Source organism: Streptomyces sioyaensis (genome assembly GCF_004122735.1).
In the GTDB taxonomy this organism is placed as follows: Bacteria; Actinomycetota; Actinomycetes; order Streptomycetales; family Streptomycetaceae; genus Streptomyces; species Streptomyces sioyaensis.
Genome location: NZ_SDIF01000005.1, coordinates 1 through 57,671, shown reverse-complemented (window position 1 = coordinate 57,671; position 57,671 = coordinate 1). Strand labels below are relative to the sequence as shown.

The 57,671-nt window shown below is 71.2% G+C and carries 42 protein-coding genes, 1 tRNA gene and 2 pseudogenes (1 of these 45 running past the window's edge); 23 read left to right on the top strand and 22 right to left on the bottom strand.

The window, feature by feature from the left end:
* The 3 genes and pseudogenes from EST54_RS03030 to EST54_RS03020 form a co-directional block, all read left to right on the top strand.
* On the top strand, positions 1–121 hold the 3' portion of the coding sequence (locus EST54_RS03030) for a response regulator transcription factor (RefSeq protein WP_129244700.1). It extends 572 nt beyond the left edge of the window; the window shows 121 of its 693 coding nt (coding positions 573–693); its start codon lies off the left edge, out of view; its stop codon occupies positions 119–121.
* Positions 118–1,518, top strand: a complete 1,401-nt coding sequence (locus EST54_RS03025) for a sensor histidine kinase (RefSeq protein ID WP_129244698.1) — start codon at positions 118–120, stop codon at positions 1,516–1,518. Before EST54_RS03030 ends, EST54_RS03025 begins: the two co-directional genes overlap by 4 nt.
* A gap of 345 nt (positions 1,519–1,863) precedes the next feature.
* Positions 1,864–2,775 (top strand): annotated as a pseudogene (locus tag EST54_RS03020) (chitinase); the annotation flags it as partial.
* A 518-nt stretch (positions 2,776–3,293) separates the two neighbouring features.
* Here EST54_RS03020 and EST54_RS03010 read toward each other — a convergent pair.
* From EST54_RS03010 to EST54_RS03000, 3 genes are all read right to left on the bottom strand, one after another.
* Positions 3,294–3,369, bottom strand: a tRNA-His gene (locus tag EST54_RS03010).
* Positions 3,370–3,529: 160 nt separating this feature from the next.
* Positions 3,530–4,150: an oligoribonuclease gene (gene orn / locus EST54_RS03005; protein WP_040899217.1), complete on the bottom strand. Its 621-nt coding sequence runs from the start codon at positions 4,148–4,150 to the stop codon at positions 3,530–3,532.
* Positions 4,151–4,155: 5 nt separating this feature from the next.
* The gene (locus tag EST54_RS03000) at positions 4,156–5,442 is read right to left on the bottom strand and encodes a GlxA family transcriptional regulator (protein WP_129244692.1); all 1,287 of its coding nucleotides are present in this window, start codon (positions 5,440–5,442) and stop codon (positions 4,156–4,158) included.
* A 1,022-nt stretch (positions 5,443–6,464) separates the two neighbouring features.
* Here EST54_RS03000 and EST54_RS02990 point away from each other — a divergent pair.
* Positions 6,465–6,986, top strand: coding sequence for a universal stress protein (locus EST54_RS02990; RefSeq protein WP_006605445.1), 522 nt, complete (start codon positions 6,465–6,467; stop codon positions 6,984–6,986).
* Between the two features lie 549 nt (positions 6,987–7,535).
* Here EST54_RS02990 and glmS read toward each other — a convergent pair.
* Both glmS and EST54_RS02980 read right to left on the bottom strand, forming a co-directional pair.
* On the bottom strand, positions 7,536–9,365 hold the full coding sequence (gene glmS / locus EST54_RS02985; RefSeq protein ID WP_129244690.1) for a glutamine--fructose-6-phosphate transaminase (isomerizing): 1,830 nt from the start codon (positions 9,363–9,365) through the stop codon (positions 7,536–7,538).
* 61 nt (positions 9,366–9,426) lie between these two features.
* Complete coding sequence (locus tag EST54_RS02980; protein ID WP_129244688.1) at positions 9,427–9,717, bottom strand: hypothetical protein; 291 nt, start codon at positions 9,715–9,717, stop codon at positions 9,427–9,429.
* 188 nt (positions 9,718–9,905) lie between these two features.
* Here EST54_RS02980 and EST54_RS02975 point away from each other — a divergent pair, with 188 nt between their 5' ends.
* Positions 9,906–11,507: a beta-N-acetylhexosaminidase gene (locus tag EST54_RS02975; protein ID WP_129244686.1), complete on the top strand. Its 1,602-nt coding sequence runs from the start codon at positions 9,906–9,908 to the stop codon at positions 11,505–11,507.
* 42 nt (positions 11,508–11,549) lie between these two features.
* Here EST54_RS02975 and EST54_RS02970 read toward each other — a convergent pair whose 3' ends face one another.
* From EST54_RS02970 to EST54_RS02955, 4 genes are read right to left on the bottom strand one after another with little or no spacing between them, the layout of a single operon-like run.
* Positions 11,550–12,704, bottom strand: coding sequence for an acyl-CoA dehydrogenase family protein (locus EST54_RS02970; RefSeq protein ID WP_174857380.1), 1,155 nt, complete (start codon positions 12,702–12,704; stop codon positions 11,550–11,552).
* A 5-nt stretch (positions 12,705–12,709) separates the two neighbouring features.
* The gene (locus EST54_RS02965) at positions 12,710–13,651 is read right to left on the bottom strand and encodes a hydroxymethylglutaryl-CoA lyase (RefSeq protein ID WP_129244684.1); all 942 of its coding nucleotides are present in this window, start codon (positions 13,649–13,651) and stop codon (positions 12,710–12,712) included.
* Positions 13,648–15,660, bottom strand: coding sequence for an ATP-binding protein (locus EST54_RS02960; protein WP_129244682.1), 2,013 nt, complete (start codon positions 15,658–15,660; stop codon positions 13,648–13,650). Before EST54_RS02960 ends, EST54_RS02965 begins: the two co-directional genes overlap by 4 nt.
* Positions 15,661–15,677: 17 nt before the next feature.
* Positions 15,678–17,309 carry a carboxyl transferase domain-containing protein gene (locus EST54_RS02955; RefSeq protein WP_129244680.1) on the bottom strand — a complete coding sequence of 544 codons (1,632 nt, stop codon included), beginning with the start codon at positions 17,307–17,309 and terminating at the stop codon, positions 15,678–15,680.
* A gap of 145 nt (positions 17,310–17,454) precedes the next feature.
* On the opposite strand from EST54_RS02955, the gene EST54_RS02950 reads away from it, so the two are divergent.
* From EST54_RS02950 to EST54_RS02930, 5 genes are all read left to right on the top strand, one after another.
* Positions 17,455–18,072: an SACE_7040 family transcriptional regulator gene (locus EST54_RS02950; RefSeq protein ID WP_129244678.1), complete on the top strand. Its 618-nt coding sequence runs from the start codon at positions 17,455–17,457 to the stop codon at positions 18,070–18,072.
* 386 nt (positions 18,073–18,458) lie between these two features.
* The gene (locus EST54_RS02945) at positions 18,459–18,839 is read left to right on the top strand and encodes an SdpI family protein (RefSeq protein ID WP_129244677.1); all 381 of its coding nucleotides are present in this window, start codon (positions 18,459–18,461) and stop codon (positions 18,837–18,839) included.
* Positions 18,840–19,032: 193 nt separating this feature from the next.
* Positions 19,033–19,716 carry a hypothetical protein gene (locus EST54_RS02940; RefSeq protein WP_129244675.1) on the top strand — a complete coding sequence of 228 codons (684 nt, stop codon included), beginning with the start codon at positions 19,033–19,035 and terminating at the stop codon, positions 19,714–19,716.
* A 110-nt stretch (positions 19,717–19,826) separates the two neighbouring features.
* Positions 19,827–20,432: an SdpA family antimicrobial peptide system protein gene (locus EST54_RS02935; RefSeq protein WP_129244673.1), complete on the top strand. Its 606-nt coding sequence runs from the start codon at positions 19,827–19,829 to the stop codon at positions 20,430–20,432.
* Positions 20,423–21,448 (top strand): sporulation-delaying protein SdpB family protein, encoded by a 1,026-nt coding sequence (locus EST54_RS02930; RefSeq protein ID WP_129244671.1) that lies wholly within the window; start codon positions 20,423–20,425, stop codon positions 21,446–21,448. The genes EST54_RS02935 and EST54_RS02930 overlap by 10 nt, the downstream gene beginning before the upstream one ends.
* Positions 21,449–21,519: 71 nt before the next feature.
* On the opposite strand, the gene EST54_RS02925 is transcribed toward EST54_RS02930, so the two are convergent.
* Positions 21,520–21,846 carry a hypothetical protein gene (locus tag EST54_RS02925; protein WP_129244669.1) on the bottom strand — a complete coding sequence of 109 codons (327 nt, stop codon included), beginning with the start codon at positions 21,844–21,846 and terminating at the stop codon, positions 21,520–21,522.
* A gap of 264 nt (positions 21,847–22,110) precedes the next feature.
* Here EST54_RS02925 and EST54_RS02920 point away from each other — a divergent pair, with 264 nt between their 5' ends.
* Both EST54_RS02920 and EST54_RS02915 read left to right on the top strand, forming a co-directional pair.
* A complete protein-coding gene (locus tag EST54_RS02920) occupies positions 22,111–23,268 on the top strand; it encodes an acyl-CoA dehydrogenase family protein (RefSeq protein ID WP_129244667.1) in 1,158 nt (385 codons plus the stop codon).
* A gap of 19 nt (positions 23,269–23,287) precedes the next feature.
* Complete coding sequence (locus EST54_RS02915; RefSeq protein WP_129244665.1) at positions 23,288–24,211, top strand: acyl-CoA thioesterase; 924 nt, start codon at positions 23,288–23,290, stop codon at positions 24,209–24,211.
* Positions 24,212–24,223: 12 nt separating this feature from the next.
* Here the strand turns inward: EST54_RS02915 and EST54_RS02910 are convergent, their stop codons facing one another.
* Together EST54_RS02910 and EST54_RS02905 are read right to left on the bottom strand one after the other, a co-directional pair.
* On the bottom strand, positions 24,224–25,003 hold the full coding sequence (locus EST54_RS02910; RefSeq protein ID WP_129244663.1) for a GntR family transcriptional regulator: 780 nt from the start codon (positions 25,001–25,003) through the stop codon (positions 24,224–24,226).
* A complete protein-coding gene (locus EST54_RS02905) occupies positions 25,000–25,542 on the bottom strand; it encodes a UTRA domain-containing protein (RefSeq protein ID WP_174857379.1) in 543 nt (180 codons plus the stop codon). The genes EST54_RS02910 and EST54_RS02905 overlap by 4 nt, the downstream gene beginning before the upstream one ends.
* Before the next feature lie 1,136 nt (positions 25,543–26,678).
* Between EST54_RS02905 and EST54_RS02895 the strand changes: the two are divergent.
* A pseudogene (locus tag EST54_RS02895) lies at positions 26,679–26,987 on the top strand (IS5/IS1182 family transposase); the annotation flags it as partial.
* 717 nt (positions 26,988–27,704) lie between these two features.
* Here EST54_RS02895 and EST54_RS02890 read toward each other — a convergent pair.
* The gene (locus EST54_RS02890; RefSeq protein WP_129244661.1) at positions 27,705–28,502 is read right to left on the bottom strand and encodes a phosphatase; all 798 of its coding nucleotides are present in this window, start codon (positions 28,500–28,502) and stop codon (positions 27,705–27,707) included.
* A 226-nt stretch (positions 28,503–28,728) separates the two neighbouring features.
* Between EST54_RS02890 and speB the strand changes: the two genes are divergently transcribed.
* Complete coding sequence (gene speB / locus EST54_RS02885) at positions 28,729–29,706, top strand: agmatinase (RefSeq protein ID WP_129244659.1); 978 nt, start codon at positions 28,729–28,731, stop codon at positions 29,704–29,706.
* A 135-nt stretch (positions 29,707–29,841) separates the two neighbouring features.
* Here speB and EST54_RS02880 read toward each other — a convergent pair whose 3' ends face one another.
* The 3 genes from EST54_RS02880 to EST54_RS02870 are packed head-to-tail and all read right to left on the bottom strand — an operon-like array spanning position 29,842 to position 33,456.
* Positions 29,842–30,513 carry a TetR/AcrR family transcriptional regulator gene (locus EST54_RS02880; protein WP_129244657.1) on the bottom strand — a complete coding sequence of 224 codons (672 nt, stop codon included), beginning with the start codon at positions 30,511–30,513 and terminating at the stop codon, positions 29,842–29,844.
* Positions 30,510–32,630 carry a YhgE/Pip family protein gene (locus EST54_RS02875; protein ID WP_129244655.1) on the bottom strand — a complete coding sequence of 707 codons (2,121 nt, stop codon included), beginning with the start codon at positions 32,628–32,630 and terminating at the stop codon, positions 30,510–30,512. Before EST54_RS02875 ends, EST54_RS02880 begins: the two co-directional genes overlap by 4 nt.
* Positions 32,602–33,456: an ATP-binding cassette domain-containing protein gene (locus EST54_RS02870; protein WP_129244653.1), complete on the bottom strand. Its 855-nt coding sequence runs from the start codon at positions 33,454–33,456 to the stop codon at positions 32,602–32,604. Before EST54_RS02870 ends, EST54_RS02875 begins: the two co-directional genes overlap by 29 nt.
* Positions 33,457–33,693: 237 nt before the next feature.
* On the opposite strand from EST54_RS02870, the gene EST54_RS02865 reads away from it, so the two are divergent.
* The 3 genes from EST54_RS02865 (at position 33,694) to EST54_RS02855 (ending at position 42,252) form a co-directional block, all read left to right on the top strand.
* Positions 33,694–36,501, top strand: coding sequence for a discoidin domain-containing protein (locus EST54_RS02865; RefSeq protein ID WP_129244650.1), 2,808 nt, complete (start codon positions 33,694–33,696; stop codon positions 36,499–36,501).
* A gap of 212 nt (positions 36,502–36,713) precedes the next feature.
* The gene (locus EST54_RS02860) at positions 36,714–40,676 is read left to right on the top strand and encodes an ABC transporter ATP-binding protein (protein WP_129244648.1); all 3,963 of its coding nucleotides are present in this window, start codon (positions 36,714–36,716) and stop codon (positions 40,674–40,676) included.
* 157 nt (positions 40,677–40,833) lie between these two features.
* A complete protein-coding gene (locus EST54_RS02855; protein WP_129244646.1) occupies positions 40,834–42,252 on the top strand; it encodes a S28 family serine protease in 1,419 nt (472 codons plus the stop codon).
* Positions 42,253–42,467: 215 nt separating this feature from the next.
* Here the strand turns inward: EST54_RS02855 and EST54_RS02850 are convergent, their stop codons facing one another.
* From EST54_RS02850 to EST54_RS02835, 4 genes are all read right to left on the bottom strand, one after another.
* Positions 42,468–44,294 carry a glycoside hydrolase family 3 protein gene (locus tag EST54_RS02850; RefSeq protein ID WP_129244644.1) on the bottom strand — a complete coding sequence of 609 codons (1,827 nt, stop codon included), beginning with the start codon at positions 44,292–44,294 and terminating at the stop codon, positions 42,468–42,470.
* A 304-nt stretch (positions 44,295–44,598) separates the two neighbouring features.
* Entirely contained in the window at positions 44,599–44,949 is a 351-nt protein-coding gene (locus EST54_RS02845; RefSeq protein ID WP_129244642.1) for a hypothetical protein, read from the bottom strand.
* A 595-nt stretch (positions 44,950–45,544) separates the two neighbouring features.
* Positions 45,545–46,411, bottom strand: coding sequence for a sugar phosphate isomerase/epimerase family protein (locus EST54_RS02840; RefSeq protein ID WP_161989249.1), 867 nt, complete (start codon positions 46,409–46,411; stop codon positions 45,545–45,547).
* Between the two features lie 138 nt (positions 46,412–46,549).
* On the bottom strand, positions 46,550–47,527 hold the full coding sequence (locus EST54_RS02835) for a bifunctional helix-turn-helix transcriptional regulator/GNAT family N-acetyltransferase (RefSeq protein ID WP_129244638.1): 978 nt from the start codon (positions 47,525–47,527) through the stop codon (positions 46,550–46,552).
* Between the two features lie 229 nt (positions 47,528–47,756).
* Between EST54_RS02835 and EST54_RS02830 the strand changes: the two genes are divergently transcribed.
* The 5 genes from EST54_RS02830 (at position 47,757) to EST54_RS02810 (ending at position 54,890) form a co-directional block, all read left to right on the top strand.
* Positions 47,757–48,908 carry a Gfo/Idh/MocA family protein gene (locus EST54_RS02830; RefSeq protein ID WP_129244636.1) on the top strand — a complete coding sequence of 384 codons (1,152 nt, stop codon included), beginning with the start codon at positions 47,757–47,759 and terminating at the stop codon, positions 48,906–48,908.
* 8 nt (positions 48,909–48,916) lie between these two features.
* Positions 48,917–50,053 (top strand): dihydrodipicolinate synthase family protein, encoded by a 1,137-nt coding sequence (locus EST54_RS02825; RefSeq protein ID WP_129244818.1) that lies wholly within the window; start codon positions 48,917–48,919, stop codon positions 50,051–50,053.
* A complete protein-coding gene (locus EST54_RS02820) occupies positions 50,050–50,907 on the top strand; it encodes a sugar phosphate isomerase/epimerase family protein (protein WP_129244634.1) in 858 nt (285 codons plus the stop codon). The genes EST54_RS02825 and EST54_RS02820 overlap by 4 nt, the downstream gene beginning before the upstream one ends.
* Positions 50,908–51,147: 240 nt before the next feature.
* Complete coding sequence (gene recD2 / locus EST54_RS02815) at positions 51,148–53,424, top strand: SF1B family DNA helicase RecD2 (protein ID WP_129244632.1); 2,277 nt, start codon at positions 51,148–51,150, stop codon at positions 53,422–53,424.
* Between the two features lie 176 nt (positions 53,425–53,600).
* Positions 53,601–54,890: a citrate synthase gene (locus EST54_RS02810; protein ID WP_093483327.1), complete on the top strand. Its 1,290-nt coding sequence runs from the start codon at positions 53,601–53,603 to the stop codon at positions 54,888–54,890.
* A 528-nt stretch (positions 54,891–55,418) separates the two neighbouring features.
* Here the strand turns inward: EST54_RS02810 and EST54_RS02805 are convergent.
* Positions 55,419–55,706: a heavy-metal-associated domain-containing protein gene (locus EST54_RS02805; protein ID WP_129244630.1), complete on the bottom strand. Its 288-nt coding sequence runs from the start codon at positions 55,704–55,706 to the stop codon at positions 55,419–55,421.
* A 228-nt stretch (positions 55,707–55,934) separates the two neighbouring features.
* Here EST54_RS02805 and EST54_RS02800 point away from each other — a divergent pair, with 228 nt between their 5' ends.
* A complete protein-coding gene (locus EST54_RS02800) occupies positions 55,935–56,588 on the top strand; it encodes a DedA family protein (RefSeq protein WP_129244628.1) in 654 nt (217 codons plus the stop codon).
* A gap of 7 nt (positions 56,589–56,595) precedes the next feature.
* Here EST54_RS02800 and EST54_RS02795 read toward each other — a convergent pair whose 3' ends face one another.
* On the bottom strand, positions 56,596–57,627 hold the full coding sequence (locus tag EST54_RS02795; RefSeq protein WP_129244626.1) for a Gfo/Idh/MocA family protein: 1,032 nt from the start codon (positions 57,625–57,627) through the stop codon (positions 56,596–56,598).
* Positions 57,628–57,671: the final 44 nt, after the last annotated feature.

Here is a 57,671-nt window from a genome sequence, read left to right as displayed (position 1 = left end):
CGACCAGACCATCGACGTCCATCTGTCCTGGCTGCGCCGCAAGCTGGGGGAGACCGCGGCGCGGCCCCGGTACTTGCACACCCTGCGCGGCGTCGGCGTGAAGCTGGAGCCGCCGCGGTGAGATGGGCCCTGGTCAAGGTGGCGCTGGCGGTCACCACCATGGTCGTGGTCGCGTTCGCCGTCCCGCTCGGCCTCGTCGTCAAGGAACTGGCCCGCGACCGCGCGTACTCCAACGCCGAGCGGCAGGCCGCCACGATCGGTCCGGTCCTCGCCATCACCACCGACCGCACCCAGCTCGAACGCGCCGTCGCCAGCGCCGAGACCGGCCCGGGCGGCCGGATCGGCGTCCATGTGCCGGCCAGCGGCCGGAACGGCAGGCCCGCCGAGATCGGCGCCCGGCGCGCGGCGGAGGCGGACGTGGCGGCTGCCGTGAAGCTCGGCCGGGCCTCCATCTCCCCGGTCCGCGGCGGCTCCGCGCTCCTGCAGCCGACCGCTGTCGCCTCCGGGATCGCCGTCGTGGAGGTCTTCGTCCCCGACGCGGCCCTCACCAACGGCGTCACCACCTCCTGGGTGGTGCTGGCCGGCGTCGGCCTGGCGCTGGTCATCGGCTCGGTCGCGGTCGCCGACCGGCTCGGCACCCGCATGGTGCGCCCCGCGCAGCGGCTGGCCGGCGCCGCCCACGACCTCGGCCGGGGCAAGCTCGGCGTACGCGTCCAGGAGGACGGGCCCACGGAACTGCGGCTGGCGGCCAGCGCCTTCAACTCCATGGCCGACCAGGTCGTCCAACTCCTGGCCAACGAACGCGAGCTGGCCGCCGATCTCTCGCACCGGCTGCGCACCCCGCTGACCGTGCTCCGGCTCAACGCCGCCTCGCTCGGCGACACCCCGGCCGCCGAGCAGACCCGGGCCGCCGTCGCCCAGCTGGAGCGGGAGGTCGACCAGATCATCCGCACCGTCCGCGAGCAGAAGGCCCAGACCCAGCAGACGGCCGCCGCGGCCGGCTGTGACGCCGCCGAGGTGATCCGCGAGCGGATGGGCTTCTGGTCCGCGCTCGCCGAGGACGAGGGCCGCACCGTGCGCATCGCCGGTGCCGACCGCCCCGTACGGGTCCCGGTCGCCCGCCCCGAACTCGCCGCCGCCCTGGACGCGATGCTCGGCAACGTCTTCCGGCACACCCCCGAGGGCACCGCCTTCGCGGTCGACGTCCACAACGCGGACGAGGCGGTGATCGTGCTGGTCTCGGACGCCGGCCCGGGCATCGCCGACCCGGACGCCGCGCTGCGCCGCGGCCACGGCGGGGGCGGGGAGGGCTCCACCGGCCTCGGCCTGGACATCGTGCGGCGGCTGGCCGAATCCACCGGTGGCGATGTCCGCCTGGGCCGTTCCGTCCTCGGCGGCACCGAGGTGCGGGTCTGGCTGGCGCTGGACGACCGGCGCGCCCGCCAGGGCGGACGGCGCGGGCACCGGCTGCGCCGCACCCTCGGCCGCCGTCGGCGGGCCGCGCGCCCCGGCTCCTGACCGCCCGTCCGGCGGGGCAGGCGCCCGGCATCCGGCGGGGCATGTGCCCCTGGCTCTTAACCACCCCCTTCCGCTTCCTTAAGGCGGTCATAAGTCCCCCAACCTCCGCACCATTACCGACATTTGTCCGTTTCCCTGCCGCTAGCGTGCGGGACGCACCACGGTGCACCCCACCCCACCCCCCACGTGACGACAGGCAGGCACGAGATGACTTCCTCGGCACACCGCCGGCGCAAGAGCCGCACCACCCAGCTGATCGTGACCGGCGCCGCCGCCGTGGTCGCGGCGGGCGGTGCCGTCGCCGTCGCCGGCGGCGCCATGGCTGCCAAGGCCCCGCGGACCGCCGGCACCACCGCCAAGGCCGCCGCCGGCTTCGCCCCGTACGTCGACACCTCGCTCACCCCCGCCTACGACCTGCCCGGCACCGCGCGGAAGACCGGGGTGAAGAACTTCACCCTGGCCTTCATCACCTCCGGCGGCGGCTGCGACCCCAAGTGGGGCGGCTCCGGCGAGCTCGGCAACGACGCGGTGGCCCGGCAGATACCCGCGCTGCGCAAGGCCGGCGGCGACGCCCGGGTCTCCTTCGGCGGCGCCACCGGCTCCGAACTCGCCCTGGTCTGCGGCTCCGCGGACCAGTTGGCCGCCGCGTACGGCAAGGTCATCGACCAGTTCAAGCTCACCAAGGCCGACTTCGACATCGAGGGCGGCGCCCTGCCCGACGCCGCCGCCAACACCCGCCGCGCCCAGGCCATCGCCCAGCTCCAGAAGACCCACCCCGGCCTGGACGTCTCCTTCACCCTGCCGGTCATGCCCGAGGGCCTGACCCAGGACGGGGTGAACCTGGTCGCCGACGCCAAGAAGAACGGCGTCAAGATCTCCGCCGTCAACATCATGGCGATGGACTACGGCGCCTCCTACAGCGGCGACATGGGCACCTACGCCACCCAGGCCGCCACGGCCACCCAGGGCCAGCTCAAGAAGGCGCTCGGGCTGAGCGACGCGGCCGCCTGGAAGGCCGTGGCCGTGACCCCGATGATCGGCGTCAACGACGTCCAGCAGGAGGTCTTCCGGCTCGACGACGCCAAGCAGCTGGTGGCGTTCGCCAAGGACAAGCACCTGGGCGGCCTGTCGATGTGGTCCTCGACCCGCGACCAGCCCTGCCCGGGCGGCCCGGCCCCCTCGGCGCAGCCGACCTGCAGCTCCATCGACCAGAAGCCGCTGGACTTCACCAAGGCCTTCGGGGCCTACACCGGCTGACCCCCCACCGGCGGCCCGGGCGCCGGCCCGGACCGCTCGCCCCCACGGCGGGGCGCGGCGGACTCCCCCTACCGCCGCGTCCCGCCGCTGCGTCCCGCCGCCGCGCAGGGCGGCCCACCGGCCCGGACGGCCCCGCCCCGCACCGCCCCGCCGTACGGAAGACGACCGGGGCGGTGCCCGTCTGCCGCCGCGGTGAGATCCTCATGTCCGCTATGTCCGGACTGCCCCTTCGGGGGCACGTCGCCCCGTCGGCAGCCGCATCCTCCGAGGCTCCTCCACCGCGGTCGCCGGGTCACCGCGCCCACCGGGTCGCCGCGGCCACTGGGGCACCGGGCCCCTCGGCACCTCCGCGCCCGTCCGCAATCCCGTGCCCCGTCCGCGCCCCTCCCCGCGAAGATCACCCTCACCCGCCCGAACCCCACGGTGACCATCGGCGACGTTCTGGACCCGCCCTCCGGCTCCTTGTCCTCGGGCCGACAAACGTCAAGGCCCCCGACCTGAGGTCGGGGGCCTTGAAGTGGGGTGAGTAACGGGACTTGAACCCGCGACATCCTGGACCACAACCAGGTGCTCTACCAGCTGAGCTATACCCACCATGACCGGTGCTGTGTGGTTCTTTTTCCCCACCGGCTGAGAAAAAGTGTACAGGGTCCCGAGGGGTGCTCGCGCCCAGGTTTTGTGTCCCGGGACCGAGGGCGTGTCGTGCGGGTCACGGCGGACCCGCAAGGAACCACACGACACGCACCCCCACGGCTCACTGTGGCGTGGACTGCGGCTCAGCAGGAAGGACGTGCTTGGCGGCGATGGCCTTCGCGGTGTCCGAGTCGGGTCCGGGCTGCGGTACGAAGACCGCCTCGCGGTAGTAGCGCAGCTCCGCGATGGATTCGCGGATGTCCGCCAGCGCCCGGTGGTTGCCGTTCTTGTCCGGACTGTTGAAGTACGCCCGCGGGAACCAGCGCCGGGCCAGTTCCTTCACGGACGAGACGTCGACGATCCGGTAGTGCAGATAGCTTTCCAGCGTCGGCATGTCGCGCAGCAGGAAGCCGCGGTCGGTGCCGACGGAGTTGCCGCACAGCGGCGCCTTCCCCGGCTCCGGCACATGCTGCTTGATGTACGCAAGCACCTGCGCCTCGGCCGCCTCCAGCGTCGTCCCGCCGTCCAGCTCCTCCAGCAGCCCGGAGGCGGTGTGCATCTGGCGCACCACCTCCGGCATGGTGCCGAGCGACTCGGCGGGAGGGCGGATCACCACATCCACCCCGTCGCCCAGCACATTCAGCTCCGAGTCGGTGACCAGTGCGGCCACCTCGATGAGCGCGTCATTCGCCAGCGAGAGTCCGGTCATCTCGCAGTCGATCCACACCATGCGATCGTTCATACATCTCACCCTACGGGGCGCTCGCGCTGTCCGGGCAGCACGGGCCGGGCCGGTCCCCGCCCGACGGCGGCCTCCGCCAGCCGGGAGGCGTAGCCCTCCGGCTGCGGTTTGCCCGCCTCGCCCGGTTCCGCGGTCGCCAGACCGTGGCCGGCCAGCGCGGCGGCGGAGAACCGGTCCCCGCCGCTCGCACCCAGCGCCGCCCGCTCGCGCTCCGGCCGCTCGGCGCGGTCGGCCCGCTCAGGCCTGAGCGCGGGCTCGGGTGCCCCGTGCGGCCGGCGCGCGCGGTAGGCCGCGCGGTAGGCCGCGGGTGAGGCGCCCAGCTGCCGCCGGAAATGCCCGCGCAGCGCCACCGGCGAGCGGAAGCCGCAGCGCCCCGCGACCTCGTCCACCGAGTAGTCGGAGGTCTCCAGCAGCCGCTGGGCCTGCAGGACCCGCTGGGTGATCAACCACTGGAGCGGAGCGCTTCCGGTCAGGGAGCGGAAGCGCCGGTCGAAGGTGCGCCGGCTCATGTACGCGCGCGCCGCGAGCGTCTCCACGTCGAACTGCTCGTGGAGGTGCTCCAGCGCCCAGGCGACGACCTCGGCGAGCGGGTCGGCGCCGATCTCTTCAGGTAATGACCTGTCGAGGTAGCGCTGGTGCCCCATGTCGGACGCGGTCCGGCGGGGCGGCACGACGAGCCGGCGGGCCAGCGCGTTCGCGGCGTCCGCGCCGTGGTCGGTGCGCACGATGTGCAGACACAGGTCGATGCCTGCCGCCGTTCCCGCGGAGGTGAGCACATCGCCGTCGTCGACGAAGAGCTCGCGGGGGTCCACGTGGACGGACGGATAACGCTTGGCGAGCGTCGGTGCGTACATCCAGTGGGTCGTGGCCGGCCGGCCGTCGAGGAGTCCGGCCGCGGCGAGGACGAACGCCCCCGTGCACAGCCCGACGATTCTGGCCCCTTCTTCATGCGCGCGGCGCAGCGCGTCGAGCGCGGCGGGCGGCGGGGCCTGGGTGATGGAACGCCAGGCCGGTACGACGACCGTCCCGGCACGGGAGATCGCCTCCAGCCCGTAGGGGGCCGACAGTTCGAGCCCCCCGGTCGTGCGCAAAGGCGCATCTTCGCCCGCGCACACAAGTAGCCGGTACCGCGGGACGCCTGCGTCCTGGCGGTCGATGCCGAAGACCGAGAGCGGAATGGAGCTCTCGAAAATGGGGCCGCCGCTGAAGAGGAGCACCGCGACTATTTCGCGGCGTCGTCGGGCGGCGAGCTTGCGTGCGGCATCTGGTACGGCAGCGGAGTCCTGGCTCATGGCACTTAAGCCCCCCTCGGTCGTCTCGCCCTCTCGGTCCTGCACAGTTCCCCCGCCGTTACTACCAAGATCGAATCTACTGTGTTCCGTGAGGATGGAGTGCCAAGTTCACCACCCGCTGGTATGTCGATATGGCAACTTGGCGCGAAGCATTCGATCACGAAGCGTTCCACTCGTCGGGCCTCCATGGGAAGTACGCGTCTCGGCTCTGCCCGTTCGCAGTAGGGCACAACCATGCCCAGCGGTCCTTTCCTCCCTGCTCACACCAGGGTTGAGAGGGGCTCAGGGGAAGGTACGGACCTCGGCCGGAAGTTGGCTGAAAACGGTCGCGCGCGGACTTGCGGAGGCCTCAGTTGACCGGCGTACGCCCTCCGGAATGGCGCCCGCCCCCGTGCGCTGCCGGACCCGGACGTCCCGTTCTGTCCCGGTGTCTTCCGAAGTCGCGCACCCGGACCCGCGCGGCGGTCCGTTCGGATTGCCGCAACAGTGCGCGACAGACGCAGGTCACCGCGCCCAGGCCGGCGGCCGCGCCGACCGCGCCGGCCCAGGAGGCACCGCTGAGGATCAATACGAAGGGCACCAGGGCGCAGCTGAACGCGCCCCAGCGCACCACATCGCTCACCGGGTCGGGTGATCTGTCGGACGGCAACGGCACCATGTGCTCCCCTCGGACGGGCTGCTGGATACAACGCCGCCGACGATCATGGGTCACCGTCAGAGGGTACGTACGGGGGCAGGCCGGGGCATTGCCATCCGCGCCACGCTCCGGCATGCTCCGGGGAACGTTCGAGGCCCCACCCGGCTCGCGCGGGCGCTCCGCGTCCTCGGCGTGCTCTGGGCAGCGGGGGAGTGGCGCCGTACTCTTGGGGTATCGGGTTGGGAAGATGATTCCCAGTCGTATCGTTCCTCTTTGAACTATGGCTCCCGGACCTCGATCGAGCCAGCTCAGTCAACTGCCGGATCAAGTCAATCGCTGTTCCCCGTTCGCCCCTCCGCAAGAGGACGCCCTCGCCGAGACATCCATGGCCGGTCACGAAATCCCCGAACCCGCGGACCGCAAGCAGGTCGCCGATCCGATGGCGGACCTCGAAGCGGCGGAAAAGACGCGCCACTCCTGCGACCCTGCGTTCCGTCATGGCGTCGTGGTCGGCTTCGACGGCTCCATGTCGAGCGAGCGGGCATTGGCGTATGCAATCGGTATGGCCCGGCGCCTCGGCTCCGGGTTGATCATCGTCCATGTGGCCAACCGGCTGCCGACGACCGTCTGGGCGGGCTGTGAGCCCCCGGTCTTCGTGGACGTACCGGATCACCGCACCGAAGTCCTCGGCCTGGAGCTGGCCTGTGCCGATCATCTCTCCGAGGTCCCCTGGATCCTCGTCGAGCGCGGCGGTGACATCTGTCACGAGCTGGAAGAGGTCGGCCAGGAGTACGAGGCCGACGCGATCGTGGTCGGCTCCACGCACGGCCTGGTCGGCCGGATCTTCGGCTCGGTCGCCGGGCGGCTGGCCCGCCGGGCGCAGCGCCCGGTCATCGTGATCCCCTGAGGGATCCCTGGCGCACCTCTGACGCGTCCCTGGCGTATCCCTGCCGTATCCCTGATGCGGCCGTCGTCCCGCGCCGTCCCGTGCCGCCTCGATTCTCCGCTGTGTGCACACAGGTGAGGGGGCGTCATGGGGATTGTGCGCAGGCGTATTTCGCCGGCCGGCGGGAGGTGGATTGTGCGCTTGTGAGGGGTAGAAAACGGTCACGTGGGCGCGCCGCGTTACGGGCCCGGCGGCCGCGCACACGGCAACTGCGTGCTGCCGCCCGGGTGGTGACGGTTCCCGGAGCGGCGGCATCCTGCCGGCGTATGGGCGACGCCGGCGCAGGGGAGGCGGCGGCTCCGTGCGCAAGGTGGCACGCACGGAGCCGCCGCCCCCCTTTGCGCTTGAACCGGCGCCGCTTTCGCGGAGGGGGTTGCTCGCCGTGGGGGTGCTCAATTGTCGCTTCGGTGGTCTTGGGTGGGCCACTTCACGGTTATCGGCATCGGCTTGGCGAGGTTGCCGGGCTTGACCGCTCCGCGGTCAAGGGCTTGGCGGGCGGCCTCGGGCGGGTTATTCGACCGTGACGGACTTGGCCAGGTTCCTGGGCTTGTCGATGTCGCGGCCGAGGGCCAATGCCGTGTGGTAGGCGAGGAGTTGGAGCGGGATGCCCATCAGGATCGGGTCCAGCTCGGGCTCGTTCTTGGGGACGACGATGGTGTGGTCGGCCTTCTCCTGCTCCTGGTGTGCGACGGCCAGGATGCGGCCGCTGCGGGCCTTGATCTCCTCCAGGGCGGCGCGGTTCTTCTCCAGCAGGTCGTCGTCCGGGACGATCGCGACGGTGGGCATGGCGGGCTCGATGAGGGCCAGCGGGCCGTGCTTGAGCTCCGAGGCCGGGTAGGCCTCGGCGTGGATGTAGGAGACCTCCTTGAGCTTCAGGGAGGCCTCACGGGCCACGGGGTAGCCGCGCACCCGGCCGATGAACATCATCGACTTGGCGTCCGCGTAGGCGGCCGACAGCTTCTTGATCTCTTCCTCACCCTTGAGGATCTCGTCGATCTGGCCGGGCAGCTTGCGCAGGCCCTCGATGATCCGCTTGCCGTCCGCGACCGAGAGGTCACGGATCCGGCCCAGGTGCAGGGCGAGCAGCGCGAAGGAGACCACCATGTTGGTGAAGCACTTGGTGGAGACGACGCAGACCTCGGGGCCCGCGTGGACGTAGATGCCGCCGTCGGTCTCCCGGGCGATCGCCGAGCCGACCACGTTCACCAGGCCCAGCACCCGCGCGCCCTTGCGCTTGAGCTCCTGGACGGCCGCCAGGACGTCGTAGGTCTCGCCGGACTGGGAGACCGCGACGTAGAGGGTGTCGGGGTCGACGACCGGGTTGCGGTAGCGGAACTCGGAGGCCGGCTCGGCGTCCGAGGGGATGCGGGCCAGCTCCTCGATCATCTGGGCGCCGATCTGGCCCGCGTGGTACGAGGTGCCGCAGCCCAGGATCTTGACCCGGCGTACCCCGCGCGCCTCGCGGGCGTCGAGGTTCAGGCCGCCGAGGTGCACGGTGGAGAAGCGGTCGTCGATCCGGCCGCGCAGCGCGCGGTCCACCGCGTCCGCCTGCTCGGAGATCTCCTTGTGCATGTAGGTGTCGTGGCCGCCCATGTCGTACGACTCGGCCGCGTACTCGACGGTCTCCGGCGTCGCCGTCGTCCGCGAGCCCTCGGTGGTGTACGTGCGGTAGTCGTCGGCCTTGAGCGTGGCCATCTCGCCGTCGTCGAGGGTGACGACCTGGCGGGTGTGCGAGACCAGTGCGGCGACGTCCGAGGAGACGAACATCTCGTGCTCGCCGATGCCGAGGACGACCGGGGAGCCGTTGCGGGCGACCACGATCCGGTCGGGGAAGTCGGCGTGCAGCACGGCGATGCCGTAGGTGCCCTCGATGTGCCGCAGCGCCTCGCGGACCCGCTCCTCCAGCTTCTCGGCGTCGGAACGGGCGATGAGGTGGGCGAGGACCTCGGTGTCGGTCTCCGAGGCGAAGGTGATGCCGTCGGCGAGGAGCTTGGCGCGCAGTTCGGCGGCGTTGTCGATGATGCCGTTGTGGACGACCGCGACCTTGCCCTCGGTGTCCAGGTGCGGGTGGGCGTTCTCGTCGGTCGGCGCGCCGTGGGTGGCCCAGCGGGTGTGCGCGATGCCGGTGGAGCCCGCGAAGCGCTTCGGCAGGCGGGACTCCAGCTCGCGGACCCGGCCCTTGGCCTTGGCGGTCTTCAGGCCGCCCGCGGCCTTGCCGGTGCCGTTGGCGTGGATGGCGATGCCCGCCGAGTCGTAGCCGCGGTACTCCAGGCGCTGCAGGCCCTCCAGGAGCAGCGGAGCGACATCACGTTTGCCGATGTAGCCGACGATCCCGCACATACAGTGACCCTCCGAGAAAATGGTGTGGCAATGGTCGTGCCCGGCGCCCGTGGCGGGGGCGTCAGCCGTAGACGAGGCGGCGCAGCTGACGGGCCGAGAGATCGGGCGGGGCCACGGCGCGGTGCGGCATCTCGTGGCGGATCCGCTCGAAGATCTCCTCGTTGCGCAGTCCCTGGGACTGCAGCTCCCGATGGCGGCGGCGGACGAATTCCTCCGTCGTCTCGTCGAAGTACGCCAGCACGTCCAGCACCACCCGGGCGGCCTCACCGCGCTGCAGCGGCGTGCTGCGCACCAGGTGGTCCACCAGGTCTTCGTGCGGCGCCTCTGCGCTGCGGTTACGGCGTTCGAGCACCCGTCGATATTGCTTGGCGGCGCGAGGAATCGCAAGAAATCTGCCCGCTATCGGGCACATCCCCGGTTTGGCGGCCGGAAACTGGTCTGAACCTTGACCGGATCAGAGGGTCACGGTACGCATGGTCACCGTTCGGTCGCTCCATGCCATGCACGATGCCATGCACGACGTTGCCGAAGGGATCGTCGATGAGACGACGCAGACTGCTGTTCTCCCTGCTGCTGGTCGCCGCGGCGGGGCTGGGAACCGCCGCCGTACCCCCGCAGGGCGCCACCGGAGCCACCGCCCGGGCCGCCACCCCCCTGGACCAGGTCATCCCCGCTCCCGCGTCCGTGCGCGGCGGAGGCGACGCCGTCACCCTCGGCGCGCACACCCCGATCCGCGTCCCGGGCGGCTCCGGCGAGGCCCGGAAGATCGCCGGCCGGCTGGCGGGGCTGCTGCGGCCCGCCACCGGCTTCGCCTTCCCGGTGACCACCAAGGAGGGCCGGGACGGCATCGTGCTGCGGCTCGGCGGCAGCGGCACCGGGGGCCTGGGTGCCGAGGGCTACCGGCTGACCTCCGCCGGCCGCACGGTCACCCTCAGCGCCGCCCGCCCGGCCGGCCTCTTCCACGGCGTCCAGACGCTGCGCCAGCTGCTGCCCGTCGACGGCCGGCGGGGTGCGCGGCGCGGGCCCTGGCGGATCGCCGGCGGCACCATCACCGACGCGCCTCGCTACGCCTACCGCGGGGCGATGCTCGATGTCTCGCGGCACTTCTTCACCGTCGCGCAGGTCAAGCGCTACATCGACCAACTCGCCATGTACAAGATCAACAAGCTGCATCTGCACCTCTCGGACGACCAGGGCTGGCGGATCGCCGTCAAGTCCTGGCCGCGGCTGGCGACCTACGGCGGCTCCACCCAGGTCGGCGGCGGCCGCGGCGGCTACTACACCAAGGACGACTACCGCGAGATCGTCCGCTATGCCGCCGACCGCTATCTGACCGTCGTCCCCGAGATCGACATGCCCGGCCACACCAACGCCGCGCTCGCCTCCTACGCGGAGCTCAACTGCAACGGCCAGGCCCCGCCGCTCTACACCGGCACCAAGGTCGGCTTCAGCTCGCTGTGCGCGCCGAAGCAGGTGACCTACGACTTCGTGGACGACGTCATCCGCGAGCTGGCGGCCCTGACGCCCGGCAGGTACCTCCACATCGGCGGCGACGAGGCACACTCCACCAGCCATGCGGACTACGTGACCTTCATGGACAAGGTGCAGCCGGTCGTCGCCAAGTACGGCAAGACCGTGGTCGGCTGGCACCAGCTGACCGGAGCGCACCCGGTCAAGGGCGCCGTCGCCCAGTACTGGGGCTATGACAAGACCGGCACGGCGGAGCGCGCCCAGGTCGCCGACGCCGCCAGGAACGGCACCCGGCTGATCCTCTCGCCGGCCGACCGCGCCTACCTCGACATGAAGTACGACCGGAACACGCCGCTGGGCCTGTCCTGGGCCGGCTATGTCGACGTCAAGCGCGCCTACGACTGGGACCCGGGCCGCTATCTCGACGGCGCGCCCGCCGATTCCGTCCTCGGCGTCGAGGCGCCGCTGTGGTCCGAGACCCTCTCCACCACCGCGCACATCGAGTACATGGCCTTCCCGCGGCTGCCGGGCATCGCGGAGCTGGGCTGGTCCCCGGCGGACAGCCACGACTGGGACGGCTACAAGGTGCGGCTGGCCGCCCAGGGGCCGCGCTGGGACGCCCTGGGCATCAACTACTACCGCTCACCGGACGTGCCCTGGCCCGGGAAGTGAGCCCGCCGGCCGGGCGTCCGCGGACGCCCGGCCGGTCCGGCGTCAGAGCCCCAGCTCCCGGGCGATCAGCATCCGCTGGACCTCGCTGGTGCCCTCGCCGATCTCCAGGATCTTGGCGTCCCGCCACATCCGGGCGACCGGGTACTCGTTCATGAAGCCGTACCCGCCGTGGATCTGGGTGGCCTCGCGGGCGTTGTCCACCGCGATCTCGGACGAGTAGAGCTTGGCGAGCGCGGCCTCCTTCTTGAACGGCTCGCCGTGCACCAGCCGGGAGGCGGCATGGCGCCAGGACAGCCGGGAGGTGTGGGCGCGCATCTCCATGTCGGCGAGCTTGAACTGGATCGCCTGGTTGCCGCCGATCGGCCGGCCGAAGGCCTGCCGCTCCTTGGCGTAGCGCACCGACTCGTCCACACACCCCTGCGCCAGGCCGGTGGCCAGCGCCGCGATGGCGATCCGGCCCTCGTCGAGGATGCGCAGGAACTGGGCGTAGCCGCGGCCCTCCTCGCCCAGGAGGTTGGCGGCCGGGACCCGTACGTCGGAGAAGGACAGCTCCCGGGTGTCGGAGGCGCTCCAGCCGACCTTGGAGTACGGGGCGCCGACCGTGAAGCCCGGGGTGCCGGACGGCACGATGATCGAGGAGATCAGCGGGGAGCCGTCGGCCTTGCGGCCGGTGACGGCGGTGACCGTGACCAGACCGGTGATGTCCGTACCGGAGTTGGTGATGAAGCACTTGCTGCCGTTGATCACCCAGTCCCCGCCCTCGCGCACCGCGGTCGTCCGCGTCGCGCCGGCGTCCGAGCCGCCGTCCGGCTCGGTGAGGCCGAAGGCGCCGAGCACCTCACCGCTGCACAGCTTGGGCAGCCACGCGCGCTTCTGCTCCTCCGTGCCGAAGTGGTAGATCGGCATGGCGCCCAGGGAGACGCCGGCTTCCAGGGTGATGGCCACCGAGGAGTCCACCCGGGCCAACTCCTCCAGGGCGATGCCGAGCGCGAGGTAGTCGCCGCCCATCCCGCCGTACTCCTCGGGGAACGGCAGGCCGAACAGGCCCATCCGGCCCATCTCCTGCACGATCTCGTACGGGAACGCATGCTGCTCGTAGTACTCGCCGATCTTCGGGGCGATGACGTCGTGCGCGAACGCCTCGACCGTGCGCCGGAGTTCTTCCAGCTCGGCGGGCAGACGGTGGTCCAGGGACATGAGGGTCACTCCTTGTGGGAGAGGGCACGGAGGGTACGGGAGGGGCTCGGCCGGCCCAGGGCCTCGGCCATCCACACGCTGGTGGCGGTCAGGCGGTCCAGGTCGACCCCGGTCTCGATGCCGAGGCCGTGCAGCATCCACACGAGGTCTTCGGTGGCGAGGTTTCCGGTGGCGCTCTTGGCGTACGGGCAGCCGCCGAGGCCGCCCGCCGAGGCGTCGATGGTGGTCACGCCGTGCTGGAGCGCGGCGAAGGTGTTGGCGAGGGCCTGCCCGTAGGTGTCGTGGAAGTGGACGCCCAGGCGGGAGGTGGGCACCCCCGCCTCGTTGAGGGCGGCGAGCAGCTGCTGCACATGACCGGGGGTGGCCACGCCGATGGTGTCGCCCAGGCTCAGCTCGTCACAGCCCAGGTCGAGCAGCTCCCGGCAGACCCGGACGGTCTGCGCCACGGGCACCGGGCCCTCCCAGGGGTCGCCGAAGCACATCGAGAGGTAGCCGCGGACATGCACCCCGGCGTCCTTGGCCCGCGCGATGACCGGCGCGAACATCGCCAGTGCCGCGTCGACCGTGCGGTTGAGGTTGGCCTGGGCGAACGACTCGGTGGCGCTGCCGAACACCGCGATCCGGCGGGCGCCCAGGGCGAGCGCACGGTCCAGACCGCGTTCGTTGGGCACCAGGACGGGCAGCCGGTGCGGGTCGAGGTCGGCCAGCTGCGGGAACAGCTGCTCCGCGTCGGCGAGTTGGGGCACCCACTTGGGATGGACGAAGCTGGTGGCCTCGACGAGCGGCAGACCCGCCGCGGCGAGGCGGTGGATGAACTCCGCCTTGATCTCCGTGGGGACGACGGTCTGCTCGTTCTGCAGCCCGTCGCGCGCGCCGACCTCATGGATCCGTACGCGGGTGGGCAGCCCCTCCGCGGGGACCTCCATCGGCAGTCCGGTCGCGGTCATGAGGCGCTCTCCTGCCCGCCCTCGGAGGCGCCGGCGGACGCGGCGGCCTCGTCGGCGTCCTCGTGCGGGGCGACCACGGCCAGGATCTGGTCCATGGCGACGGTCGACCCCGCGGTGACGTCCAGTTCGGTGACCCGTCCGGCGTGCGGTGCGGAGATGACGTGTTCCATCTTCATCGCCTCCACGACCAACAGGCCCTGGCCCGCGGCCACGTCGTCGCCGACGGCGACCTTGACGACGGTGACGGTGCCCGGCATCGGGGCCGCCAGGGTGTCCGCGCCGTGCGCCCCGGCGGCCCCGCGCAGCGCCGCCGCCACCGGGTCGTGGTCGGTCACCTGCCAGGAGTCGCCGTCCCTGCCGAGCCAGTCGCCGGCGCGGTGGAAGCCGTGCACCACGCCGTCGACGGTGACCCGTACCCGGTCCGCGGTGACCTGCCCGGCCGGCGCGTCCGGCCGGACGTCACGGGCGACGGGGTCGTGGCCCGGTACCCGCAGCCAGTGGCGGACGGGGGCGGGCTCGCCGCCGAGCCGGAAGCCGCTGGGGGTGGCGAACGGGTCGCGCCAGCCGCCGCCGTCCGCCGGCGGCTCCAGCGCGGCCTGCCGTACCGCCGCGGCCGCCGCGTACACCTCGTCCGGCACCGCGCCGTCGACCAGCCCGGCCGCCTCCCGCTCCACCAGGCCGGTGTCCAGTTCGCCGGAGACCACGTCCGGGTGGGCCAGCAGCCGGCGCAGGAAACCGGCGTTGGTCGTCACGCCGAGGGTGACGGTGTCGGCCAGTGCGGCCCGCAGCCGGCGCAGTGCCGTCGCCCGGTCCGGGCCATGGGCGATGACCTTGGACAGCATCGGGTCATAGCGGCTGCCGACCTCCCCGCCCTCCGAGAGCCCCGAGTCCGTGCGCACCCCACCGCCCTGCGGCTCGCGCAGCGCCAGCACCGTGCCGCCGGTCGGCAGGAAGTCGCGGGCGGGGTCCTCGGCGCAGATCCGCGCCTCGATGGCGTGCCCGGTCAGGGTGATGTCCTCCTGGGCGCAGGGGAGATGCTCGCCGGCCGCCACCCGCAGCTGCCACTCCACCAGATCGAGGCCGGTGACGAGCTCGGTGACCGGGTGCTCCACCTGGAGACGGGTGTTCATCTCCATGAAGAAGTACGAGGCGGGGTCCTTGCCCGGGACGATGAACTCGACGGTGCCGGCGCCGCGGTAGCCGCAGGAGCGGGCCGCCTGGACGGCCGCCTCGCCCATCGCGGCGCGGGTGGCCTCGTCCAGCAGCACCGAGGGGGCCTCCTCGATCACCTTCTGGTGGCGGCGCTGGAGGGAGCACTCGCGCTCGCCGAGGTGGAGGACGTTGCCGTGGCCGTCCGCCAGGACCTGGATCTCGATGTGCCGGGGCCGGTCGATCCAGCGCTCGACGAGCAGGGTGTCGTCGCCGAAGGAGGAGCGGGCCTCGCGGCGGGCGGCGGCGATCTCGTCGGCCAGCAGCGACGCGTCGCGCACCAGCCGCATGCCCTTGCCGCCGCCGCCCGCGGACGGCTTGAGCAGCACCGGCATGCCGATCTCCCGGGCCGCGGCGGCCAGTTGCGCGTCGTTCAGCCCGCTGCCCGAGGAGCCGGGGACGACCGGGACACCGGCCGTACGCACCGTCTCCTTGGCGCGGATCTTGTCGCCCATCAGCTCGATGGCGTCGGCGGGCGGGCCGATGAAGACCAGCCCGGCGTCCGCGCAGGCACGGGCGAAGGCGGCGTTCTCGGCGAGGAAGCCGTAGCCGGGGTGGACCGCCTGTGCACCGCTGCGGGCGGCCGCCGCCAGCAGCCGCTCCACGGACAGATAGCTCTCGGCGGCCGGGGCCGGGCCGATCCGTACGGCCGTGTCGGCCTCGCGGACGTGCCGGGCCCCGGCGTCCGCGTCGCTGAAGACGGCGACCGAGCGGATGCCGAGGGCGCGCAGGGTGCGGATGACACGGACCGCGATCTCGCCGCGGTTGGCGATGAGCACGGTGTCGAAATTGGTGGCCATACCTGGGGACATCCCTCTCACATCCGGAAGACGCCGTAGCCGGGCGCGGTGCTGTCCTTTTCGGGGAGCGGCGCATTGGCGCAGGCGGTCAGCGCCAGGCCCAGCACCTGCCGGGTCTCCAGCGGGTCGATGACGCCGTCGTCCCACAGCCGCGCGGTCGCGTAGTAGGCGTTGCCCTGGGACTCGTACTGCGCGCGGACCGGCGCCTTGAAGGCGTCCTCCTCCTCGGCGCTCCACTCCTCGCCGTGCGCCTCCAGCTGGTCGCGCTTGACGGTCGCGAGGACGGAGGCGGCCTGTTCGCCGCCCATCACCGAGATCTTGGCGTTCGGCCACATCCACAGGAAGCGCGGCGAATAGGCCCGGCCGCACATGGAGTAGTTGCCCGCCCCGTACGAGCCGCCGATGACGACCGTCAGCTTCGGGACGCGGGTGCAGGCCACCGCCGTCACCATCTTCGCGCCGTGCTTGGCGATCCCGCCGGCCTCGTACGAGCGGCCGACCATGAAGCCGGAGATGTTCTGGAGGAACAGCAGCGGGATGCCGCGCTGGTCGCACAGCTCGATGAAGTGGGCGCCCTTCTGGGCGGATTCGGAGAACAGGATGCCGTTGTTGGCGACGATGCCGACCGGATGGCCGTGGAGGTGGGCGAAGCCGGTGACCAGCGTCGTGCCGTACTCCGCCTTGAACTCCGCGAAGCGCGAACCGTCCACGAGGCGGGCGATCACCTCGCGCACGTCATAGGGCGTACGGGAGTCCGCGGGCACCATGCCGTAGAGCCCGGCCGGATCGGCCTTGGGCTCCTCGACGGTCCGCACCGTCCACGGCAGCGGCGCGCGCTCGCCCAGGGTGGAGACGATGGTGCGCACCAGGCGCAGCGCATGGGCGTCGTCCTCGGCGAGATGGTCGGTGACGCCGGAGGTCCTGGCGTGCACCTCGCCGCCGCCCAGCTCCTCGGCGGTGACCACCTCGCCGGTGGCGGCCTTCACCAGCGGCGGCCCGCCCAGGAAGATCGTGCCCTGGTTGCGGACGATCACGGCCTCGTCGCTCATGGCGGGGACGTACGCACCGCCCGCCGTGCAGGAACCGAGGACGGCGGCGATCTGCGGGATACCCGCCCCCGACATCCGCGCCTGGTTGTAGAAGATCCGCCCGAAGTGCTCCCGGTCGGGGAAGACCTCGTCCTGCATCGGCAGGAAGGCGCCGCCGGAGTCCACGAGATACAGACAGGGCAGGCGGTTCTCCAGGGCGATCTCCTGCGCCCGCAGGTGCTTCTTGACCGTCATCGGGTAGTACGTGCCGCCCTTGACCGTGGCGTCGTTGGCGACGATCACCGTCTCGCGGCCGGAGACCCGGCCGATGCCGGCGATCACGCCCGCGGCCGGCGCGGCCCCGCCGTACATCCCCTCCGCGGCCAGCGGCGCCAGCTCCAGGAACGGCGAGCCGGGGTCCAGCAGGGCGTCCACCCGGTCACGCGGCAGCAGCTTGCCGCGCGCGGTGTGCCGCGCCCTGGCCTTCTCGCCGCCGCCCAGCCGGGCCGCCGCGAGCTTCTCGCGCAGCTGGGCGGCCAGCTCGCGGTGCGCGGCCTCGTTGGCACGCCAGGAGTCGGACGCCGGATCGGCGGTACTCCCCAGCACCGGTGCCTGCTCCATCAGTAAGAGCCCCCTTGCTCGGTCGCTGTCCCGTCGCCGCGGTCCGCGGCTGCCGGGCCATTCGGGTTGATGGCCGGGTTAATGGGCGTTAACCACACTCCCTTCAGGTTAACGAGCACTAACCCGGCTGTCTACAATCGACGGCATGAGTAATGCGCAGGCCCCCGCCCCGATCAGCCGCCGTGAGCAGATCCTCAGGGAGGCGGCCCGGCTCTTCGCGGAGCGCGGTTTTCACGGCGTCGGCGTGGACGAAATAGGGGCGGCCGTGGGCATCTCGGGCCCCGGTCTCTACCGGCACTTCGCCGGCAAGGACGCCATGCTGGCCGAGCTGCTGGTCGGCATCAGCGAGCGGCTGCTGGACGGCGGGCGGATGCGGGTCGCGGAGGGCGGCGAGAGCCCCGAGGCGGTGCTGCGCGCACTGATCGACGGCCACATCGACTTCGCGCTGGACGACCGCCCGCTGATCACCCTGCACGACCGCGAACTGGACCGGCTGCGCGAGGCCGACCGCAAGCGGGTCCGCCAGCTCCAGCGGCAGTACGTGGAGCTGTGGGTGGAGGTCGTGCGGGAGGTTTATCCCGTGTGCGCGGAGGTCGAGGCCCGGTCTGCGGTCCACGCGGTCTTCGGGCTGCTCAACTCCACCCCGCACCTCAGCGCGCGCGCCGGCCTGCTGCCCCGTGCGGCCACCGAGTCCCTGCTCAAGCGGCTCGCCCTGGGGGCGTTCGCGGCGGCAGCGGACCGGGACCCGTTGCCGGCGAAGTGATCCCGGCCGCCGGCCGCGCTGGTCGCCGACCGGCCGATGGCTGCCGGATCACCAAGAAATTCCCAAGGAATTGCCATGGCAGATTTTATGGGATGACAAAGGGAATGCGCCCGGCGACCGCCTTCTCAGGTGTGGGACGCATTGCCGGGACCGAACCGGAGGATCTGCGGCCGTGTGGACGGCGTCAAGGCTCCCGGATTGCCGTTGATTGCCGCGAACGACGGTGTCAGGATGAACCGCAGTTGCTACGCCCGTAGATCAGTGGCCCGCAGGGCCGGCCGACGGGGGACCACGTAGCGCCGGAAGCTGCGTACTCACGGGGGAGACGTTTCGGTGCCTGAGCTTCACGTAAGAGGAACCCGGTCCGCGGACCGCATGATGTGTCGATGACCAGCCAATCCGTGGCGGGCATTGTTCTGAGCGGAATTTTCGCCGTCGCCGCCGTCATTGTCGGGGTCATCGCCGGCAAGAGTCGAAAAGGCACACTGCGCAGGAATTCTTTTGCCGGAATGCGCAGCAAGGAAACCCGGAGCGGCGACGCCGCCTGGCGTGCCGGGCAGCATGCGGCCCAGCGGAAATACGTGCGCCTGATTCCGGTGCTCGTCCTCGCAGCCGTCGCGTCGTTGGTCAACGCTTTCCTCGGTGGCCCGTCCTGGGTCTACGTGGTGATCGTCGTGACCAGCGGCAGCGTGGATGCCGTCATCGCCCTCTCGTCCACCACGGCCGCCCGTGCCGCGGTGCGCGAGGAGCGCCGGCACCTGGACTGAGTCGCACCTCTCCCTCTCTCCAGTCACCCCTTGGCCCCACCGCCGGTGCGGCGGATCGCCGCGCCGGGCGGCCGGCCGTGTGCGCCGAGCGACGGGCGCCCTCTTTCCCATGCCAAGCAGACGGCGGGCCTGCCGTCGTGTGTTCCGGCATGGCCAACCACCTCCACCATCAACCGACATGTGAAGGTAAGCGATGCATTTCAAGAGAACTGCCGTACTCGCCACTTCGGCAGCGGCACTGGCCGGAATCGTGGCCTGTGGCGCGTCGGCCGTGGCCGCCCCGCCGGCGGTGGCAGCCGCCCCGGCGGCGCAGGGCCTGGCCGCTTCCGGCGGCGCCGCGAAGCACCACATCAAGTACTCCGACGAGGACATCGTCGGCCTGCTCATCTTCGCCAAGGGCAGGGCCGCTCACGACCACCCCGCCCTGGCCAAGAAGATCAGGGCCCGGCGCACGGACGGGGCGGACAAGGTGACGGCGGCCGAGATAGCCGAATTCACCAAGGTACTCAAGCGGATCGACTCGGCCTTCCACGAGAAGGTGACGGTTCCGGTCCAGATCAACGACCCGTTCCAGGCCAAGCAGGGCATGCTCCGGCTCAACGACGACGTGAAGAAGTACATCGCGGGGCAGAAGACGGCCACCACCAAGGACACGGCCCGCACCAACGGCTGGTGGTGGCACGACGTCAACGGCCTGATCGAGATCAACGTGATCGGCGCCATCAACGCCATCGGATACGCGAATGTGGCCGGCGCGACCGAGGTCGCCATCGCCCTGGTGGTGGTCCCGTCCGCGGTGAGCTACGGGTTCGACATGAGCCAGCCCAACAGCCTGGACGCCGAGACCATGGTCTCGGACGTGGCTCGGAGCCTGTAGGCGACCGGCTCGCCGAGCAGCAGGAATGACGGGTGTGCCGGCCGTGGCGACGCCGCGGCCGGCACACCCCGCTGATCCATCGGACCACACGCAGCCGAGGTCGCGCCCGAATGGCCAATACGCCCACCACAAAGCCCGTGAAACCAGCGGAAGAACGGAATGCTTCGCTACGTCAACTGGTCCTGTTCGCCGGAGTATGTCTGTGTCTCTTCGGCTACCTTGCGGCGTCCCTCTTCTACACCTTGCCGAGCAACGCGCTGAGCAGCCGTCAGTCCAAAGGCGTTGCCCGGCACGCCCTGAACATTCTCACGCCGGAGAACTGGGCCTTCTTCACCCGTGACCCCGAGACCGCGCAGATCAGTGCTTATTCCCTGGGGGCGGATGGTGCGGGGCGGAATCTGCTGCGCACGCCGCAGGGTGCCCCGTCGAACCTGTTCGGCCTGTCCCGTACGCAACGAGCCCAGGGGCCGGAGCTGGGGTTTCTCAATGCGGCTGCGGCAACGCACTGGAAGGCCTGCGACGGTCGCCTCGCCGACTGTCTGCGGGAGTCGTCCGGCGGCAGAGCATGGCGGGTGAAGAACGAGAGCCCGGTGCCGACGGTGTGTGGTGACGCCTATCTCACCCAGGAGAAGACCGTGCCCTGGAGCTATCGGGAACTGGTCCCGTATTCCAGGCGAGTTGTCAAGATCGTACATCTGGATGTCCGATGCAGATAATGCCCGCTGTCCATTCCCTCGCCGGCCGGCTCGCCGAGCACACCGCACGGCACGATCTCCGCTCCCGGTGGTTCGGTGTCGGGCGCAGCGTTATCGCCGCGGCCCAACTGAGTGTTCTCCTGCTGACTCCCCTCAAGGCCCTGCTCGTCCCTGTCGTCGGGATGGGGGAGTTCCCGCGCTGCGATTCCGTTCGCGCCGCTTCCGCGCTGTGTCTCGGCGGCGATGCGGTGGGTGCGGAGCCCCGGCGGTGGCTGCTGATCATGGTGCTGCTTGTGGCCGCCAGCGGTTATCGGCCGCGATGGACGGTGATCCCGCATGCCTGGGCGGCGTATTCCGTCGCGGTCAGCATTTCGGTGCCCGACGGTGGTGAGTCGGTCGGCATGATCATGTGTTTCCTGATGATTCCGATCGGGTTGGCCGACGGCCGCACCTGGCACTGGCAGCGGCCCGAATCCGCTCTGGCACCGTCGTGGCGGACGGTTTCGCTGGCTGCTTTTCTGGCCATCCGGGTGCAGATCGCCTATCTCTACCTGGACAGTGCCCTCAGCAAATTCGGTGTGGCCGACTGGGCCAATGGAACGGCCGAGTACTACTTCCTGCGCGACGGCATGTTCGGTGTGAGCCGGCCCTGGGACGGTGTCCTGCTGTGGATGTCCAAGAGTCCGCTGGTCGTGGTTTCCCTGACGTGGGGCGCGCTGCTGATCGAAATCGCGATCGGAGTATGCCTGCTGTCCTCGGGGCGCCGGCGCAAGGTCGGCATGGTCCTGGACATCGTGCTGCACGGCTCGATCATTCTCACGATGGGTCTGTGGAGTTTCGCGCTGGCGATGATCGGTTCGGCAATTGTGTGCGCGACCCCGGACCGCCGCCCGGCGGAACCGGTGGCTGTGGATTCCGGATCCGACACCGGATCCGCTGCCGCCGGGGCCTGGGCGCACGACGCGGGCCGGGCCGCCGATCCGTGCCCGGAGTGCGGTGCGCATGCCCCGCCCGCCGCCGCCGTATCGTCCGTCTGACGCCGGGCAAGGGAAAGCCCGTCAGCGCTCAAGGGCACTGACGGGCTTCTTTCCCGTGGCGCGAGACCGTCCTACCCGCTCGTCACAGGTTCTTCGAACCGGAACCTGCTTCCGTTGCGCGGACCGAGGCTGGCCGTGACACGCACGCCCGACGGCGCTTCGGCTGTCGAGAACTCCTTGCTCGCCTCGGCGAGCCGCGCGCTCTTTTGTCCGCGGTAGCGGAAATACACACTGATGCGGTGTGTGCCGGGAGTCACAGTGACCTTTGACGTGCCCCATTTCGCGGCATATTCCTGGCCGTCGATCTCAATGACCGGATTCGTCAGCAGGTGGTGAAACCACGATGCAATAAGTGACGGTTTGACATGGACCTCTACAACTGCCGTTTGATCCGCCATGAGTTGATGCTAAATGGCCCATCAAGGATGATCAACGGCTTCCTGCGGAAATGGCCGGCGGATGACGGATTGTTTACGTTCGGAGTGAACGGAGTGCGGGTGAGGCTGCCGGTCGTGACGGCGGTACCGGGAGTGTGGAGCGGGTCCCGGCCCGCACGGGTTTTCGTTCACCTCTGGACAGCCTTGGTGACTGGCGGGTAGCTTTCGCTGAGCAAGCGCTTAGCCATGCGCTTGGTCCGGCGACCTGGAGGAGGCGACGTAGCAATGCGCCGTACGGTGTTCAACGAGGATCACGAGGCGTTCCGCGCGACCATACGCGCCTTCATCGAGGCCGAGGTCGTCCCCGTACACGACGAGTGGTTCGCCGCCGGCCAGGCCCCGCGCGACTTCTACTACAAGCTCGCCGAGCTGGGCGTCTTCGGGATCCGCGTCCCCGAGGAGTACGGCGGCGCCGGCATCGCCTCGCACAAGTTCGAGGCCGTGATCTACGAGGAGACCGCCCGCGCGGGCGTCACCTTCGGCGGCTCCGGCGTCCATGTGCTGCTGGGCCTCCCGTACCTCCAGATGCTCGCCACCGACGAGCAGAAGAAGCGCTTCCTGCCGAAGTTCGTCAGCGGCGAGGAGATGTGGGCGCTGGCGATGACCGAGCCGGGCACCGGCTCCGACCTCGCGGGCATGAAGTCCACCGCGAAGCTGTCGGAGGACGGCACGCACTACGTCCTCAACGGCGCCAAGACCTTCATCACCGGCGGTGTGCACGCCGACCGCGTCATCGTGTGCGCCCGTACCGCCGCGCCCCGCGAGGACGACCGCCGCTTCGGCATCTCGCTCTTCGCCGTGGACGCCAAGTCCGCCGGCTACTCCGTCGGCCGCAAGCTGGACAAGCTCGGCCTGAGGATCTCCGACACCGCCGAGCTGGCCTTCGTCGACGTCAAGGTCCCGGTCGAGGACCTCCTCGGCGAGGAGAACAAGGGCTTCGCCTACCTGGGCCTGAACCTCGCCTCCGAGCGCTGGGGCATCGCCTTCGGCGCGTACGCCCAGGCCAAGGCCGCCGTCCGGTTCGCCAAGGAGTACGTGCAGGAGCGCACGATCTTCGGCAAGACGGTCGCCTCCTTCCAGAACACCAAGTTCGAACTGGCCGCCTGCCAGGCCGAGGTCGACGCCGCCGAGGCCGTCGCCGACCGCGCGCTGGAGGCCCTGGACGCCGGCGAGCTGACCCCGGCCGAGGCCGCCTCCGCCAAGCTCTTCTGCACCGAGGTCGCGCACCGCGTCATCGACCGCTGCCTCCAGCTGCACGGCGGCTATGGCTTCATGAACGAGTACCCCATCGCCCGCCTCTACGCCGACAACCGCGTCAACCGCATCTACGGCGGCACCAGCGAGGTCATGAAGTCCATCATCGCCAAGTCCATGGGCCTCTGAGCCGCAAGGGCCCTCGCACGTGAACGACGCCCAGCGGTCCCTGCTCGATCTGCTCGATCTGCTCGCGCTGGAGCGGATCGAGCAGGACATCTTCCGGGGCGAGAGCCGCGCCTCGGTCGTGCCCCGCGTCTTCGGCGGCCAGGTCGCCGCCCAGGCGCTGGTCGCGGCCGGGCGCACGGTCCCCGCCGACCGGCCGCCGCACTCCCTGCACGCCTACTTCCTGCGCCCCGGCGACCCCGGCGCGCCCATCGTCTACACCGTCGACCGCATCCGCGACGGCCGGTCGTTCACCACCCGCCGGGTCGTCGCCGTCCAGCACGGCCAGCCGATCTTCCACCTCTCGGCCTCCTTCCAGACCGCCGAGGAAGGCCTGGAACACCAGGAGCCGATGCCGCCCGCACCGGACCCGCTGACCCTGCCCACCCCCGCCGAGATGCTGCCGCGGCACGCCGGACGGTTCCTCACCCCGGCCGTCGCCGAGCGGCTGCTGGAGGCCCGGGCCGCGATCGACCTGCGGTACGTCGACGAGCCGCCCTACGTCACCGTCGGCGAGGTGCGCGAGCCGCGGTCCCAGGTCTGGTTCCGCACCAACGGCGACCTGGACAAGGCGCTCGCCGACGGCGCCGGCTGCGGCGACACCGTCACCCGCCCCCTGCTGGACATCTGCCTGGTCACCTACGTCTCCGACATGACCCTGCTGGACTCGATCCTGCTCGCGCACGGCCGCGGCGGCTGGGCGGTCGGCGACGTGGTCGGCGCGAGCCTGGACCACGCCATGTGGTTCCACCGCCCCCTGCGCGCCGACGACTGGCTCCTCTACGACCAGGAGTCCCCGACGGCCCAGGCCGGCCGCGGCCTGGGCAAGGGCCGCATCTTCACGGCGGACGGGCAGTTGGCGGTTTCGGTGATTCAGGAGGGGGTTATCCGGGTGCCGCGGGGATAGGCCACCTCGGTCTCACTCCGGCGTGAACTCGTAGTGGAGTTCATGGAGATGGCCTGCCTTGACCATGATGGTGACCTCGATGGGCCGTTCGTCGTCGCTGTAGATCACTCGCAGGGTGCGGAGGACGGGCAGGCTGCTGGGAAGGCGGAGGGCCTCGTACTGCTCCTGGGTGGGTACGCGGGCGGAGACCCGGTCGACGCTGAGACGGGGCGGGAAACCCAGCTCGGCCAGGAGAGTGGGCGTCCCGCCCTTGACCTTGCGGCGTTCCGTCATTGCGGTACCGCGGGCGATGTCCAACGGGTAGTAGGACGTGACCAGTTCGACCGGTTCGTCGTCGATGAAGAGGATCTGGCGGCGGAGCAGTGCGGTGCCGCCGTCCGGGAGTTCCAGAGCCTCTGCGGCATCTCTGGGCGGCGTGGCCTCGGTGACCTCCAGCAGCTCGCTGTGCGCCCGGCCTCCGCCCTTCGTCGCCTCGGCGAGCCAGCGGTACTGCTCGCCGGGGCCGGCCGGTGCCATGAAGGAAGCGGGCCGCACAGTCTGCTGCCGGTGTTCGCGTACCGTCACCGCCGCTCCGGCGCGACCCACGACCAGGCGTTCGTCCTTGAGCAGGTGGAGCGCCTTCTGCACGGTGGCGCTGGAGGCGTCGAACCGTGCCTTGAGGTGCGTGGTGGACGGCAGTTTCGCGCCCGGTTCCAGGTCACCGCTCATGATCTCGTCGCGTAGGTCGGCGGCGATCCGTTCGTGCAAGGAACGGCGGTCGTACGCGTCGTCTTCGGTTCTCGGCACAGTCATCCGATCTTGATCTCGTAGCGCAGCCGCTGGAGGTGTCCGGGCATCGCCATCCTGTCGACCTGGATCGGCTGATCGCGTGCGTCCAGCGTGACCCGCGTCAGCTGGAGCACCGGTTCGTCGGCGCCGGTCCGCAGCGCATCGCGTTCCTCGTGGCTGGGCATCCGGGCGATGACGTCTTCCTGGACCCGGGCACCGACGTACCCCAGGTCGGCGAGCAGCGAGATCGCGCCACCGGGAATCTTGGCGGTCCCGGCCAGGCGGGTTCCCCGGGCGATATGGACGGGATAGTAGGTGTCGGTCAGCTCGCTGGGCGCGTCGTCGACAAACATCACGCGACGGCGTACGACGACGTTCTCGTCCGCCCCGATTCCCAGGAGTTCCGCGATCTCGGGCGGTGCTGCGATCTCCCCGGCGTGGACGATGCGTTGGCTGCCGCGGCGGCCACGGGCGGCGGTCTCCGCGCCCCAGGCGTCGGACTGCCCCTTCTCACGGGGTGTCAGATACGGCATCGAGGTGCTGACCCACTCGCTGGTACCCACGCGTCCTCCTGGCGATTGGTGATCCCAACCCTTCGCCTACACGGTAAGCGACTTCCTGGTAGCAACCACCCTCAGGGAACCTTGCTGGTTTTTGTGAATAGCGCTACGTTTTTCGGTGTCAGTGCACCCAAGGAGCAAGGTGGTGGTTCCCCGTGTCTGTGTGCCTTCCGCGACAACGTCGGTTTCCTCGAACTCGTACTCCTGTTGGCGCTGCGCCTCACCTCGTCGCCAACGCCCTCGCCCGGCTCTTCGAGCTGCTATGGCGGCTCTTGCTGCCCGCGCCGGGGCGCCATCGGTCGGAGGGCGCGTACCCGTACGGGGCCATGCCGCCGCGTACGGATCGACTGCTCGTACGGGTCGCGGCTGGTGCGCGTACAGATGCTGCGGGGCGAGGACACCGTCATGGTGCGTCCGTACCTGGTGGCGTACGAACGACGGCCGCGGACCTGCTCCCACGCCACTTTCACCATGCCCTGTTGCCGGAAGCGCCGACCTCGAATGTCGGTCATCGTCCGACGGTCGGGGCGGAGGTGGCTGCGCGGTGAGCGAGTCACAGGCCACGCGCCTGCTGCCGTGGGTGAGCCCTGATGGGACGACCTGCTTCCTTGTGAGCGACGGCACGGGAGAAGGTGCCGTTTCCCGCGTCGCGGACCGTATGGAAGACGTGCAGCTTGAGATGGCGGACGCACTGCTCGACCACGCGGCCGACATGCTCGGGGACGGCAAGGCGACGGATCCGCAACTCCGATATCTCGGAGAGCAGTTGAGCGCCGCACTGCGGGATGTGCGTCGCGTCGCACAGAGCAGAGGGGTGCGGCTGGACGGATCCCGGCAGGGAGTGGGGCGCAACTCCCCATCGGCCACCAGCTGTGGACAGTCTGAGCGGTCGGAGTGGGTAGCAGGTGCAGGGCACCATCCACTGAATGCAGGAGAGGGGCACGGGACGCGCAGGCAGGTCATCGCTGCCGATGGCGGGGAGTACGGCGGAGGAGGAGACGGCTGGGACGGGCACCCTGGCCAGCCCTGGACGCCGGCCCCACCGCCGCCCCCGGACGGGGACATGCCGCCCGCCGACAGGACGCACCGCAAGTGAGGCTCAACTCGCAGCAGGGGCACCGCGCCAGTGACGAGCTGGTGTGGCCCCTCCTCGAAGCAGGAGCCCTGACGCACGATTCGATGTGCGCCGGGAGACCGCTGAGACCTTGGCCCGGCTCCTGCGAGCGCACCGCGACCGGCTCGGAACCCGCAAGAACACCCGCGCCCTGGGTGTCTTCAAGCAGGCGGTGCTGGTGTTGCGGTGGTCCGTCGACGGAACCCGGCTGGCTCAACTCGCCCGCGACAACGGCATCTCGACACCGACCGCGTACCGCTACCTGCACGAGGGGCTGACGGTGCTCGCCGACCACGCCCCGGATCTGTCCACTGCGCTGGAGCGTGGCACTGCCTATACCCAACGGCCGTCCAGCTGGAACGGATCGACACCTGTCTCGAAACTCACCCGCCACTCAGCGAATCGGAATCCGCCCAAGAAGAGTCGCACCCTCTGGGTGGCAAGGCCGATCGTCGCTGGCGCCTCCGGGTCCGAGACCGTGGCGAGGGTGGCGTCCGCGCTTGTCAGCAATGCGTCAGCCCCCTGACGGTCAATCCGTTGGGAGTCTAGTTGTTGGTCGTCGATCGACGTCAGAATTCCAGAAACGTCGGAACTGATGAACTGAAATCCGCGCTTTAGTGAGCCATCGTCCGCACCAAGATAAAATGACACTTTCACCGACGGATTGCCGAGATCGTCCAGCTCCCCGATGACGAGTCGAACCGGGTAAAGTCCCACTTTACTGCTCGGTACAAATGTCATTGATGACCTCCAGTCGCAGGATGAAATGGCGTGACGGGTGGTCAGTGTCGGAGCCGTGTCCTGACGGCTGGGGAAACGCCGCCTATGGTCTACCGGGCGTTCCGTGCCGATGCCAACGCGGGTCCACCCCGCACCGACTCTCAAGCGCGGCTTGACCGAGAAGCAACTTACACTTCCCGTTCGGTCATGGCTTGCAATTCTGGGGCTCGTCATCCCTCGTGTTTCGCGCTTTTCGTGATTGCGTTGCACATCCGCTGTCCTCAAAGCCCCGGACGGGACAACCCTTAGTGGGCGGGGTGTTACCGGCCCGTCAGCCCAACCCCGCCGCACCCAGCAAATAGGCCGTCAACGGGTCGTAATGCCGAGGGCTCAGGACGTGGTCGTCCAGGGGGATGGTCACCTGTACCGTGCCCTCGGCCTCGGCGAGGAAGAGGGCCGGGTCGTTGGAGTCGGCGAAGCCCACCGCGTCCAGGCCGCGCTGGCCGGCGCAGCCCGCCCAGCCGTGGTCGGCCACCACCAGGTCCGGCAGCGGCCGGCCCTCCCGCTCCAGGCCGTCGAGGATCGCGGCCATCGGCTCGGGGGAGTGGGTGTGCCACAGCGTCGCGCCGCGCTCCAGCATCGCGACGTCGCCGAACTGGAAGACCATGCCGTCGTCCGCCCGCAGCCCGTCCGGGATGACGACGATCTCGCAGTCCGCCGCACGCAGCGCCTCGGCCGTCGCCCGGTGCACGTCCAGCAGCCCGCCCGGATGGCCGGTGGCGAACAGCACCCGCTGCCGGTCGGCCGCCGCCTTGCGCAGCACCGCGGCCGCCCGGTCCAGCGCGTCCACCGTCAGCTCCGGGTCGATGGTGTCCTGCCCCTGCCGGTGGTGCGGGTCGTCGTTCACCCCGCAGCGCTCCGCCATCACGGCCAGGACGTCCTGCTCGTCCGTCCACCGGTCGCCGAATTCCAGGCCGAACCAGTAGTGGCGGTCGCCGTTGGCGAGTCTGCGGTAATGGGAGAGGTTGTTCTCGCGGGGGGTGGCGACCTCACCGGCGATCCGGGTCCGTACGAGATGATCGACGAGTTCGGCGCGCGTGGGGGCGGGGGCTGCGGAGGCTATCGGCATAGCGCCCATTGTGCCCGCAGGGATGATCCGGGGCCGGACGGTTCCGCAGCCCGGACACCGGGGTGGGGGGAGCGGAGTGGGGCCGGTGCGGTGTGCAGGGGAGGAAGGCCAGGTCAGCGGGGTGCCGGGGCTTCTGCGGGCGGCTGGCCAAAATGTCGAACGCGTCCGGCTCGCTCTCCGCAAATGTCCATGGGGTAATCGTCCGGCCGTCCCTACCCTCACCCTCATGACCTCCACCTCCACCGGGCCCGTGGGCCCCGTCGACTCCTCCCGTGTCCCGCGCTACGCCGGGCCCGCGACGTTCGCGCGGCTGCCCCGCCTCGACGAGGTCGGCGGCCGGGCCGACGTGGCCGTCGTCGGCGTCCCCTTCGACACCGGCGTCTCCTACCGCCCCGGCGCCCGCTTCGGCGGCAACGCCATCCGCGAGGCGTCCCGCCTGCTGCGGCCGTACAACCCGGCCCAGGACGCGTCCCCCTTCGCGCTCGCCCAGGTTGCCGACGCCGGTGACATCGCCGCGAACCCGTTCAACATCAACGAGGCCGTGGAGACGGTCGAGGCCGCGGCCGACGACCTGCTCGCCTCCGGCGCCCGGATGATGACCCTCGGCGGCGACCACACCATCGCCCTGCCCCTCCTGCGCTCGGTCGCCAAGAAGCACGGCCCGGTCGCGCTGCTGCACTTCGACGCCCATCTGGACACCTGGGACACCTACTTCGGCGCCGAGTACACCCACGGCACCCCGTTCCGCCGTGCCGTCGAGGAAGGCATCCTCGACACCTCCGCGCTCTCCCACGTCGGCACCCGCGGCCCGCTCTACGGCAAGAAGGACCTCGACGACGACGAGAAGATGGGCTTCGGCATCGTCACCTCGGCCGATGTCATGCGCCGCGGCGTGGACGAGGTCGCCGACCAGCTGCGCCAGCGCATCGGCGACCGTCCGCTGTACATCTCCATCGACATCGACGTGCTGGACCCGGCGCACGCGCCCGGCACCGGCACCCCCGAGGCCGGCGGCCTCACCTCCCGCGAACTCCTGGAGATCCTGCGCGGGTTGTCGTCCTGCAACCTGGTCTCGGCGGACGTCGTGGAGGTCGCTCCGGCGTACGACCATGCGGAGATCACCTGTGTGGCCGCCTCGCACACCGCGTACGAGCTGACGACGATCATGTCGCGGCAGATCGCGGCGGGGCGGGAAGGGAAGTAGGGCCGCCCGCGCGGCCGCGCTTCCCCGGCAGCGAGAACGCCGGCCCGTCACGGGTGACCGTGGCGGGCCGGCGTTCGTGCGTGGGGCCGGGGCCGGGGCCGGGTTCGGGGGGCGGTCCGCCCTCCGGGGACGGCTCTAGCACCCGCCCGGCCCCGTCCCCACCCGCCCGTGCAGCAGTCGGGACAGCGCCGCATGGACGTCCTCGACGGAGCGGTCCGGCTGGAAGGACTGCCAGTCCAGGGCGGCCACCAGGACCATGCCGAGGAGGGCGGAGGCGGTGAGGGAGATGTCGAGTTCCGCGGAGAGCTCGCCGGCGGCCACGGCGTCCCGCAGGACGGACTCGACGACGGTCAGGGCCCGGCCGCGGACGGAGGTGAGGGTGGCGCGCCAGGTGCGGTTGGTGCGCCACAGTTCGGCGACGTAGAGCTGCATCAGGGCGGGGGAGCCGGCGATGAAGTCCAAGCCGGCCCGGATCATGGCGTCCAGGGCGTCGACCCGGGTGCCGCCGGCGGCCACCGTGGCGTCGGCGGCCCGGCGCAACGAGCCGGAGAGCAGGTCCATGCCGTCCCGCAGCAGCTCCTCGTAGAGGACGTTCTTGCTGGCGAAGTTGTAGTAGACGGTGCCCTTGGCGACGCCGGCGCGGTCGGCGATCTCGTCGACGGTGGTGGCCGAGAAGCCCTGTTCCGCGATGAGGACGACGGCGGCGTCGAAGAGCCGGCGGCGCGTCGAGGCACGCCGCGGGGCGGGGGCGGCCCCCGGGGCGGCGCCGTCGCCGGCACCGTCCCGGGGGCTCGCGAGCACACTCACAGGCTCAGTTCCGGGTGCAGGTCCTTCATCCGTACGACCTGCCGGCTGCGCGCCGCGAGGGCGGTCAGGGCCAGCGCGCCGAGGGTGAAGGCCACCAGGACACCGCAGCCCTGCCAGACGATGCCGAGGTCACCGCCGGTGATCAGCCGGCGCAGGCCGTCGACCACGTAACTCATCGGCAGGAACGGGTGGATGGCGGCGAAGAAGCCGGGGCTGGTCTGCACCGGGTAGGTGCCGCCCGCCGAGGTCAGCTGGAGCATCAGCACGATCAGGGTCAGCACCCGGCCGGCCGGTCCGAAGAACGCGCCCAGCAGCTGGATGATGGCGGTGAAGCAGGCCGTGGCCAGCAGCAGGAAGCCGACGGTGCCGGCCGAGCGGGCCATCTGCAGGCCGAGGCCCCAGTGCAGGACGGCCATCAGGGCCAGCACCTGGACGACGCCGACGGCGTAGGCGGGCAGCCAGGAGCCGAGGGTGATCCGCCAGCCCGGGGCGCCCGCGGCCAGGGCCCGCTTGCCCAGCGCCGGGAGCAGCATGAACGCGACCATCGCGCCGACCCACAGGGACAGCGGGATGAAGTACGGCGCCAGGCCGGTGCCGTAGTTGGGCGCCTTGTGCATCGACTTGGCGGCCAGCTCGACCGGGTCGGCCATCACCTCGGTGCGGGCGTCGCGGTCCTTCTTGTTGTAGTCCGGGATCTTGGCGACGCCGCTGTGCAGGCCGTCGGCCAGCTGGTTGGTGCCGTCCTTGAGCTTGAAGAGACCGCCGGTGAGCTTGACGGCGCCGCTCTTGGCGGTGCCGACGCCGCTGTGGACCTTGCCGGCGCCGTCGGCGACCTTGCCCGCGCCGTCGGCGAGGGTGCCGATGCCGTCGGCGAACAGCCCCGCGCCCTGCGAGACCTTGTGGGCGCCGGCGTTGAGCGCGTTGATCTGACGGATCGCGGTGTCCGCGCGCTGCCCGATGCCCGGTGCCTGCTCGGCGACCATCACCGCGCCCTGGTGCACCTCGTGCAGCTTGCTGCGCAGCGGCCCGAAGTCCGCCCCGGCGACGGCGTCGTGGACCTTCTCCGCCGCGTCGGCGGCCACCTTGCTGCCGTCCGCGAGCGCCTTCAGCTTCGTGCAGTCGGGGTCGGTGTCCAGCAGCCCGCCGCAGCGGTCCTGGTAGATCTCCGCGGCGTTGTCGGCGTTCTTGCGGGCCTGCGTGGCGGCCTTGGCGGAGTCGCTCGGCAGGGTGTCGAGGACGTCGTCGAGGGTCTCGGTGGCGTCGGCGACGAACTGCGCGCCCGCACCGATCTCCTTGCCGTGCTCGCGCAGGTAGGGCAGGTCCTTCTTGGCGATGCCGTGGACCTTGTCGGCGAGCTGCTGGGTGCCGTCCGCGACCTGGCCCGCGCCCGCGCTGAGCTCACGGGCCTTGGCGACGGCCGACGAGGCGCCCCTGCTCAGGTCACCGGCGCCCTGACTGACCTTGCCGGCGCCCTCGTTGAGCTTGCCGAGGCCGTCCGCGAGGTCACCGGAGCCCTTCTTGGCCGAGCCGACGCCCTTGTCGACCTTCCCGGCCCCGTCCGCCGCCTTGGCGGTCTGGTCGTGCAGATCCGAGAACGAGACGAAGATCTTGTCGAGCATGGCGCGCGACGAGCTCGCCGAGGTCTTGGCCCGGATCTCGGAGAAGACCGACTTCGAGATCGAGCCGACGACGTAGTTGTTGGCGTCGTTCGTACGGACCTTGAGCGCGCCGGTCTGCGGGTCGTCACCCGAACTGGAGGCGATCCGCTTGCTGAAGTCCTGCGGGACGGTCAGCGAGAGGTAGTACGTGCCGTTCTCGACGCCCTTGGCGGCGTCCGCGGCGCTGACCTCCTCCCAGTGGAAGGTCTTGCTGTCCTTGACCTTGTCGGCCAGGTCGTCGCCCGCGGTGATCTTCTTGCCGTCGGCGGTGGCGCCGCGGTCGTCGTTGACGAGGGCGACCGGGATCTTGTCCAGGCGGCTGTAGGGGTCCCAGAAGGAGCACAGATACAGCGCTCCGTACAGCAGGGGGATCAGCGTCAGGGCCACCAGACCCAGCCGGGGCAGCTTTCCCCTGCTGAACCGCCTGAGCTCAAGAGCGGCCAGTCTCGGCGAGCGCATGCGCGGTCTCCTCCTCGTCGTCGTCGGTCCGGGGGTGGGGGCGGTCCGCGGTGTCGGAACCGTCGGCGGGCGCCGCGTCGGTCGTGGACTCGGCCTCGGGCTCGGCCTCTGCTTCGGCCGCGGCCGCCCGTGCGGGCGTCGTGCGCACGATCAGGGCGTCCGCGGGGGCCCCGCCGGCGGCGGCCACGATGGTGGTGCCGGCCCGCGCCAGGTCCCGCAGCAGCTGCCAGGCCTCGGTGCGTTCCTCCGCCGACAGCTTGAGGTCGACATCGTCGACGGCCAGCAGCTGCGGGCCGTGCATGATCCCGAGGGCGACGGAGAGCCGCAGCGCCTCGATCCGCTCCAGATCCCGGACGGCCGTCCCCAGGCCCTTGACGAGGGTGCCGGGGTCGAGCCGGACGGCCGCGAGGGCGGCGTCGACCCGGGCCCGGGTGGCCTCCTTCTGGCGCCGGCCCCAGGGGAGCGAGGCGCCCAGACCCTGGAAGCGGTGGCCCAACAGGGCCTGCTCCTTGAGGTGTTCGCCGACCGTGAGGGCCGGTTCGAGTTCGACGACGCCGGGTACGTGGGCGATGGCGGTACGGCTGCGCACCGTGCCCATGCGCTTGGGGAGCGGGAGTCCGGCGACCGTCGCCTCGCCCGCGGTGATCCGCATCCGGCCGGTGAGGGCCAGCAGCAGGCAGGTACGGCCGGAGCCGGAGGAGCCCTGGACGGCGATCAGCGCGCCCGGCTCCGCGGTGATGTCGATGCCCTGGAACGCCCACCCCCGTGGGCCTTCCACACCTATTCCTCGGGCGTTGACCGCCGCCCCCTGGCGGGTGGTGTTCACGAACACCCCTCCCCTTTGATCTGACTGGTCAGTCTAAAAGTGTAGACCCATCAGCGGGCTCGCTGACCCATCGGGGTCCTCGGAGCGAACGAGAGGTGACCGAGTGCGGGAATCCCGGGACCCGAACGGCGGATACGTCCTAGGGTGCCGTGCAGGCGGGGGCCTGATGATGTTCACGGTGATGTCCGTTCCGCAGGGGACGACGCGGTACGGGCGCGCACGTCACAACGGAGAACCATGGATCATTCGGCACAGCACCCCGTCGACCGGCCGCCGCGGGAGGAGACACAGCGGCGACCCCGGTCCGCCCACCGCTCGCGCAAGCTGGTCGCCCCGCTGCTCGCGGGGGCCCTGGTCGCGGTCCTCGCGCCCATATCGGCCTCGGCCGCCGCGCCCTCCCGGGTGCCCGCGGGAGGCCCGCCCGCCGGCGGCGCCCAGGGGCCCTGTCTCGGCGGCGACGGCAGCGACGGCTGGACCGCCACCTCCACCAAGATCGACCCCAAGGACAGCTACCACGCCTACGTCGGCAACGGGTACCTCGGGACGCGGGTCCCGCCCAACGGCACCGGCTACGCCGCGCCCGGCGGCACCACCGGCTGGCCGCTGAAGACGCCCGAATACGACGGCTCGTTCGTGTCCGGGCTGTACGCCAAGGGCCCCAAGAACGTGCAGGGCCGGCAGGCCATCGCCGCGATACCCACCTGGTCCACGCTCGACGTCGGCACCGGCAAGGACACCTTCTCCTCGGCCACCGCACCCGGCCGGATCTCGAACTACCGCCAGACCCTCTCGCTGCGCTGCGGCTTCGTCCGTACCTCGCTGACCTGGACGGCCGCCGACGGGCGCCGCACCGACCTGGTCTACGACGTGCTCGCCGACCGCAACGACGCGCACACCGGCGCGGTCCGGCTGCGGATGACGCCCCACTGGAGCGGCGCGGCCAGTGTCACCGACGGCCTCGACGGCCGGGGCGCCCGCCGCATGGCGCCGTCCGCCGCCGGCGGCGCGCAGAACGGCCGCACCATGGACGTCGGGTTCCGCACGGACGGGACGAAGACCGACGGCGCGGTGGCCTCCACCCTGCGGACCGGGCCCGGGGTGCAGGCACAGCAGCCCCGCCGGGAGCCGCAGAAGGACGAGCTGAGCAACCGCCAGCGGGTGTCCTTCCCGGTGCGCAGCGGCCGCTCCTACGAGCTGACCAAGTACGTCGGCGTGGACACCGCGCTCACCTCCCGCTCCCCACGGGCCGCCGCCGACGCCGCCTCGCGCCGGGCCGCGGACCGCGGCTGGGACGCCCTGTTCGCCCGGCACTCCGCCGCCTGGCAGCGGCTGTGGCGCAGCGACATCGAGGTCAAGGGACAGCGCGAGATGCAGTCCTGGGTGCGCTCGGCGCAGTACGGACTGCTCTCCTCCACCCGCGCCGGCAGCGACAACAGCATCGGCCCCACCGGCCTGACCAGCGACAACTACGCCGGTGAGGTCTTCTGGGACGCCGAGACCTGGATGTACCCGGGCCTGCTCGCCACCCACCCGACGCTCGCCCGGTCCATCGTCGACTACCGCTACAAGACCCGCGCCGGGGCCCGCGCCAACGCTGAGAAGCTCGGCTACGACGGGCTGTTCTACCCCTGGACCAGCGGCAGCAAGGGCAACCTGTGGAACGAGTGCCACAGCTGGGACCCGCCGCACTGCAAGACCCAGAACCACCTCATGGGCGACATCTCCCTGGCCGCCTGGCAGTACTACCTCGCCACCAAGGACACCGCCTGGCTGAAGTCCCGCGGCTGGCCGGTCCTCAAGGGCATCGCCGAGTTCTGGGCCTCCCGGGCCACCCGTAACGCCGACGGCAGCTACTCGATCAAGAACGTCGCCGGGCCCGACGAGTACAGCAACGGCGTCAACGACGGGGTCTTCACCAACGCCGGCGCCGCCACCGCCCTGCGGAACGCCACCCGCGTCGCCGCGATCCTCGGCGAGAAGGCACCGGCCTCCTGGAAGACCATCGCCGACAAGCTGCGGATCCCCTACGACACAAAGAAGAAGGTCTTCGAGCAGTACGCCGGGTACAAGGGCACGACCATCAAGCAGGCCGACACGGTGCTGCTGATGTACCCGCTGGAATGGCCGATGTCGAAGGCGCGGGCGGCCCGCACGCTGGACTTCTACGCCGCGCGCACCGACCCGGACGGCCCCGCCATGACGGACTCGGTGCACGCCATCGACGCGGCCGCCATCGGCGAACCCGGCTGCGCGACCTACACCTACCTCCAGCGGTCCATCAGGCCGTTCGTCCGCGGGCCGTTCAACGAGTTCTCCGAGGCGCGCGGCAACAAGGCCGGCGCCACCGACCCGCACGCCGGCAAGCCGGCCCAGGACTTCCTCACCGGCAAGGGCGGCTTCCTGCAGACCTTCACCAACGGACTGACCGGGCTGCGGCTGCGGGAGAACGCGGTGCGCCTCGACCCGATGCTGCCGCCGCAGCTGTCCCAGGGCGTCACCCTGCGCGGTCTGCACTGGCAGGGCCGGACCTATGACATCGAGATCGGCGCGCACCAGACCACCGTGCGGCTGACCGCCGGGGCACCGATGAAGATCGAGACGCCCGAGGGCGACAAGATCGTCAGCCGGGGTGTGCCGGCCGTCCTGAAGACCCGCCGCCCGGACCTGACGGCGACGTCGAACGCGGCCCGCTGCACCCCGGCCACGGCGACCTCGGAGGAGCCCGGCATGTACGCGGGCGCCGCGGTGGACGGCAACGCCACCACCGCGTGGGTGCCCAACGCCGCCACCGGCACCCTCACCGTCGACCTCGGCCGGCCCACCCTCATCGGCCAGATCACCCCGCACTGGACCGCGACCCGCCCCACGTCGTACAACGTCCAGGTCTCCCGGGACGGAAAGCACTGGTCGGGCACCGGATACTCGGGCCGTACCACGGCGCGGTACGTACGGGTCACGGTCGAGGGCGACCGGACCCCGGCGGCGGGCGGCAAGCCCAAGCCGCATCCGGGGATCACCGAGCTGACCGTGCAGCGCCTGAAGTAGCCCGCTGCGCCGCACCCGGCGACGGCCCCGCCCCGCACCCGCGGGACGGGGCCGTCGCGCTGCTCCCGCTCCGGCGCGCGCCCGGCTCGCGTCGCTGCCCGCACCGGCGCGCGCCCGGCCCGCGTCCGCCGGAAAATGTCACGGCGGGATGAAATCCGCCGCCGGCGGTGTTGGTGGCCATGCGGTAAGTGTCGAGGCGCGGGAGGCACCGGGTGGCGGGGACGGACAGGGCACGAGAGGGCTGGGCGCGGCGGCTGACCCGCGACTGCTGGCAGTACAAGAAGGACGTGCTGCTCGCGCTGGGCGCCTCGCTCGCCGGCATGGCGGTGCTGGCCCTGGTCCCGCTCGTACCGCGGCTGATCATCGACGACGTCATCATCCGGCACGAGCGCCCGCTCGGCCCCTGGGCCGGCGTGCTGGTCGTCGCCGCGGTCGTGGTCTACGTCCTGACGTACATACGCCGCTTCTACGGCGGCCGGCTCGCCCTGGACGCCCAGCACGACCTGCGGACCCGGATGTTCGCCGCGATCGCCCGGCTCGACGGGCGGCGGCAGGACGAGCTGAGCACCGGCCAGGTCGTCGGCCGCGCCACCAGCGACCTCCAGCTGATCCAGAGCCTGCTGTTCATGGTCCCGATGATGATCGGGAACGTCCTGCTGTTCGTGATCTCGCTGGTCGTGATGGTGCTGCTGTCCCCGCTGCTCACCGTCGTCGCGCTGGCCGCCGCCCCGGCCCTGTGGTTCATCGCCCGGCGCAGCCGCACCCGGCTGTTCCCCGCCACCTGGTACGCCCAGGGGCAGGCCGCCGCGGTGGCCGGTGTCGTGGACGGTGCGGTCACCGGCGTGCGCGTCGTCAAGGGCTTCGGGCAGGAGGAGCAGGAGACCGGCAAGCTGCGCGAGGTCAGCCGCCGGCTGTTCGCCGGACGGCTGCGCACGGTCCGGCTCAACGCCCGCTACACCCCCGCGCTGCAGGCCGTACCCGCGCTCGGCCAGGTCGCGATGCTGGCCCTCGGCGGCTGGATGGCCACCCAGGGACACGTCACCCTCGGCACCTTCGTGGCCTTCTCCACCTACCTCGCGCAGCTGGTCGGACCCGTCCGGATGCTGGCGATGATGCTGACCGTCGGCCAGCAGGCGCGGGCCGGCGTGGAACGGGTCTACGAGCTGATCGACACCGAGCCGGCCCTCCAGGAGCGGGCGGACGCCCACGCGCTGCCCGCCGACGCCCCCGCGACCGTCGAGTTCGACCGGGTGACCTTCGCCTACGCCCCGCCGCATCGCAGTGACGACAGTGCCGACGATGCCGACGGGGAGCCCGCGGAAGGCCTCGTCCGCCCCGTTCCCCCCGTTCTCGACGCGTTCTCGCTGCGCATCGAGGCCGGCGAGACCGTCGCCGTGGTCGGCACGTCCGGCAGCGGCAAATCCACCGTCTCGCTGCTGTTGCCCCGCTTCTACGACGCCACCGAGGGCCGCGTCCTGATCGGCGGCCACGACGTACGCGAGCTGACCCTTGCGTCGCTGCGCGGCGCCATCGGGCTGGTCCCCGAGAGCAGCTTCCTGTTCTCCGACTCCGTACGCGACAACATCGCCTACGGCCACCCGGAGGCCACCGACGCGCAGGTGCGTGCCGCGGCCCGCGCCGCCCAGGCCGACGACTTCATCTCCGCGCTCCCCCAGGGCTATGACACCAAGGTCGGCGAGCAGGGCCTGACCCTGTCCGGCGGCCAGCGACAGCGCGTCGCCCTGGCCCGCGCCCTGCTCACCGACCCCCGGCTGCTGATCCTGGACGACGCCACCTCGGCGGTGGACGCCCGGGTCGAGCACGAGATCCACGAGGCGCTGCGCGGCGTCATGGCGGACCGTACGACCCTGCTGATCGCCCACCGCGCCTCCACCCTGGCGCTCGCCGACCGGGTCGCCGTCCTCGACGGGGGACGGCTGGTCGACGTCGGCACCCAGGAGGAGCTGGAGAGCCGCTGTGCGCTCTACCGCAGGCTGCTGACCGACCCGGAGGAGCTGGGCGGCGTCGAGCACGACCCCGCGGGCGAGCTGGCGGGCGCCCTCGACGCCGCATTCGCCGCGGACGGCCTGCCGCAGTGGGGGCCGGATGCCGCCGAGCCCGACGGAGCGGCGGACGGTGCGGCCGGCACGATCACCCCCGAACTGTGGGTCCGCCGCGAGCAGGAGGCCGAGGCGGGCGCGGCCGGGACGACGGCCCGCGCGGCGGCCGGCGCCGGGCCCGGCATGGGCGCGGGGATGGCCCCGCTCCCGTCCTCGCCCGAGCTGCTCGCCCAGGTCGCCGCCCTGCCGCCGGCCACCGACACCCCCGACATCGACGAGGAACGGGCCCTGCGCCCCGAGCACTCCTACGGCCTGCGGCGACTGCTGCACGGCTTCGGCCGGCCGCTGGGGTTCGCGCTGGCGCTGGTCGCCGTGGACGCCGTCGCCGGGCTGCTGCTGCCGGTGCTGATCCGGCAGGGCATCGACGAGGGCGTCCGGCGCGGTGCGCTGATCGGCGTCTGGACGGCCGCCGCGGTCGCCCTGCTCGTGGTCCTCGCCCAGTGGGCCGCGCAGATCGGCGGCAACCGCATGACCGGCCGCACCGGCGAACGGGTCCTCTACTCCCTGCGCCTCAAGATCTTCGCGCAGCTCCAGCGCCTCGGGCTCGACTACTACGAGCGCGAGCTGACCGGCAAGATCATGACCAGGATGACCACCGACGTCGACGCCTTGTCGACCTTCCTGCAGACCGGCCTGGTCACCGCCCTGGTCTCGGTGCTCACCTTCTTCGGCATACTCGTCGCGCTGCTGGCCATCGACGTCCAGCTGGCCCTGGTCGTCTTCGCCACCCTCCCGCCGCTGATCATCGGCACGTACTTCTTCCGCAAGCAGAGCGTCAAGGCGTACGAGCTGGCCCGCGAGCGGATCAGCGTCGTCAACGGCGACCTCCAGGAGAGCGTGGCCGGACTGCGGATCGTCCAGGCGTTCCGGCGCGAGCACAGCGGCGAGGAGCGGTTCACCGCCCGCAGCGACGCCTACCGACGGGCCCGGGTCCGCGGCCAGTTCCTGATCTCGGTCTACTTCCCGTTCGTCCAGCTGCTGTCGTCCGTGGCGGCCGCGCTGGTGCTGATCGTCGGCGCCGACCGGGTCGGCAACCACACCCTCACGGCCGGTGCGCTGGTCGCCTACCTCCTCTACATCGACCTGTTCTTCGCCCCCGTCCAGCAGCTCTCCCAGGTCTTCGACGGCTACCAGCAGGCGTCCGTCTCGCTCGGCCGCATCCAGCAGCTGCTGCGCGAGCCGACGTTCCCCAAGCTCTCAACTTCGTTCGAGCAGGGGAGGCCCCAATCGCCCGCCGCCGAGCGGCCCCGCGAGGTGCCCGCGCTGCGCGGCGAGATCACCTTCGACGACGTCCACTTCCACTACGGCGGCGGCGAGGAGCCGGCGCTGGCCGGCGTCGACCTGACCATCCCGGCCGGCCAGACCGTGGCCTTCGTCGGCGAGACCGGCGCCGGCAAGTCCACCCTGGTCAAGCTGGTCGCGCGGTTCTACGACCCCTCCGCGGGAGCCGTCCGGATCGACGGCACGGACCTGCGCGAGCTGGATCTGACGGACTATCGCCGCCGCCTGGGAGTGGTCCCCCAGGAGTCCTACCTCTTCGCCGGCACGGTCCGCGACGCCATCGCCTACGGCCGCCCGGACGCCACCGACGCCGAGGTGGAGGCCGCCGCCCGGGCCGTCGGCGCGCACGCCATGATCGCCACCCTCGACGGCGGCTACCTCCACGAGGTCGCCGAGCGCGGCCGCAACCTCTCCGCCGGCCAGCGCCAGCTGCTGGCGCTGGCCCGCGCCGAACTCGTCGACCCGGACGTGCTGCTGCTCGACGAGGCCACCGCGGCGCTGGACCTCGCCACCGAAGCGGTCGTCAATCAGGCCACCGACCGGCTGCGCGCGCTGGACTCCGCCCGCTCGGGTGACGGCCCGTCCGCCCGCGGCCGCACCACCCTCATCGTCGCCCACCGTCTGACCACCGCGGCCCGCGCGGACCGCGTGGTGGTGCTCGACCGCGGCCGGATAGCCGAGGACGGCACCCATGCCCAGCTCCTGGCTCACGACGGCCGTTACGCGGAGCTGTGGCGCACCTTCACCGGCGAGGAGGAGGAACTCGCGGCCTGAGGCCGGGGACCGCGCCGTCCGGTGAGCGGCACCCGGACCGTCCGCTGCCCGCCCCGGCGGCCGTCCGGACGATCCGCCGGATGGCTCCGAGGGCTGGTGGCACCCGACATGCGCCGATAGGTTCAGCCCGACCTTTGCTATCCCAAGGGGAGGGTGCATGCGCAAGGCCACCAGATGGCTGCTGTCACTCGCCGTGCTCATAGGCACGGTGGGCGGCGGCAGCGTGTCGGCAGGGGCGGCCACCGCCGCCGAGCCGAAGACCGAGGACATCAAGGACCGGATCCTGGCGATCCCGGGCATGAGCCTCATCGAAGAGAAGCCGGTGGACGGCTACCGCTACTTCGTCCTGAACTACACCCAGCCGATTGACCACCGGCACCCGTCGAAGGGGACGTTCCAGCAGCGGCTGACCCTGCTGCACAAGTCGGTCGACCGCCCGACGGTGTTCTTCACCTCCGGCTACAACGTCAACACCACGCCGTCCCGCAGCGAACCCACCAAGATCATCGACGGCAATCAAGTCTCCCTGGAGTACCGCTACTTCACCCCGTCGCGGCCCACTCCCACGGACTGGAAGAAGCTGAACATCCGGCAGGCCGCCGACGACCAGCACCGCATCTTCCAGGCGCTGCACCGTATCTACCGGAAGAACTGGATCGACACCGGCGGCAGCAAGGGCGGCATGACGGCCACCTACTACCGGCGCTTCTTCCCGCACGACATGAACGGCACCGTCGCCTACGTCGCGCCCAACGACGTACGCAACGACGAGGACTCCGCGTACGACCGGTTCTTCAAGACCGTCGGGACCGCGCAGTGCCGCGCCGACCTCGCCGCCATCGAGCGCGAGGCCCTGCTGCGCCGCAAGGAGATGGTCGGCCGCTTCCAGGACTGGGCCGACAAGCAGAAGCAGACCTTCAAGACCGTCGGCAGCGCCGACCGGGCCTACGAGGTCATGGTCACGGACCTGGTCTTCGGATTCTGGCAGTACCAGCCGGCCGAGACCGCCTGTGCCGAGGTCCCCAAGCCGACCGTCTCCACGGACGGGCTGTGGGCGTGGATGGACAAGGTCGGCGGCTTCGACAGCTACACCGACCAGGGCATGGAGCCGTACACGCCGTACTACTACCAGGCCGGCACCCAGCTGGGGGAGCCCGGCTACGCCTACCCGAACCTGGCCGGCCTGCTCAAGTACCCCGGCATCAACAACTCGCGGTCGTTCGTGCCCAAGGACATCCCGATGCGCTTCGACCGGCGCGCGATGCCCGACATCGATCACTGGGTGCGCCACCACGCGAACCGGATGATGTTCGTCAACGGCCAGTACGACCCGTGGAGTTCGGAGCACTTCGAGCTCGGCCGGGGCGCCCGGGACTCGTACGTCTTCACCGTGCCCGGCGGCAACCACGGCTCGAACATCGCCAAGCTGAAGGAAGCCGACCGCACCAAGGCCACCGCCGAACTTCTCGACTGGGCCGGCGTCCCGGCCCCGGGCGGCGAGGCCAAGCCGCTGGCGCCGTACAACAAGCAGCTGGACAGGCAGGAGATCCGGCGGATGCCGCTGCTGCGGCCGTAGGGCCGTAGATGCAGCAGGGCAGCACGACCCCCGGCCCGCTGGGCCGCGGAACTCGCGGCCCGCTGGACCATGGGCCGCGGGCTTCCGGCACCGCGGACCCGGCGCGCTCTTCCCGTGAGGGAGGGCGCGCCGGGTCCGTGTCCCGACCTCCGGTCCGTGTCCCGACCTCCGGTCCGTGTCCCGACCTCCGGTCCGTGTCCCGCTCCCGGTCCCGCTCAGTACGACAGGCCGTGGCCGATCCGGTAGAGCGCCGTGGTCGGGGTGTCGGCGCGCATTATCGGGACGGGCAGCCTGCCTGCCGGGTTCCGCCGGCCGGCGATCACCCGGGCCGCCGCCCGCAGCTCCACGTCCGTCCAGGAGTAGCTCGCCAGCGCCGCCTTCACCCCGGCCAACTGGGCGATGTCGTAGGGATTGCGGACCGCCAGCTGCACCACCGGCTTACCCGTGGCCAGCAGCGCGGCGACCAGCTTCCGCTGGGGCGAGTCCGCGGTCACGTTGTAGGTGGCCACCACCACCGCGTCCCGCGCGGTGAGCGCCGCCACCGCCTCGTCGATCTGCTGCCGGCCCGGCGACAGGCCGGTGGACAGCGCGGTGGCGGTGAAGCCGAGCTCGGTGAAGGTCTTCGCCAGGACCGTGGTGGGCGGGCCGCCGGTGCCGGACGGCGCGGCCGCGTCGAAGCCCACCACCAGCACCCTGCGCTCCCGGCGCCGGGACAGCGGCAGGATCCCGGCGTCGTTGCGCAGCAGGGTGGTGGTGCGGTCCGCGATCCGGTCCGCGGTGGCGAGATGGCTGCGGGTGCCGACGGCCCGGTCCACCGCCCGGTGGGTGGTGTAGGGGTTCGTGAAGAGCCCGCGCCGGTCCTTGAGCAGCAGGATGCGCATCAGCTTCGCGTCGAGGTCCCGCTCGGACAGCTCACCGTCCGCGAGCGCCTTGAGGACGGCGGCGTGCGCGACGGACAGGTCCGGCGGGTTCAGCAGCTGGTCGACACCGGCCTTGAGGGCCAGCACCGGCACCCGGGCGTCGCCGTACTTCACCCGTACGCCCTCCATGCCGAGGGAGTCGGTCACGACCACACCGTCGTAGCCGAGGCGTTCGCGCAGGATGCCGGTGAGGATCGGCCGGGAGAGCGTGGCCGGGTCCTCGCTCTTGTCGAAGGCGGGCACCACGATGTGCGCCGTCATGATCGAATCGATGCCGGCGGCGATCGCGGCCTTGAACGGCGGCGCGTCCAGCCGCTCCCACTCCTCGGCCGTGTGGTGGATGTACGGCAGCCCGACATGGCTGTCGGTGTCGGTGTCGCCGTGACCGGGGAAGTGCTTGGCGCAGGCGGCGACTCCGGCACGCTGATAGCCCGTCACCTCGGCGGCGACCATACGGGCCACGGCCTGCGGGTCCGCCCCGAAGGAACGGACGCCGATGACGGGGTTGGCCGGGTTGACATTGACGTCGGCGTCCGGCGCGTAGTCCTGCCGGATCCCCATCGCGAACAACTCCTCGCCGGCGATCCGGCCCGCCGTACGGGCATCGTCGCGGGAGCGGCCCGCGCCCAGCGCCATCGCCCCGGGGAACAGCGTGGCGGGCGCGCCGACCCGGGCCACTATGCCGTGTTCCTGGTCGGTGGAGATCAGCAGCGGCACGGGCACGCGCTGGGCGGCGGCGGCCTTCTGGATGCCGTTGGAGAGGTCGGCGATCTGATGCGGTTCACGGGTGTTGTGCGCCCAGCCGAAGTAGATGATGCCGCCGACGTGGTACTTGGCGATCAGCTCCGCGGCGTTGGCGACCCCGATCTCCTTCTGGTTGGCGGCGACATCGGCCGGGTCCGGGTCGGTGGCGGAATGCCCGTAGACCCGCATGACGAAGAGCTGGCCGACCTTTTCCTCCGGAGTCATACGGGAGATCAGGCGGCGCAGCCGGGCCCGGGTGGCGGGGGAGGAGGGCTGGTGCCCTTGGGGGGACGCCGCGGCGTGCGCGGGGGCGGCGCCCGCGGCAGCGGCGGCGGCCGCGGCGGCCGCGGTGGTCAGGACGGTACGTCTGGAGTGCATCTGCGCTCCTTCCGGAGGGCTTCCTCGGCTCTGTGAAGGAAACTTCCAAGGAGACACGGATAGCCGGAAAACTATTGTCGGTCAATGACTCCTTCCGCGGTGGCGCCCAGGGATTGCGGGGCGGCCGGGGATGTGTGATGGGGCGTCAGGCGCCAGGTGCACTGACCACGAGCGTGGTGAGCAGTCACTCGGTTTGATCCAATGGCGAAGACCTCCGGTGTGGTGGAGGCGTCCAGGCTGGCGGGAAAGCCGCCGGCTGTGCCCTGTGCCGGCGCGCATCCTGGCTTTCGTTCCGGGAGGTCGCCTATTCGTTCCGGATAATGCCATCGGCGGACGGGAGCCTCTTTTTTGCCTCCGTGTGGAACCACTCGATGAGGTGCGTACCGAAAAGCGTGGAGGCGAATTCCGGATCCCACTCCGTGCTCAGATCCGGCATCACTCTCTGGCTCCACGCAAAGGTAACCGCGGGGTGGCTTTCCATGGAGAACGTGGCGATGACCCAGATACCGTCGTTCCGGTGGTCGAGGGCAAAGTTCTGCAGTGAGCCTCGGTCTTCTTCCGCCGCCAGATCATTCCGCACGGCGGATTCGGCGGATCGCTGGAATTGGTCAAGCCACTGGTGGGGATCCAGGCCGCCACGCGGCGTGTAGTCCACAGCCCCTCCTCGCCGGACCGGTCATTCGACGAAGGCCGTGGTCACGCCCACCGGGCGACCGTCCTTCGATGCACTGTCCTCACGCTCTGTGAATACTACCCTGAACATTTCCCCGGTGGCCGTCCGGTTCCTGGCAACGATCTTGTTTCCGTCCTTTTCCGAAAAATGAGTTACGAATGGTCCACTTGCCGGCAGCCACCTCTTTGGCTGGCGCGGAAATGCTGTGGAGCTGTGGACCTGTGGCGGCTTGCGCGGGGGCTGCCGACGCTCCCAGAAGTCCCATACTGGTGAAGGAAATGGCCGCAATTCCTGCCGCTATCTTCTTGTCATGGCAAATGACGCGAGGTCGATCCTCCTCGATTGCCCACCAGCTGGCTGGATGAGCCACCTGCCCGCAAGCTCTGGCCTTGCGCGTCCGTATCGGCCTGGACGGCCCGCAGAATCCATTCCCACGTGCCGCCCGCCGACCAGCCCGCGCCCTTAAGGCGTGGGGGAGTGCGTGCCGGACGCCGCGGGCCAGAAGGGAGATGGGGCTTACGCGTCCGGGGGGGGAGCGGAGCCGCGCCGCCGCTCCCCCTCCCGCGGCCGGGCAGGGTCAGGAGTCGGCGGTGGGCCCGGAGAGGAGTCGCTGGAGGTGTGCGCGGCCCGGGGTCAGCAGGTCGGGGAGGTCGGCTGCCTGGGGGTACCAGCGCTTCTCGTACTCCCAGCAGAGCCAGCCGCCCGCCCCCTGGTCGTAGCTGCCCTCGGGAGTCGGCACGGGGCCGTGGGCGTCCTCGGGGTCCCGGGCGAGGGTGCCCAGGACGTCCGCCAGCGGCAGTACGCCGGCACCGAGCGGGAGCGGGGCGCAGTCCTCGGCCGAGACGACATCCTTGACCTGCACATAGCCCAGATGCGGGGCGAGTGCGGCATGGGTGTCGACGGGCTCCTCGCCGCCGAGCCAGCTGTGCAGCACGTCCCAGAGGGCCCCGATCTGACGATGCCCCACGGGGCCCAGAACACGGGCGGCGTCCGCGCCCGTGCGATGGGAGTCATGGGTCTCCAGCAGGACCCGGACGCCCCGTTCGGCGGCGAGCGGGGCCACCGCGGCGAGCCGGCGGGCGGCGTCCGCATCCGCCTCGGCCGCCGGGCGGTCACCCCCGCCGGGGAAGACCCGGACGTACGGCGCCCCCAGATCCGCCGCGAGCAGCACCAGCTCGCTCAACTCGTGTGCCAACTCCTCCTCGCCCGCCGCGTCCCGGGCGGCCGCGACCCTCGCGTATCCGGCCACCGCCAGGATCTCGACACCGGCGTCGGCGAACTGGCCGCGCACCGCGGCGCGTTCCCGCGTCCCGAGCAGCGGATGCACCGGCTCCTCCGGATGAGCCCGCAGTTCCACCCCCTGATACCCGGTGTCGGCCGCCAGCCGCAGCACCTCCGCCACCGGCATCCCCGGCACACCGAGGGTCGAGAAGGCGAATCGCATCGCCGGGGTGGAGCCGTCCGTGACGTCCGTGCCGCCCGTGTTGACCATGCCTGCGCTCCTCCTGGTCGCTGATGTCCTCCCCGTCCTTCCCCGTCCCCTCCCCGTCTCTTCCTGCCCGTTCCCGCCCCTCGCCCGCCGTCAGAGCGTCAGTCGCCAGTCCTGTCCGACCAGGTCCTGACCGAAGCTGTGGTGCGCCGACTCGGAGACCAGCTCGAATCCGGCCCGCTGGTAGATGCCGCGGGCCGCGTCGAGTATGGAGTTGGTCCACAGCACCATCTCGCCGTACCCGGCCTCCCGGGCGAACTCCACACAGGAATCGACGAGTTGACGGCCCACGCCGTGGCCTCGGGCGCTCGGCTCCACCAGCAGCAGCCGCAGCCGGGCGACGCCCGGCAGGCCGTCCCGTACACACATCACGGCGCCCACCCGCTCCCCGCCCAGCTCCGCGATCCAGGTGCGGTCCCACTGCGGGTCGAAGTCCTCGGCGTACTCCGCCACGATCCGGGCCACCAGCGCCTCATAGCTCAGATCGAAGCCGTACTCGGCGGCATAGAGGGCGGCGTTGCGCTCCACCATCCAACCCAGGTCGCCGGGGCGCGAGGTGCGCAGCGTGAGCCGGGGCGTCCCGGCGTCGGCGAGATCCTCCGTGTCCTTGCCGAGCAGGACGCGGATGGCCCGCATCGATTCCAGCAGGCGGGCCCGGTCCGCCGCGGAGAGGTCCGTCAGCAGGGTGCCCGCGGCTTCCTGGGAACCCTCCTCCAGCAGCCCGGCCGCCTCCCAGCCGAGGGGGGTCAGCATGATGCGCTGCCGGCGGCGATCCTCTTCGGACCTGGTGCGGGTGATCAGCAGGCGGTCCTCGAACCTGCTCAGCAGCCTGCTGAGGTAGCCGGCATCCAGCGAGAGGGACACCCGGAGGTCCGTGGACTCCACCCGCTGGCGGCGGGCGAGCTCGTACATGACCCGGGCCTCGGTGTGGGTGAACGGTGAGTAGAGGTGTCGCCCGTAGTCCTGCGCGCAGATCAGGTTGACCCAGAAACGGTTGAATCGGCGCAGCTCACGGGCGTCGGATGAGATGTCGGGCGGGGTGTCGGCCGTTGCATCGGGTGGTGTGGTCATCGGCGAGCCTCGTCGTCATCGTTGACTGCGTCATCGTTTGACGGAGTCAAGGATAAATCGTCTGGGTCGATTTGCACACCCCCAGCCTGCCTCGATCGCACGGCCTGCGTCCGTGCCCCGCCGGCGCTCAGCCGCTCCTCGCCGTCCCGCTATGCGTGCTGGCGTCCCGGCGTGAGAAGGCGCTTACTGGTCCGGATGCCTACCTACGGTGAGCGAGAGGGGCCGGACCGTGACATGCACGACCGTACGCATCGCCATGAACGGGGTGACCGGGCGCATGGGATACCGCCAGCATCTGGTGCGCTCCGTCCTGGCCCTGCGCGACCAGGGCGGCCTCGCGCTGGCCGACGGGACGGTGATCCGGCCGGAGCCGGTGCTCGTCGGCCGTTCCGCGTCCAAGCTGCGGGCCCTGGCCGCACGCCACGAGCTGCAGCACTGGAGCTGTGACCTCGACGCCGTACTGGGCGACGACGGCATCGACATCTACTTCGACGCGCAGATCACCGCCGCTCGCGAGGAAGCGGTGAAGAAGGCGATCGCCGCCGGAAAGCAGGTGTACGTGGAGAAGCCCACCGCGAGCAGCCTCGCGGGCGCACGGGAACTGGCCCGGCTGGCCCGGGAGGCGGGCGTCAAGAACGGCGTCGTCCAGGACAAGCTCTTCCTTCCCGGCCTGCGCAAGCTCCGCCGCCTCGTCGAGGGCGGCTTCTTCGGCCGCGTCCTGTCCGTACGGGGCGAGTTCGGATACTGGGTCTTCGAAGGAGACTGGCAGCCGGCGCAGCGCCCCTCCTGGAACTACCGTGCCGAGGACGGCGGCGGCATCGCGGCCGACATGTTCCCGCACTGGGAGTACGTCCTGCACGAACTGTTCGGGCCGGTCCGCAGCGTCCAGGCGCACGTCACCACGCACATCCCGCGCCGCTGGGACGAGTCGGGCACCCCGTACGACGCCACCGCGGACGACGCCGCGTACGGCATCTTCGAGCTGGCCGGCGACATCGTCGCGCAGATCAACTCCTCCTGGGCGGTCCGGGTGCACCGCGACGAACTGGTGGAGTTCCAGGTGGACGGCACCGAGGGGTCGGCCGTCGCCGGGCTGCGCCACTGCCGGGTGCAGCACCGCGCCGGCACGCCGAGGCCGGTCTGGAACCCCGACGTCCCGGCCTCCGAGCCGTTCCGCGACCAGTGGCAGGAGGTCCCCGACAACGCCGGTTTCGACAACGGCTTCAAGGCGCAGTGGGAGCTGTTCCTGCGGCACGTCGTACGGGACGAGCCCTGGCGCTGGGATCTGGCGGCGGGCGCCCGGGGCGTCCAGCTCGCCGAACTCGCGCTGCGGTCCTCGGCGGAGGGACGCCGCCTGCCGGTGCCGGAGCTGAGCCGGTGAACGCCCCGATGAACGCACCGGTGAACGCCGCGATGAACCCCTCCCCTTCCGCGCGTTCCCCGTTGCGCTCCCGTACGGTCTTCGCCGCCGCCCATGTGGTGGCCGATCCGTCCGCCGGCACCACCCCGGGCGGCCCGGCCGTCCTCGACTGGGACGCCACCCTCGCCTTCCGCCGCCATCTGTGGGCGCACGGCCTGGGCGTGGCCGAGGCGATGGACACCGCTCAGCGCGGGATGGGCCTGGACTGGGCGGTCGCCGCCGAGCTGATCCGCCGCTCCGCCGCCGAGGCCAGGGCGGTCGGCGGACTCCTGGCCTGCGGCGTGGGAACCGATCAACTTCCCGCCCACGGTGCGACGTTGGCCGAGGTGCGGGCCGCCTACGAGGAGCAACTCGCCGTCGTCGAGGACGCCGGCGCCCGGCCCGTCCTGATGGCGTCCCGTCAGCTCGCCGCGGCCGCCACCGGCCCGGACGACTACCAGGAGCTGTACGGCCACCTCCTGCGCCAGACCACCCGGCCGGTCATCCTGCACTGGCTCGGCCCGATGTTCGACCCGGCACTGGCGGGCTACTGGGGCAGCGACGCATACGACGCCGCCACCAAGACGCTGCTCCAGATCGTCGCCGACCACCCGGACGCGGTGGACGGCGTGAAGATCTCGCTGCTGGACGCCGGCCGGGAAGTACGGCTGCGCCGCCGGCTGCCGCGGGGCGTCCGCTGCTACACCGGCGACGACTTCCACTACCCGGAGCTGATCGCGGGCGACGAACACGGCTTCAGCCATGCGCTGCTGGGCATCTTCGACCCGCTCGCCCAGCGGGCCGCCGAGGCCGTACGCCGTCTCGACGCCGCGGGCCCCGGAGGTGTGGCCGCGTTCCGGGCCGTCCTGGACCCGACCGTCGCGCTCGCCCGGCACCTCTTCCAGGCACCCACCCGCTACTACAAGACCGGCATCGTCCTGCTCGCCTGGCTGGCCGGCCACCAGTCGCACTTCACCATGGTGGGCGGGCTGCAGTCGGCGCGCTCGCCCGAGCACCTGCGGCGCGCCTACGAACTGGCCGACGGACTGGGCCTGTTCCCGGACCCGGAACGCGCCGCCCGGCGGATGCGCACCCTGCTCGCCGCCCACGGCGCGGAGGATGCATGAGCGGCGACCCGTCCGCCCTGCTGGGCCGGCTCAGCCTCAACCAGGAGACCGTCCGGCAGTGGTCGCTGCCCGAACTGGCCGACGGATGCGCCCGGGCCGGTGTACGGGGCGTGGGCCTGTGGCGCGCACCCGTGCAGGAGTACGGGGTGCGGGCGGCGGCCCGGCTCGTACGGGACGCCGGGCTGCGGGTCACCAGCCTGTGCCGGGGCGGGTTCCTCACGGCGACGGACCCGGGCGAGCGGGCGGCCGCCCTGGAGGACAACCGTGCGGCCGTCGACGAGGCGGCCGCCCTCGGGACGGACACCCTGGTACTGGTCTCCGGCGGACTGCCGGCCGGCAGCCGGGACCTGGCCGGTGCCCGGGAGCGGATCGCGGACGCCCTGGGTGAGTTGGGGCCGTACGCGGCGGAACGGGGCGTCCGGCTGGCGCTCGAACCGCTGCACCCGATGTACGCGGCGGACCGGTGCGTGGTCTCGACGCTCGCCCAGGCACTGGACCTCGCCGAGCGGTTCCCCGCCGCGCAGGTGGGGGTGGTCGTCGACACGTACCACCTGTGGTGGGACGACACGGTCGGCGCGCAGATCGCCCGCGCGGGCGGCGCCGGCGGCACGCCGTCGCGGATCGCCGCGTTCCAGCTCGCCGACTGGGTCACCCCGCTGCCCGCGGGGGCCCTGCTGGGGCGGGGGCAGCTCGGGGACGGCTCGGTGGACCTGCGGTGGTTCCGGCGACGGGTCGAGGCGGCCGGCTACCGGGGCCCGATCGAGGTGGAGATCTTCCAGCCGGCGCTGTGGGCGCGGGACGGCGCGGAGGTGCTGGCGGAGATCGTCGACCGCTTCCGCACCCACGTCGGGTGAGACCGGCGGGCGGGCCGCGCACTCTCGGGCCCGAGGGAAATAACCCCGCGAAGGTGCACAACCGTTGACCGTTCACGGAAGTCATATCTGACGCTGGTCCCGACAAAGGGGGGATCCGGGGGGATCCGGGACCGGTGTGGAGGGGGAATCGAGGGGCCCGGCATCGGACGGGCCCCTCGATGGTGCCCCGGACGCCCCGGCCGACGGCGCCCTGTCAGACCCCGGCGGTACCGTCGGGTCATGGTCAACGCAGCCGTCGTCGAAGGGGTCCTGGAGCGGATCACCTACGCCAACGAGGAGAGCGGCTACACGGTCGCGCGGGTCGACACGGGCCGTGGCGCCGGCGATCTGCTGACCGTCGTCGGCGCCTTGCTGGGGGCGCAGCCGGGCGAGTCGCTGCGCATGGAGGGACGCTGGGGCTCCCACCCCCAGTACGGCAAGCAGTTCACCGTCGAGAACTACACCACCGTCCTGCCCGCCACCATCCAGGGCATCCGCCGCTATCTGGGCTCCGGCCTGATCAAGGGCATCGGCCCGCGGATCGCGGACCGCATCGTCGAACACTTCGGCACGGACACCCTCGACGTCATCGAGACCGACCCCGCGCGCCTGGTGGAGGTGCCCGGCCTCGGCCCCAAGCGGACGAAGCTGATCGGCGCGGCATGGGAGGAGCAGAAGGCCATCAAGGAAGTCATGGTCTTCCTCCAGGGCGTCGGCGTCTCGACCTCCATCGCCGTGCGGATCTACAAGAAGTACGGGGACGCCTCGATCTCCGTCGTCCGCAACGAGCCCTACCGCCTGGCCGCCGACGTCTGGGGCATCGGCTTCCTGACCGCCGACCGCATCGCGCAGTCCGTGGGCATCCCGCACGACAGCCCGGAGCGGGTCAAGGCGGGCCTGCAGTATGCGCTGTCGCAGTCCACGGACCAGGGCCACTGCTTCCTGCCCGAGGAGCAACTGATCGCCGACGCGGTGAAGTTGCTCGGCGTGGACACCGGCCTGGTCATCGACTGCCTGGGCGAGCTGGCCGCGGACCCGGAGGGCGTGGTCCGCGAGAAGGTGCCCGGCGGCGAGGAGGGCGCGCCGGTCACCGCCGTCTATCTGGTGCCGTTCCACCGCGCCGAGATCTCCCTGGCCGGCCGGCTGACCCGGCTGCTGCGCACGGACCAGGACCGGATGCCGGCGTTCCAGGACGTGGTCTGGGACAAGGCGCTGGCCTGGCTGGCGCGGCGGACCGGCGCCGAGCTGGCGCCCGAGCAGCAGCAGGCGGTGCGCCTCGCGCTGACGCAGAAGGTCGCGGTGCTCACCGGCGGCCCCGGCTGCGGCAAATCCTTCACGGTCCGTTCCGTCGTCGAGCTGGCCCGCGCCAAAAAGGCCAAGGTGGTGCTGGCGGCGCCCACGGGCCGCGCCGCCAAGCGGCTCTCGGAGCTGACCGGGGCGGAGGCTTCCACGGTCCACCGCCTCCTGGAGCTGAAGCCCGGCGGGGACGCCGCCTATGACGCGGACCGGCCGCTGGACGCCGATCTGGTGGTCGTCGACGAGGCCTCGATGCTGGATCTGCTGCTCGCCAACAAGCTCGTCAAGGCGGTGCCGCCCGGCGCCCATCTGCTGCTGGTCGGGGACGTCGACCAACTGCCGTCGGTGGGCGCGGGCGAGGTGCTGCGCGATCTGCTCGCCGGGAAAGGGGCCGCGTCCCCGCGGACGGGGTCCGGGGGAGCGTCGGACGGAGGCGGTGGCCGGGTGGCGGGTGGGCCAGTGCCTGCCGTCCGGCTGACCAGGATCTTCCGCCAGGCCCAGCAGTCCGGCGTGGTCACCAACGCCCACCGCATCAACTCCGGCGTGCCGCCCCTGACGACCGGCCTGTCCGACTTCTTCCTGTTCGCCGAGGAGGACTCCGAAGCGGCAGGACGGCTGACGGTGGATGTCGCGGCCCGCCGGATCCCGGCGAAATTCGGCCTCGACCCGCGCCGGGACGTCCAGGTGCTCGCCCCGATGCACCGCGGTCCGGCCGGGGCGGGCGCCCTGAACGGCCTGCTCCAGGAGGCCGTGACCCCCGCCCGGCCCGATCTGCCCGAGCGCCGCTTCGGCGGCCGGGTCTTCCGTGTCGGCGACAAGGTCACTCAGATCAGGAACAATTATGAAAAGGGCCGCAATGGTGTCTTCAACGGCACGGTCGGCGTGGTCACCGCCCTGGACTCCGACGAGCAGCGGCTGACCGTCCGCACCGACGAGGACGAGGAGGTGCCCTACGACTTCGACGAACTCGACGAACTCGCCCACGCCTATGCCGTGACGATCCATCGTTCGCAGGGTAGTGAATATCCAGCAGTGGTGATTCCGGTCACCACCAGTGCCTGGATGATGCTGCAGCGCAATCTGCTGTATACCGCCGTGACCCGGGCAAAGCGTTTGGTGGTGCTGGTCGGCTCCCGGAAGGCCCTCGGACAGGCCGTCCGCACCGTATCCGCCGGTCGGCGGTGCACGGCGCTCGATCACCGGCTCGCCGGTGCGATGTGAGGCCACCCCTCTTTCCCATTCAGGGCGAAGAGGGGCAGGATGGGCACCCGGGCGGCACTGAGTGCCGCTGAGAGGCCCTATGGCCGACCCCGAGTGCACATCCACGTCTCAAATGGGGGAAGGTATAGGCAGTCAGGGCACCTCGAAGAAGAGGCACAACGTCGGTGAGGGATGACGTGAGCGACAACTCTGTAGTACTGCGTTACGGGGACGGCGAATACAGCTACCCGGTCGTCGACAGCACTGTTGGCGACAAGGGCTTCGATATCTCGAAGCTGCGCGCCCAGACCGGTCTGGTGACCCTGGATTCCGGTTACGGCAACACCGCGGCGTATAAATCCGCGATCACCTATCTCGACGGTGAAAACGGCATTCTGCGATACCGCGGCTACCCGATCGAGCAGCTCGCAGAGCGCAGCACGTTCGTCGAGACTGCGTACCTCCTCATCAACGGCGAGCTGCCCACCGTCGATGAGCTGGCGAACTTCAAGCAGGACATCACCTACCACACCCTGCTGCACGAGGACGTCAAGCGCTTCTACGACGGCTTCCCTCGGGACGCCCACCCGATGGCGATGCTGTCCTCGGTGGTCAGCGCGCTGTCGACGTTCTACCAGGACAGCCACAACCCGTTCGACGAGCAGCAGCGCCACATCTCCACGATCCGGCTGCTGGCCAAGCTCCCGACGATCGCGGCCTACGCGTTCAAGAAGTCGGTCGGCCACCCGGTCGTCTACCCGAGCAACGACCTCGGGTACGTCGAGAACTTCCTCCGCATGACCTTCTCGGTGCCCGCCGCGGACTACGACCTCGACCCCGTCGTGGTCAGCGCCCTCGACAAGCTGCTGATCCTGCACGCCGACCACGAGCAGAACTGCTCGACCTCCACCGTGCGCCTGGTCGGCTCCTCGCAGGCGAACCTCTTCGCCTCGATCTCGGCCGGCATCAACGCCCTGTGGGGCCCCCTGCACGGCGGCGCCAACCAGTCCGTGCTGGAGATGCTGGAAGGCATCCAGCGCGACGGCGGCGACGTCGACTCCTTCATCCGCAAGGTGAAGAACAAGGAAGACGGCGTGAAGCTCATGGGCTTCGGGCACCGCGTCTACAAGAACTTCGACCCCCGCGCGAAGATCATCAAGGCGGCGGCACACGACGTCCTCTCCGCGCTCGGCAAGTCCGACGAGCTGCTGGACATCGCGCTCAAGCTGGAGGAGCACGCGCTCTCCGACGACTACTTCGTCTCGCGCAAGCTCTACCCCAACGTCGACTTCTACACCGGCCTGATCTACCGGGCCATGGGCTTCCCGACCGAGATGTTCACCGTGCTCTTCGCGCTCGGCCGGCTCCCCGGCTGGATCGCCCAGTGGCACGAGATGATCAAGGAGCCCGGTTCCCGCATCGGCCGCCCGCGGCAGATCTACACCGGCGTCGTCGAGCGCGACTTCGTGCCGGTCGAGGAGCGCTGACGGCCGCCCTGTGCCGGCAGGCCGCCGAGGGCTGAGACAGAAGAAAGCGCCCCGCCTCCGGATCCCCCCACGGGTCCAGAGCGCGGGGCGCTTCCCGTGTCCCGGTTGGATTCCCCCCACGGGATCCGTCCGGGCGTTCGGGTAGCACCGCGATCTGCCGGGACGCGCACATTCGGGAGGGCCGCTCAAAGCTCCCCGGGCGCGTCGCCCCGGCCACGCGTAGCCGGTCACGATCCCCCAAGATCGGCACGGCTGGTGCAGTGCAAGCCCCACCGGGGTGCCTGCACTGCCCGGTTAGACTCACGACCCCCCTCAATGGTTACGTTCCCTTGAGTGTGATCTGGGTCTCTTGCCATATGGGGGCGAATATGGTCAAGGGCCTCGATTTGGAGATCGGGGCCGTGGGGTATGGGTGTTGTGCCAGTTGTAAGGGCTAGGTGAAATTTCCTGGCCGCGGGCCTTGGCGGCCAGGAAGGCCGGCCTTTGGTGACCCTGCAGGTCGACGAGAAGGGCGCTGCGGCGCCCGCATCAGGCCGCCTGCCCCACCAGCTCGTACCCGGCCTCGTCGACGGCCGCGCGCACGGCCTCCTCGTCCAGCGGGGCCTTTGACGTGACGGTCACCAGGCCGGTGGCGGCGACCGCCTGCACCGAGCTGACCCCGGCGAGCTCGCCGAGCTCGGACGAGACCGCCCCCTCGCAGTGACCGCAGGTCATGCCGGTGACCTTGTAGGTGGTGGTCACCTCGCCGGACCCGCCGTCGGTGTCACCGGTGCGGCCGGCGCCTTCCGGGGTGCAGCAGGAGCTGTTCTCGGTCATGGGGGACTCTCCTTGTGGTGCCGATGCGTGCCATGTGGTGCCAGGTGCCGGAGTGCCGGAATGACCCAGGGGTGACTCAAGCGCCTGCCGGTCCTCTCCGACCCTAAACACCTTATACCCCTAGGGGGTATCAATTCCAGCCGTCGTCGCGCGCACCGCGTTGCCGCACGCCCCACCACGCGTCAGCCTTGGGGGTACGGACTCGGGGCGGATCCGAGGAGGCGGCCGATGGACGTACTCGCCCTCTACGGCCTGCTGGTGCTCACCACGCTGCCGCCACTCGTCCCCAACTCCGCCCTGCTCGTCTCCGCCGGAGTCCTCGCCTCCCGGGGCCAGGCGTTCCTGCCGCTGATCCTCGTCATCGTCGCGGGCAGCGCCCTGCTCGGGGACCTGCTGATGTACCTGGCCGCCCGCCGATTCGGCGGACCCGTACGCGCCTGGATGCGCCGCAACCCCCGCCGCCGGGCACTACTGGAGTGGACCTCCGGGCGGATCCAGCGCTACGGCCTGCCCTTCGTGGTCGCCGTACGGTTCCTGCCCAGCGGGCGCATCGCCGGCGCGCTGGCCTCCGGGGTGCTGCGCTACCCGCTGCGCAAGTACGCGCTCGGCGCCGCCATCGCCGAGGCCAGCTGGGCGAGCTACTCGGTCGGCCTCGGCTACGTCGGCAGCGCCGCCGCCGGCCGCCCCCTCTACGCGGCCGGCATCGGCTTCGGCGTCTCCTGCGTGGTCGCCGCCGTGGGCGCCGCGATCCAGTGGGCCGCCCGCCGCCGCACCCTGCGCGCCTCGTCGCAGGAGAGCGGCGAGAACGAAGGCGGCGGGGCCCACAAGAACGACGGGCCGGAGCGCGGCGGCGGACACCCGTCCTCCGCAACCGCGCTCTGAGGCCCGCTCACCCGCCCTGAGCCGCCCCGCCCGCCCCGGCCCGGACCTCCGCCACGGCGACCGGCGCGCCCGTACGGCGCGAGCGCTCACACGCCTCGGCGACGTACAGCGCCTCCAGCGCCTCCGCCGGCGTACACGGACTCGGCACCCGGCCCGCGGCGACCTCGGAGAAGACACCCAGCTCGGTGACGTAGGCGTCATGGAAGCGCTCCATGAACGTGGCGTACGGAGCAGCCGCCCGGCGCCATGACAGCCCCGCCTCGGCGGACGGCAGCGGCGCCCGGTCGTCGAGGCCGACGACGCGGGCACCCTCGGAGCCGCAGACCTCCAGCCGGACATCGTGGCCCGCGCCGTTGTAGCGGGTCGCCGTGACCGTGGCCAACGTGTCGTCGTCGAAGCGCAGCAGCGCCGCGCAGGTATCGACATCGTCGCCGTCGGCGAAGAAGGACGCACCGCGGTTGGCGCCCTGGGCGTAGACCGAGACCACCTCGCGGCCGGTGAGCCAGCGCAGGATGTCGAAATCATGGATGCTGCAGTCCCGGAACAGCCCCCCGGAGGTGGGGATGTAACCGGCCGGCGGCGGCGTCCGGTCACTGGTGCAGGCGCGCAGGGTGTGCAGCCACCCCAGCTCGCCGGAGCGCAGCGCCTCGCGGGCGGCGCGATAGCCCGCGTCGAAGCGCCGCTGGAAGCCGATCTGCACCGGCACCCCGCAGGCCCGCGCGCGTTCCACCACGCCGAGCGTGCCCGGCACGTCAGGCGCCACCGGCTTCTCGCAGAACACCGGCACCCCGGCGTCCAGGGCCTGATGGATCAGGGTGGCGTGGGCGCTGGTCGCGGCCGTGATCACCACGCCGTCCAGGCCGTCCGCGTACATCTCCGCGATGCCCGGCGCCGCGCGTACGCCGAGGGTGTCCGCCAGCGCGGCGGCGCGTGCGGCGTCCACATCCGCGACCACGAGGTCGGTGATGCCCGGGACGCCGCGGAGGGTCTGGGCGTGGAAGGCGCCGATGCGCCCGGTGCCGATCAGGCCGATCTTCATGCCTCGGAATCCTTTCCGGGGAGGGGGAGGGGAGGGGAGGGGGC

Excerpts from the sequence above, each read along its gene's own strand:
- EST54_RS02950 (WP_129244678.1), top strand. The coding sequence starts at position 17,455 with ATGAGTAATGCGCAGGCCCCCGCCCCGATCAGCCGCCGTGAGCAGATC.
- EST54_RS02805 (WP_129244630.1), bottom strand. The coding sequence starts at position 55,706 with ATGACCGAGAACAGCTCCTGCTGCACCCCGGAAGGCGCCGGCCGCACC.
- EST54_RS02910 (WP_129244663.1), bottom strand. The coding sequence starts at position 25,003 with ATGACTGTGCCGAGAACCGAAGACGACGCGTACGACCGCCGTTCCTTG.
- EST54_RS02935 (WP_129244673.1), top strand. The coding sequence starts at position 19,827 with ATGGCCAATACGCCCACCACAAAGCCCGTGAAACCAGCGGAAGAACGG.
- recD2 (WP_129244632.1), top strand. The coding sequence starts at position 51,148 with ATGGTCAACGCAGCCGTCGTCGAAGGGGTCCTGGAGCGGATCACCTAC.
- EST54_RS02835 (WP_129244638.1), bottom strand. The coding sequence starts at position 47,527 with ATGACCACACCACCCGATGCAACGGCCGACACCCCGCCCGACATCTCA.
- EST54_RS02945 (WP_129244677.1), top strand. The coding sequence starts at position 18,459 with ATGACCAGCCAATCCGTGGCGGGCATTGTTCTGAGCGGAATTTTCGCC.
- EST54_RS02990 (WP_006605445.1), top strand. The coding sequence starts at position 6,465 with ATGGCCGGTCACGAAATCCCCGAACCCGCGGACCGCAAGCAGGTCGCC.
- EST54_RS02930 (WP_129244671.1), top strand. The coding sequence starts at position 20,423 with ATGCAGATAATGCCCGCTGTCCATTCCCTCGCCGGCCGGCTCGCCGAG.
- speB (WP_129244659.1), top strand. The coding sequence starts at position 28,729 with ATGACCTCCACCTCCACCGGGCCCGTGGGCCCCGTCGACTCCTCCCGT.
- EST54_RS02965 (WP_129244684.1), bottom strand. The coding sequence starts at position 13,651 with ATGACCGCGACCGGACTGCCGATGGAGGTCCCCGCGGAGGGGCTGCCC.
- EST54_RS02855 (WP_129244646.1), top strand. The coding sequence starts at position 40,834 with ATGCGCAAGGCCACCAGATGGCTGCTGTCACTCGCCGTGCTCATAGGC.
- EST54_RS02865 (WP_129244650.1), top strand. The coding sequence starts at position 33,694 with ATGGATCATTCGGCACAGCACCCCGTCGACCGGCCGCCGCGGGAGGAG.
- EST54_RS02975 (WP_129244686.1), top strand. The coding sequence starts at position 9,906 with ATGAGACGACGCAGACTGCTGTTCTCCCTGCTGCTGGTCGCCGCGGCG.
- EST54_RS02890 (WP_129244661.1), bottom strand. The coding sequence starts at position 28,502 with ATGCCGATAGCCTCCGCAGCCCCCGCCCCCACGCGCGCCGAACTCGTC.
- orn (WP_040899217.1), bottom strand. The coding sequence starts at position 4,150 with ATGAACGATCGCATGGTGTGGATCGACTGCGAGATGACCGGACTCTCG.
- EST54_RS02825 (WP_129244818.1), top strand. The coding sequence starts at position 48,917 with ATGAACGCACCGGTGAACGCCGCGATGAACCCCTCCCCTTCCGCGCGT.
- EST54_RS02920 (WP_129244667.1), top strand. The coding sequence starts at position 22,111 with ATGCGCCGTACGGTGTTCAACGAGGATCACGAGGCGTTCCGCGCGACC.
- EST54_RS02960 (WP_129244682.1), bottom strand. The coding sequence starts at position 15,660 with ATGGCCACCAATTTCGACACCGTGCTCATCGCCAACCGCGGCGAGATC.
- EST54_RS03000 (WP_129244692.1), bottom strand. The coding sequence starts at position 5,442 with ATGAGCCAGGACTCCGCTGCCGTACCAGATGCCGCACGCAAGCTCGCC.
- EST54_RS02795 (WP_129244626.1), bottom strand. The coding sequence starts at position 57,627 with ATGAAGATCGGCCTGATCGGCACCGGGCGCATCGGCGCCTTCCACGCC.
- EST54_RS02955 (WP_129244680.1), bottom strand. The coding sequence starts at position 17,309 with ATGGAGCAGGCACCGGTGCTGGGGAGTACCGCCGATCCGGCGTCCGAC.
- EST54_RS02820 (WP_129244634.1), top strand. The coding sequence starts at position 50,050 with ATGAGCGGCGACCCGTCCGCCCTGCTGGGCCGGCTCAGCCTCAACCAG.
- EST54_RS02800 (WP_129244628.1), top strand. The coding sequence starts at position 55,935 with ATGGACGTACTCGCCCTCTACGGCCTGCTGGTGCTCACCACGCTGCCG.
- EST54_RS02875 (WP_129244655.1), bottom strand. The coding sequence starts at position 32,630 with ATGCGCTCGCCGAGACTGGCCGCTCTTGAGCTCAGGCGGTTCAGCAGG.
- EST54_RS02840 (WP_161989249.1), bottom strand. The coding sequence starts at position 46,411 with ATGCGATTCGCCTTCTCGACCCTCGGTGTGCCGGGGATGCCGGTGGCG.
- EST54_RS02940 (WP_129244675.1), top strand. The coding sequence starts at position 19,033 with ATGCATTTCAAGAGAACTGCCGTACTCGCCACTTCGGCAGCGGCACTG.
- EST54_RS02925 (WP_129244669.1), bottom strand. The coding sequence starts at position 21,846 with ATGGCGGATCAAACGGCAGTTGTAGAGGTCCATGTCAAACCGTCACTT.
- EST54_RS02850 (WP_129244644.1), bottom strand. The coding sequence starts at position 44,294 with ATGCACTCCAGACGTACCGTCCTGACCACCGCGGCCGCCGCGGCCGCC.
- glmS (WP_129244690.1), bottom strand. The coding sequence starts at position 9,365 with ATGTGCGGGATCGTCGGCTACATCGGCAAACGTGATGTCGCTCCGCTG.
- EST54_RS02970 (WP_174857380.1), bottom strand. The coding sequence starts at position 12,704 with ATGTCCCTGGACCACCGTCTGCCCGCCGAGCTGGAAGAACTCCGGCGC.